General features: G+C 51.7%; 52 protein-coding genes, 1 tRNA gene, 1 other RNA gene and 2 pseudogenes (2 of these 56 cut by a window edge). 8 read left to right on the top strand and 48 right to left on the bottom strand.

The window, feature by feature from the left end; genetic code table 11:
• The 4 genes from ACFQI7_RS28875 to ACFQI7_RS28890 form a co-directional block, all read right to left on the bottom strand.
• Positions 1–55, bottom strand: partial view of a hypothetical protein gene (locus ACFQI7_RS28875; protein WP_218100941.1) — the 5' end (the start) only. 257 nt of this gene lie to the left of the window's left edge; the window shows 55 of its 312 coding nt (coding positions 1–55); it begins with the start codon at positions 53–55; the stop codon falls past the left edge of the window.
• Between the two features lie 185 nt (positions 56–240).
• Positions 241–1,221 (bottom strand): 2,3-diaminopropionate biosynthesis protein SbnB, encoded by a 981-nt coding sequence (locus ACFQI7_RS28880; RefSeq protein WP_218100942.1) that lies wholly within the window; start codon positions 1,219–1,221, stop codon positions 241–243.
• A gap of 3 nt (positions 1,222–1,224) precedes the next feature.
• Positions 1,225–2,208 (bottom strand): 2,3-diaminopropionate biosynthesis protein SbnA, encoded by a 984-nt coding sequence (sbnA, locus tag ACFQI7_RS28885; protein WP_218100943.1) that lies wholly within the window; start codon positions 2,206–2,208, stop codon positions 1,225–1,227.
• Between the two features lie 6 nt (positions 2,209–2,214).
• Positions 2,215–3,444 carry a phenylacetate--CoA ligase family protein gene (locus ACFQI7_RS28890; protein WP_230415287.1) on the bottom strand — a complete coding sequence of 410 codons (1,230 nt, stop codon included), beginning with the start codon at positions 3,442–3,444 and terminating at the stop codon, positions 2,215–2,217.
• Positions 3,445–3,617: 173 nt separating this feature from the next.
• On the opposite strand from ACFQI7_RS28890, the gene ACFQI7_RS28895 reads away from it, so the two are divergent.
• Positions 3,618–4,415 (top strand): YheC/YheD family protein, encoded by a 798-nt coding sequence (locus tag ACFQI7_RS28895; RefSeq protein ID WP_218100944.1) that lies wholly within the window; start codon positions 3,618–3,620, stop codon positions 4,413–4,415.
• A 214-nt stretch (positions 4,416–4,629) separates the two neighbouring features.
• On the opposite strand, the pseudogene ACFQI7_RS28900 reads toward ACFQI7_RS28895, so the two are convergent.
• From ACFQI7_RS28900 to ACFQI7_RS28925, 6 genes and pseudogenes are all read right to left on the bottom strand, one after another.
• Positions 4,630–5,715: pseudogene (locus ACFQI7_RS28900) on the bottom strand (glycosyltransferase).
• Positions 5,716–5,938: 223 nt separating this feature from the next.
• Positions 5,939–6,580, bottom strand: coding sequence for a YfbR-like 5'-deoxynucleotidase (locus ACFQI7_RS28905; protein WP_218100945.1), 642 nt, complete (start codon positions 6,578–6,580; stop codon positions 5,939–5,941).
• Positions 6,581–7,182: 602 nt separating this feature from the next.
• Positions 7,183–7,575: a type II toxin-antitoxin system death-on-curing family toxin gene (locus ACFQI7_RS28910; protein ID WP_218100996.1), complete on the bottom strand. Its 393-nt coding sequence runs from the start codon at positions 7,573–7,575 to the stop codon at positions 7,183–7,185.
• 5 nt (positions 7,576–7,580) lie between these two features.
• On the bottom strand, positions 7,581–7,874 hold the full coding sequence (locus ACFQI7_RS28915; RefSeq protein ID WP_218100946.1) for an AbrB/MazE/SpoVT family DNA-binding domain-containing protein: 294 nt from the start codon (positions 7,872–7,874) through the stop codon (positions 7,581–7,583).
• A gap of 413 nt (positions 7,875–8,287) precedes the next feature.
• A pseudogene (locus ACFQI7_RS28920) lies at positions 8,288–9,680 on the bottom strand (IS1182 family transposase); the annotation flags it as partial.
• A 331-nt stretch (positions 9,681–10,011) separates the two neighbouring features.
• Entirely contained in the window at positions 10,012–11,157 is a 1,146-nt protein-coding gene (locus tag ACFQI7_RS28925) for a Gfo/Idh/MocA family protein (protein WP_218100947.1), read from the bottom strand.
• A gap of 162 nt (positions 11,158–11,319) precedes the next feature.
• Here ACFQI7_RS28925 and ACFQI7_RS28930 point away from each other — a divergent pair, with 162 nt between their 5' ends.
• Complete coding sequence (locus ACFQI7_RS28930; protein WP_218100948.1) at positions 11,320–12,156, top strand: AraC family transcriptional regulator; 837 nt, start codon at positions 11,320–11,322, stop codon at positions 12,154–12,156.
• A gap of 102 nt (positions 12,157–12,258) precedes the next feature.
• On the opposite strand, the gene ACFQI7_RS28935 is transcribed toward ACFQI7_RS28930, so the two are convergent.
• The 13 genes from ACFQI7_RS28935 to ACFQI7_RS28995 form a co-directional block, all read right to left on the bottom strand.
• On the bottom strand, positions 12,259–13,545 hold the full coding sequence (locus ACFQI7_RS28935; protein WP_218100949.1) for an ABC transporter substrate-binding protein: 1,287 nt from the start codon (positions 13,543–13,545) through the stop codon (positions 12,259–12,261).
• A gap of 687 nt (positions 13,546–14,232) precedes the next feature.
• Positions 14,233–14,597, bottom strand: a transfer-messenger RNA (tmRNA) gene (gene ssrA / locus ACFQI7_RS28940).
• Positions 14,598–14,832: 235 nt separating this feature from the next.
• Positions 14,833–15,315 carry an SsrA-binding protein SmpB gene (gene smpB / locus ACFQI7_RS28945; RefSeq protein ID WP_218100950.1) on the bottom strand — a complete coding sequence of 161 codons (483 nt, stop codon included), beginning with the start codon at positions 15,313–15,315 and terminating at the stop codon, positions 14,833–14,835.
• Positions 15,316–15,447: 132 nt separating this feature from the next.
• Positions 15,448–17,919, bottom strand: coding sequence for a ribonuclease R (gene rnr, locus ACFQI7_RS28950; RefSeq protein ID WP_218100951.1), 2,472 nt, complete (start codon positions 17,917–17,919; stop codon positions 15,448–15,450).
• A 719-nt stretch (positions 17,920–18,638) separates the two neighbouring features.
• Complete coding sequence (gene secG, locus ACFQI7_RS28955) at positions 18,639–18,878, bottom strand: preprotein translocase subunit SecG (protein ID WP_218100952.1); 240 nt, start codon at positions 18,876–18,878, stop codon at positions 18,639–18,641.
• Between the two features lie 120 nt (positions 18,879–18,998).
• Complete coding sequence (locus ACFQI7_RS28960; protein ID WP_218100953.1) at positions 18,999–19,760, bottom strand: sugar phosphate isomerase/epimerase family protein; 762 nt, start codon at positions 19,758–19,760, stop codon at positions 18,999–19,001.
• Positions 19,761–19,891: 131 nt separating this feature from the next.
• Positions 19,892–20,590, bottom strand: coding sequence for a M50 family metallopeptidase (locus tag ACFQI7_RS28965; RefSeq protein WP_218100954.1), 699 nt, complete (start codon positions 20,588–20,590; stop codon positions 19,892–19,894).
• A 249-nt stretch (positions 20,591–20,839) separates the two neighbouring features.
• Complete coding sequence (gene eno, locus ACFQI7_RS28970; protein WP_218100955.1) at positions 20,840–22,132, bottom strand: phosphopyruvate hydratase; 1,293 nt, start codon at positions 22,130–22,132, stop codon at positions 20,840–20,842.
• A gap of 48 nt (positions 22,133–22,180) precedes the next feature.
• Positions 22,181–23,722 (bottom strand): 2,3-bisphosphoglycerate-independent phosphoglycerate mutase, encoded by a 1,542-nt coding sequence (gene gpmI, locus ACFQI7_RS28975; RefSeq protein WP_218100956.1) that lies wholly within the window; start codon positions 23,720–23,722, stop codon positions 22,181–22,183.
• Position 23,723: 1 nt separating this feature from the next.
• Positions 23,724–24,476, bottom strand: a complete 753-nt coding sequence (gene tpiA, locus ACFQI7_RS28980; RefSeq protein WP_218100957.1) for a triose-phosphate isomerase — start codon at positions 24,474–24,476, stop codon at positions 23,724–23,726.
• Between the two features lie 14 nt (positions 24,477–24,490).
• Complete coding sequence (locus ACFQI7_RS28985; RefSeq protein ID WP_218100958.1) at positions 24,491–25,672, bottom strand: phosphoglycerate kinase; 1,182 nt, start codon at positions 25,670–25,672, stop codon at positions 24,491–24,493.
• A gap of 231 nt (positions 25,673–25,903) precedes the next feature.
• Positions 25,904–26,911, bottom strand: coding sequence for a type I glyceraldehyde-3-phosphate dehydrogenase (gap, locus tag ACFQI7_RS28990; RefSeq protein WP_218100959.1), 1,008 nt, complete (start codon positions 26,909–26,911; stop codon positions 25,904–25,906).
• Positions 26,912–27,056: 145 nt separating this feature from the next.
• Positions 27,057–28,085, bottom strand: a complete 1,029-nt coding sequence (locus ACFQI7_RS28995) for a sugar-binding transcriptional regulator (RefSeq protein ID WP_218100960.1) — start codon at positions 28,083–28,085, stop codon at positions 27,057–27,059.
• Between the two features lie 288 nt (positions 28,086–28,373).
• On the opposite strand from ACFQI7_RS28995, the gene ACFQI7_RS29000 reads away from it, so the two are divergent.
• Positions 28,374–28,448 (top strand) — tRNA-Arg (locus ACFQI7_RS29000).
• A gap of 122 nt (positions 28,449–28,570) precedes the next feature.
• A complete protein-coding gene (gene clpP, locus ACFQI7_RS29005; protein ID WP_218095385.1) occupies positions 28,571–29,152 on the top strand; it encodes an ATP-dependent Clp endopeptidase proteolytic subunit ClpP in 582 nt (193 codons plus the stop codon).
• A 140-nt stretch (positions 29,153–29,292) separates the two neighbouring features.
• Here the strand turns inward: clpP and ACFQI7_RS29010 are convergent, their stop codons facing one another.
• The 25 genes from ACFQI7_RS29010 to ACFQI7_RS29130 all read right to left on the bottom strand — a co-directional run bounded on the left by ACFQI7_RS29010 (position 29,293) and on the right by ACFQI7_RS29130 (position 54,409).
• The gene (locus ACFQI7_RS29010; protein ID WP_218100961.1) at positions 29,293–31,068 is read right to left on the bottom strand and encodes a copper amine oxidase N-terminal domain-containing protein; all 1,776 of its coding nucleotides are present in this window, start codon (positions 31,066–31,068) and stop codon (positions 29,293–29,295) included.
• A gap of 183 nt (positions 31,069–31,251) precedes the next feature.
• Positions 31,252–31,521, bottom strand: a complete 270-nt coding sequence (locus tag ACFQI7_RS29015; protein WP_054819201.1) for an HPr family phosphocarrier protein — start codon at positions 31,519–31,521, stop codon at positions 31,252–31,254.
• Between the two features lie 208 nt (positions 31,522–31,729).
• Complete coding sequence (gene whiA, locus ACFQI7_RS29020; RefSeq protein WP_218100962.1) at positions 31,730–32,659, bottom strand: DNA-binding protein WhiA; 930 nt, start codon at positions 32,657–32,659, stop codon at positions 31,730–31,732.
• 6 nt (positions 32,660–32,665) lie between these two features.
• Complete coding sequence (locus ACFQI7_RS29025) at positions 32,666–33,649, bottom strand: gluconeogenesis factor YvcK family protein (RefSeq protein ID WP_218100963.1); 984 nt, start codon at positions 33,647–33,649, stop codon at positions 32,666–32,668.
• Positions 33,646–34,545 (bottom strand): RNase adapter RapZ, encoded by a 900-nt coding sequence (gene rapZ / locus ACFQI7_RS29030; protein ID WP_218100964.1) that lies wholly within the window; start codon positions 34,543–34,545, stop codon positions 33,646–33,648. Before rapZ ends, ACFQI7_RS29025 begins: the two co-directional genes overlap by 4 nt.
• Before the next feature lie 50 nt (positions 34,546–34,595).
• Positions 34,596–35,555, bottom strand: coding sequence for an ROK family glucokinase (locus ACFQI7_RS29035; protein WP_218100965.1), 960 nt, complete (start codon positions 35,553–35,555; stop codon positions 34,596–34,598).
• Between the two features lie 484 nt (positions 35,556–36,039).
• The gene (gene trxB / locus ACFQI7_RS29040; RefSeq protein WP_218100966.1) at positions 36,040–36,987 is read right to left on the bottom strand and encodes a thioredoxin-disulfide reductase; all 948 of its coding nucleotides are present in this window, start codon (positions 36,985–36,987) and stop codon (positions 36,040–36,042) included.
• Between the two features lie 96 nt (positions 36,988–37,083).
• A complete protein-coding gene (locus tag ACFQI7_RS29045; protein ID WP_218100967.1) occupies positions 37,084–38,835 on the bottom strand; it encodes a tetratricopeptide repeat protein in 1,752 nt (583 codons plus the stop codon).
• A gap of 216 nt (positions 38,836–39,051) precedes the next feature.
• Complete coding sequence (locus tag ACFQI7_RS29050; protein ID WP_218100968.1) at positions 39,052–40,002, bottom strand: ribose-phosphate diphosphokinase; 951 nt, start codon at positions 40,000–40,002, stop codon at positions 39,052–39,054.
• Between the two features lie 90 nt (positions 40,003–40,092).
• The gene (gene hisJ, locus ACFQI7_RS29055; RefSeq protein ID WP_218100969.1) at positions 40,093–40,905 is read right to left on the bottom strand and encodes a histidinol-phosphatase HisJ; all 813 of its coding nucleotides are present in this window, start codon (positions 40,903–40,905) and stop codon (positions 40,093–40,095) included.
• 86 nt (positions 40,906–40,991) lie between these two features.
• Positions 40,992–41,681: a bifunctional phosphoribosyl-AMP cyclohydrolase/phosphoribosyl-ATP diphosphatase HisIE gene (hisIE, locus tag ACFQI7_RS29060; protein WP_230415289.1), complete on the bottom strand. Its 690-nt coding sequence runs from the start codon at positions 41,679–41,681 to the stop codon at positions 40,992–40,994.
• Complete coding sequence (gene hisF, locus ACFQI7_RS29065) at positions 41,678–42,436, bottom strand: imidazole glycerol phosphate synthase subunit HisF (RefSeq protein WP_218100970.1); 759 nt, start codon at positions 42,434–42,436, stop codon at positions 41,678–41,680. The genes hisIE and hisF overlap by 4 nt, the downstream gene beginning before the upstream one ends.
• Before the next feature lie 76 nt (positions 42,437–42,512).
• Positions 42,513–43,136, bottom strand: coding sequence for an imidazole glycerol phosphate synthase subunit HisH (gene hisH, locus ACFQI7_RS29070; RefSeq protein WP_218100971.1), 624 nt, complete (start codon positions 43,134–43,136; stop codon positions 42,513–42,515).
• Positions 43,137–43,727 carry an imidazoleglycerol-phosphate dehydratase HisB gene (gene hisB, locus ACFQI7_RS29075; protein ID WP_218100998.1) on the bottom strand — a complete coding sequence of 197 codons (591 nt, stop codon included), beginning with the start codon at positions 43,725–43,727 and terminating at the stop codon, positions 43,137–43,139. It lies immediately after the preceding gene.
• Positions 43,728–43,740: 13 nt separating this feature from the next.
• Positions 43,741–45,030 carry a histidinol dehydrogenase gene (gene hisD, locus ACFQI7_RS29080; protein ID WP_218100972.1) on the bottom strand — a complete coding sequence of 430 codons (1,290 nt, stop codon included), beginning with the start codon at positions 45,028–45,030 and terminating at the stop codon, positions 43,741–43,743.
• Positions 45,031–45,044: 14 nt separating this feature from the next.
• Positions 45,045–45,689: an ATP phosphoribosyltransferase gene (gene hisG / locus ACFQI7_RS29085; RefSeq protein WP_218100973.1), complete on the bottom strand. Its 645-nt coding sequence runs from the start codon at positions 45,687–45,689 to the stop codon at positions 45,045–45,047.
• 15 nt (positions 45,690–45,704) lie between these two features.
• Positions 45,705–46,886 (bottom strand): ATP phosphoribosyltransferase regulatory subunit, encoded by a 1,182-nt coding sequence (locus ACFQI7_RS29090; RefSeq protein ID WP_218100974.1) that lies wholly within the window; start codon positions 46,884–46,886, stop codon positions 45,705–45,707.
• A gap of 376 nt (positions 46,887–47,262) precedes the next feature.
• The gene (locus tag ACFQI7_RS29095) at positions 47,263–47,763 is read right to left on the bottom strand and encodes an acyltransferase (RefSeq protein ID WP_218100975.1); all 501 of its coding nucleotides are present in this window, start codon (positions 47,761–47,763) and stop codon (positions 47,263–47,265) included.
• Between the two features lie 12 nt (positions 47,764–47,775).
• Positions 47,776–48,414, bottom strand: coding sequence for a pyrophosphatase PpaX (ppaX, locus tag ACFQI7_RS29100; protein ID WP_218100976.1), 639 nt, complete (start codon positions 48,412–48,414; stop codon positions 47,776–47,778).
• Positions 48,392–49,537, bottom strand: a complete 1,146-nt coding sequence (lgt, locus tag ACFQI7_RS29105; protein ID WP_218100977.1) for a prolipoprotein diacylglyceryl transferase — start codon at positions 49,535–49,537, stop codon at positions 48,392–48,394. The genes ppaX and lgt overlap by 23 nt, the downstream gene beginning before the upstream one ends.
• Before the next feature lie 41 nt (positions 49,538–49,578).
• The gene (gene hprK, locus ACFQI7_RS29110; protein WP_218100978.1) at positions 49,579–50,520 is read right to left on the bottom strand and encodes an HPr(Ser) kinase/phosphatase; all 942 of its coding nucleotides are present in this window, start codon (positions 50,518–50,520) and stop codon (positions 49,579–49,581) included.
• An 87-nt stretch (positions 50,521–50,607) separates the two neighbouring features.
• Complete coding sequence (locus ACFQI7_RS29115) at positions 50,608–50,982, bottom strand: winged helix-turn-helix transcriptional regulator (RefSeq protein ID WP_218100979.1); 375 nt, start codon at positions 50,980–50,982, stop codon at positions 50,608–50,610.
• Positions 50,983–51,095: 113 nt separating this feature from the next.
• The gene (locus ACFQI7_RS29120; RefSeq protein ID WP_218100980.1) at positions 51,096–52,220 is read right to left on the bottom strand and encodes an ABC transporter ATP-binding protein; all 1,125 of its coding nucleotides are present in this window, start codon (positions 52,218–52,220) and stop codon (positions 51,096–51,098) included.
• A 90-nt stretch (positions 52,221–52,310) separates the two neighbouring features.
• On the bottom strand, positions 52,311–53,432 hold the full coding sequence (locus tag ACFQI7_RS29125; RefSeq protein WP_218100981.1) for a PucR family transcriptional regulator: 1,122 nt from the start codon (positions 53,430–53,432) through the stop codon (positions 52,311–52,313).
• Between the two features lie 125 nt (positions 53,433–53,557).
• Positions 53,558–54,409 carry a C40 family peptidase gene (locus tag ACFQI7_RS29130; protein ID WP_218100982.1) on the bottom strand — a complete coding sequence of 284 codons (852 nt, stop codon included), beginning with the start codon at positions 54,407–54,409 and terminating at the stop codon, positions 53,558–53,560.
• 385 nt (positions 54,410–54,794) lie between these two features.
• Here ACFQI7_RS29130 and larA point away from each other — a divergent pair, with 385 nt between their 5' ends.
• The 4 genes from larA to ACFQI7_RS29150 all read left to right on the top strand — a co-directional run.
• The gene (gene larA / locus ACFQI7_RS29135; RefSeq protein WP_230415291.1) at positions 54,795–56,093 is read left to right on the top strand and encodes a nickel-dependent lactate racemase; all 1,299 of its coding nucleotides are present in this window, start codon (positions 54,795–54,797) and stop codon (positions 56,091–56,093) included.
• 77 nt (positions 56,094–56,170) lie between these two features.
• Positions 56,171–56,563, top strand: coding sequence for a hypothetical protein (locus ACFQI7_RS29140; protein ID WP_218100983.1), 393 nt, complete (start codon positions 56,171–56,173; stop codon positions 56,561–56,563).
• 3 nt (positions 56,564–56,566) lie between these two features.
• Positions 56,567–57,175 (top strand): gluconate 2-dehydrogenase subunit 3 family protein, encoded by a 609-nt coding sequence (locus tag ACFQI7_RS29145; RefSeq protein WP_218100984.1) that lies wholly within the window; start codon positions 56,567–56,569, stop codon positions 57,173–57,175.
• Positions 57,165–57,671 carry the 5' portion of a GMC family oxidoreductase gene (locus ACFQI7_RS29150; protein ID WP_218100985.1) on the top strand. 1,068 nt of this gene lie beyond the right edge of the window, so 507 of the gene's 1,575 nt are visible here — the first part of the coding sequence; the start codon lies at positions 57,165–57,167; its stop codon lies beyond the right edge, outside the window. Before ACFQI7_RS29145 ends, ACFQI7_RS29150 begins: the two co-directional genes overlap by 11 nt.

The following is a 57,671-nucleotide window of genomic DNA, read 5'->3' on the forward strand; positions in this document are numbered from 1 at the left end:
CTAGGAACACCTCGAATGCCCCGGTGATCCATTTCAGGACTCTGGAACCAGTCATTTTTCCAACGCCTCCCTAACTCATATTTTCCATATAATATATTAACGACTTAAGAAATATATGGATGTTTATAGCTTGGCAAGCTAAAAAATGTTACGGCTCGCCGAAAGCGGCCCGCTTCATCGTCCATTGGATGGCTGGAGAGGCGGCTTGAAAAAACACAGATCCGAAGGCAGAGAAGAAGACTACTGTTGCTGCGCATGCTCAAGTATGACGCCTTTTCTTTGCCGCAATGCTTCCTTCCAATAATAAGCGGCTACGCCAATATCGAATATGGCCAGACCCATCGGATTGAAATATACGGGTTCCTCCCTTTCGAATGCTTCCAACCCGTTGCGGCATACGATGTCCGCCATCGTGAGGACGTTCGATTCGTTCAGACCGTATTCGTTATGAAGCAGTTCCACATCGGTATTCTCACGGCATACCTCCACCCAGTCGTCAACGACAACGGCTTTCACTTTCGCTACGCTTTCCGGCTTGTAATCCCGCAAAGAGATGTTAAGCAGCAGCATTCCATCCGCAGGCGCCTCGTCGATATATCTGTGATCGGAAACCGTACAGGTGGCAAAAATATCGGAGTTGCGATACACCGACATCCAGTCGTCTGCAATTTCCGTTATCTCTCGAACGGATTCCGGCACCGTAACCGGGTCGATCCCTCTGAGATCATATAACGTTACACGCTCCAACTTCTCGCCTAATAACCTGACGCACATGTCCAGATGAAGACGGCCGACTGGCCCCCATCCGATGATGCCCACTCGCAGCTTTGCTTGCTGCCGTGCGGCAAGGTACGCTTTCAGCATAAGCCCGCTTACTGCCGCCGTGCGCAACCCGTTCAGCAAACCGCTGTGAAAAAAAGCGGCCGGCGCTCCCGTCGCCGGATCATTGAGAATAATCGTATTATGCGCTCTAGGAAGCCCGACCCGACTGTTCTCAGGAAAGCTGGCCACCCATTTGATCCCCGCCATATGGAAGCTCCCGCCGACGAAAGCCGGCATGGCAATAATCCGATTCACCGGTTCACGAAACCGCAAATACGGCTTCAGCGGATGAACGCAGTCTCCTCCTTCCTTGATTTCGATAATGTCTTCGATGATGTCCGTTAACTTTCGCCAATCGATTCCGATTTCACGAATATGGCCGTCGTGTAAATAAATCATGTTCTATCCTCCATACGTTATCGACGGGTCGAAGCCAAGCTCCCGCCGCACCCAATCGTCGTTATATACCGTGTCCAAATACCTTTCGCCGCGATCCGGCAATATCGCCGCACATACCGAACCCGCGGGAATGCTATCCGCCATTCGTCGTATGGCGGAAATGATGCCGCCGGATGATGCACCGGCCAATATCGATTCGTACCGGATGAGCTCGCGGCACCCCCGAATACAATCCATGTCCGACACATGCACGACGAGTTCCGCCACGTCTTGCCGGTACAGACCGGGCGCTATCCCCGCCCCCAGACCCGGAAACTTGCGCGGGCCTTTCTCCCCGCCAAAAATAACGCTCCCCACCGCATCGACGGCTACGATCTTGGTAGACCATTGCTGCCTGTCGATGTATTCCCTACAGCCACGTATCGTGCCGCATGAGCTGACACCGCAAAATAAGTAGTCGATCTCTCCGAGCTGCTCCCCGATTTCCTTCATCGTCGTTTCCGCGTGAGCAAGGTAGTTATCCGGGTTGCCGTATTGGTTGGTCCAATAAGCGTTCGGTATGTGCTGAACCAACTCGCCCACCCTCCGGATCCGCGCCGGTAAAAACTCCCCTGTCTCCGGGTCGGGCTCGGAAACCAGATCAATCTCTCCGCGAAAGCCGCGAATAATTTGCTTATGCTGCTCAGTTGTACGAGGGTCTACGACGCAAATAAACCGGAGCCCCAAGTAACAGCATAATTGCGCGAGGCTGATCGCCAAATTGCCCGAGCTTGATTCAATCACGACAGTATCGCTTGTGATTTCTCCGCGACGTATCGCCTCGCGAAGCATATACAGCGCAGGTCTGTCTTTGGAGCTCCCCCCGGGGTTCATTCCCTCCAGCTTTCCGTTTACTTGAAACGACTCGCCGCCGAATAAACGATTGAGCCGAATTAACGGCGTACCGCCGATCGTATCGGCTATTCCACCCTCCAGCTTCAAGCTCATCCCTTCTCACTCATAAAATATTTTTTTGTTCTTGACTGCACTGCCATATAACGTATCTTCCAGAGCGCCTTGCTCCACGCGAATATCGCCGAGAAGGCGGGCCCGAATCATCATGCCGATCTCCGGAATGCGGCTCTCCACATCGTCCCGGATTCGCTCCATCACCGCTGCCGTCGCTGCCGGGCTGTATACATACACGACTAGCGCATTGCCAGCTACTTTCACGCGCACACTCGCATCGCTTAGATGATGAAATACAACTTCTTCAATATCGTAAATGCTAATCTTTTCGCCGTGCTTCAAGTCGGGACCGATCCTTTTCACGATGCCCTTGAAGCTTTGCCGCAACACGCCGGCCACCCAGATCGGGCGCAGATCGCGCACGATATCGTAAGTGACGTAACGCAGCGCAGGGAAAGCTTCTCTCACGGCTGAGGACAACACGAGCACCTGCTCATCGCCGGCTCCAAGCGGCTCCAGTCCTTCTTCCAACCGCTCCGGGCCGATCCCTTCGGCAACGATTCCTTCCGCTAATACATACCGTCCGTGCTCGTGAGAAAAATAAGCAATCGTACCGATCTCAATCGATCCGTACGTATCCGTGATTTGCCTCGCGTCGAGGCCGAGCCGTTTGGCCGCTTGCCGGATCCAGACCGGCGAAGCGATTTCCCCCACCAGGATAACATGGCGAATGCCGTAATCCGCCGGGTTCGCCGATGCCTGCAAAATGCGATCCAAAATCGACGGCATCGTATATAGCACTTCGGGCCTACATTCAGCCAGCCGCTCGATATGCCGTTCAATCGGCAGACGGAAGGAAATCGATTCGACCTCCATCCCGAGCTGGCGAAACACTTCAACGGCCGTCGCTTCGGCATGCCCCGTACCCATGTCGGCCATCGCTGTCCGAAAAGAGTTCGTCCCCAGGATCGCCCGAAAGACGTCGAGTTTGATGCGTATATACGCCTCTTCGTCCGCATTCGAGTAATAAATCGCTTTGCGCCGGCCGGAGCTCGTTCCTGACGTGCGGTAGCAGTGTATATCGTCACGCTTCGCCAAAGGATTGCTCTCCGAGTAATAATGGGTCTCCAGCACGGAAGACGTTATCAAAGGCAGCGATTCCAAAGCCGTATCCTCTGAGTCGCTCTCTTTCCCTACGCCGAGTTTCTGCAAGTACCAGGGACAATACTGCGACATGCGTCCCATCGTTTGCTTGAGACTTGTTGGCAAACGCATTCGCTTCTTCGCCTCCCTACATTTTCTTCCGATCTATTCCATTTCAACCTTCTATAACATATGCGGGCTGCTTGAACCTGTTCTTTTCCCAACTCAAAAAAATGCACTATCACCTATAGAAGTAGAGCTCCGTATGATGTGGGGAAGAACTAATCGGAAATGAGGAAGGCAAGATGAAAAACAGTCGGAATTCCGTTGCCAGCAAGCTGTTGAAAGCTCGAATGCTTCTCCAGCATCCGGAGCTGGCAAAGCATGTACCCGTTACTCGTCCATTTACACAGAGCCAACTGCTTGAAATGCTGGGGCGATACGGAATGGTATATGTGAAGCCGGATAGCGGTTCGCAAGGAATTGGCGTAGTGCGGGTAGAGAAACGTAGGAGCGCCTATCGTTATCAAAGCGGCATGAACATATATACATTCGGTACGTTTCAAGGAATGGTCCAATCTTTAAAACAACGCATCGGCAGCAAACGCTACCTTATCCAAAAAGGGATTCATTTGTTGCGATACCAGGGGCGCCCTTTTGACTTTCGCATCATGATCCAAAAAAGTCCTGCCCGCAGGTGGGAACCTACGGGGACCGCCGCACGGCTGGCCCACCCGCAAAAAGCAGTGACGAACGGAAGTCAGGGCGGCACGATCTATGCGGCCAAGGATCTGTTAAAACCGTTCGCGGGCAGCGATCAGACCGCCGAGCTTTTGCGCAAAATGAACCGTCTTGCCCGCCTGACTGCCGCCCGCATCGGCCGTACGTATCCCGCAATGAACGAGCTCGGAATCGATATCGGCATTGACCGCCGCTTGACGCCGTGGATATTGGAAGTCAATACCCGCCCCGACCCTTGTCCGTTCACCAAGCTGGATGACAAGGAAGCTATTCGCAAAATAATCACCTACGCCAAAGCCTACGGCAAACGGTACCCTTTGGTTTGCAACAAATCGAAAAAGGCCCCATCATGCGTACGGTAATAAGGTTGGTTATGAAATGAAAGCGGCAGTCCCATAATCGTTGTGTCACATACGCCGGTTCCAATGGGACGCAAAGAGCCTCCAACATCACGGTTGCCGTGGAAGCTGGAGGCTTTATTTTCATATTTATTCGAACGTTCTAGCACTTGTTCCATCTCGTTTGTCAATCAATGGCTGACGCAAAGCACAGTGTATCCCTATGCTAGATCAGCGGTTACTCGTCCGCAGGTAGGTTTAGTTTTTTCTCCAAATACGCTTTATTGAGCTGCACCCTTTCGTCATACGGGACGAGCTTGCGGGCCTCTTCATTATGAAAATACGACTTTTCATAATCGCCTAACCGGTCATAGCAGACGCATAGCTGCAAATGGGGGAGCCACGTCCAGCATTCGTGTTGAAATCGGCCCAAGGAAAGGTCCGGTTTCTCCAACCGGGTCGCCGCTTTATACCAAAAAACAGCTCTGGCCGGCTCGTTGCGGAGCAGCAAATAAAATCCCAGCTTGCAGCATGCCTCGGCACGCGGTGCATCGTAAAGAAGGGAGCGGCAAACCGCGTCCCACGCTTGCTCTTGCTGTCCCAAGTTCATGTAGCAATCGCCCAGTTTGAGGCAAGCATTGATATTGTCCTCAACCCAGCCTTCTCCCGTATCCAGAAAACGGATGTACGCTTCCGCCGCTCTCGCGTACTCCCGGTGATCGGACAGTTCATTGGCATAGTAGTACAAATCCCGTGGTGAGAACGGCTCGCCTTGCGCCAAACGCTTCTCATAAATGCGCAGATTCCGGTCGGAATCATGATCATTGCCCTTATGCGTAACCGCGATTTCACTGTGTATAATGCGGCCGTATACCTCCAAGTATTCATGAACGGCACCAATCCACCGGAAATGCTTCTCTCTTTTGACAAGCCGGTTGCGCCGCAAGCTGTACATGACATTGCCGCCGGCATCTAAAGCAAGGTTATAGTGCATGGTTACCGAATCGACTTCCGTAGGGAGACCGGTTTTTAACTCCAGAAATCGGCCGCGGTCTTCCTCCAGCAAAACATCATCCGCATCAAGCCAAAAAATATAATCGCAAGTCGCCTGCTGAAAAGCATAATTTCGCGCCGCGGCGAAATCGTCGATCCATGCAAAATCAAAGCATCAGTCCGTGTAGGCGCTAACGATCTCCTTCGTTCTGTCGTCGGAGCCCGTGTCCACAATGTTGATCTCATCCACAAGCCCAGCCACGGAGTCCAGACATCGGGCGATGACGTCCTCCTCGTTTTTCACGATCATACATAAGCTGACGGTTGCCATAACACACCTCGGTTAGCGTAATGCCGGCGGGTAAAGCTCTATATCCTTGCCGCTTCGTTTTGAACTTTTTTCAACATACGCGGAATAAAGCTTTTATATATTATGCATAAGCGATTCTAGCGTTACTGACGCTGCCTAGCTATAAATAAAGAAAAGCAGCTATTGCAGAGAATCTGCGATAACCGCCTCATCGAAACCGATTTCTTGCATCGTAAAATTGCGCCTACGCTTCGCTGTTAAGCGCCAAAGCTTCTTCCGTTATCCGTTTGATGTCAACGGACGAAATATGTTCGTCATTGATCATGTCCGGCAAAATGTGATTCAGAAAATATTCAACACAGTATAGTCTCATATTTTTAATTTTGATTAAGGCATTCCGGTACATCGTAACGAACTCTTTCTCCGTATTCCCTTTTTGCAGCTCGGCGAACGCTTCATACACTTGGTCCATTTTATCGGCTACCTCTAAAATCAATCCTTCGATAGAGCCGTCTTTGCCCTCGCGCAGCTGATTATGGAAAATAGGCTTGTACTCTTGCGGGATGTGTTCCTCAATAAAGTTGTACACCATGCCTTCTTCTACTTTTTGTATGAGCAGGCGAAGTTCGGGCGAAGCATGCTTGACCGGCGTTTTGATGTCTCCAATGAAGATTTCGCCGTAGTCGTGGCTGCTCGTGATTTCGTAAAGCTTTTTCCAGTCGATGCTCGCGCCGTTTTGTTCCTCAATATCAGCAAGCGTTTTGGCATATTGAACGACTTTCCATGAATGGGCCGCAACACTATGTTCTTCAAATTTAAATTTCCCCGGGCAGCGAATGATTCGTTCCAGTTCATTTAAAGAGCGAAAATATGCATGGATTCCCATACTGTGATCCCTCCTATATCAATGTAATAACCTTGGTCATATTTGGGGACTACATTCAGTATAGTGGTCGCCTGTGAAATAGGGATAAAATCTGGTCCGTGATATTGTTAAATGTAACAATCAATCGAATAGGGCTCGCCTTGCAGGATCAGAGCAACCTATGGCAGGACGGAATAGACGGGCAGCTGCGTATTAACTTTTCAAGATTAATTAACGTTCCTCAAAAAGTGCTCCGTTCCCCGCGCGATCTGAACCCCCAGGGCTTCGCTTCACCTTTTGTTTCTGCAACAAAAAAAGACACCCACTCAGGTGTCTTTTTTCTGTATGGAGACGAGGGGAGTCGAACCCCTGTCCGAAGATAACGCCACACAGGCTTCTACGGGTGATGTTATAGTTTTGATGTTACCCGATCGTCGTCCAATATCTATACTCAAGAAAATAAATAAGATCAGCACAATTCATTAATCTAAAGTGAAAAACCTCATGCGTTCGGCTTTCATACTTGTGGAGCGAGGGGACTTAAATCCCTGTCCCAAAATTACTCCATTCGATTTTCTAAGAGTGTAACCGCAGTTTTGAGATCACTTAGGGAAGTCCTTGAATCATCTTTCTTCAGAATGTTCATTCAAAATACGAGCGATAGTATCCGACGAATGCAAACCTTTTGCAATATCTACGATAAACTCCACTGCATATTCCCTTTCCATTTGCAGATGATATCCATTCAGCATCAAGAAAGATTTGGTAACCAGATAGGCTGTCCGCTTATTACCATTATAAAAGCAATGATTCTTCACCAGAGATTCCAGCAAGGCTGCGGCCTTATCAAATAAAGTTGGATAAGCGTCTTCTCCAAAAACACTTTGCTGGGGCCTATGTACCGCAGATTCCAGCAGACCATGATCTTTCACGCCTGCTTGCTCTGCGTCATTCATTTTTTTCATCATAAAATAGTGTGCTGAAATAACCTCTTCTTTGGTAAGAAAGTTTATCATTTCTTTCATCGATCCCTTAAGTCCTCAAGAATGCCTCTATCTTCTTCAAATACATCAAAGAACGCTTCAAGAACTTCAGATCGGACATTATCAGGCAGTTGGCCTTGCCGAGCTTTTTTCAACACCACTTCACCGCTATCATTTTCAATAAATTCGATTTCATCCCCTAGCGAAACATTCAACTTTGCAGCTAAGCTTTTAGGCAAGCTTACTCCCAGGCTATTTCCCATTCGTCCTATTTTGCGGGAATAACGAGTCACATTCCGTTTATCAATTGTCACTTTGACCACACCATTCATGTTCATTTTCCTTCTCTATAGTATGACAGCACTCAATAAGTTATACCTTATAACAGTAATAACTTTTATAACATATGTACATTATATCAAATCTCTCTACATAGCAAAAGGGCCTCAGCTGTATACTGAGGCCCTCTTACTGAGTATGAAGACGAGGGGAGTATCGAATTCCTCCATCTCCCTGCTCACGACGCCCACTCGACGAGGACAACCTTAGCAGTACATGTCCATGTCGTGCTCAATCCGCTTTGCTCCGTTCCGCGTTCTGAACCCCTAGGGCTTCGCTTCCCCTTTCGTTTCTCCAACAAAAAAAGACACCCTCTCAGAGAGCCCTGCAAAAGCCCTGCTTTTAAGAAAAGTGGTTATCTAGAATTGGAAAAGTGAATAAGAAAATGAAAAAAGCAGCTCGTCCCTCATCCAAGGGCGGGCTGCTTCTGTTCTATTAACTTAACCATTCGTTTTGCATTGACGACGAATGCAGTGAGATAAGCTTGTATTCGCATGCGAAATAGACCTCGGTATTTGGCTGTGGCCATTCCGTGGAATCTCTTCATCTCTGCGTTCTTGTGCTCAATTATGGGTCTGCGCCTGATCCGTTCTTTGAACGTATCGCTAAGTTCAAATTCGATTTGATCCTGGAAGTGCTCAGCAATAATCCGGATCGAGTAGGTCTTACTCTTGGCCTCTGGCTTGTAACAACCGTCGCGCAGTGGACAAGTTTTGCATTTCTCCACGTCAAAATAGTAGACTAACGAACGGCTCTTTCCGCTTTTCTTGCTGCCTTGAACCGCTTTGCGAAGGCTATGTTTGCCAGCGGGACAAACCACAAAGTCTGCATCTTTGTTGTACTCGAAACCTTCTTGGCGCTCGCCTCCCTCGTGGACGACGGGGTTTAGAGGGACAATAGGTAGTATGGATTCCTTTTTCATTTCAGCTAAATTATCTTTACCTGAATAGGCCGTATCTGCGATGATCTCCTTAACTTCAACGCCGTTTGATTTGGATTGTGCCAAAAGAGCAGTCAACTGCTTACCGTTATCGCTTGTTCCTGGCGTAACTTCCACAGCTGTGATAATCTCATTCTCGGTCTGGCTAGGTGTTCTTTGTATCCAAAAAATGACTTTGAGCTGCTCTTCCAGCTGAACCGTGCTTCTGGATCAATCGCCGAGCGAATACCTTTGTTTGCGAGCAGACGCTCATCTTCCACAATCTGTTTCGCGATATGTAATTTCTCGCTGATCGCGCCCTCATGGTCAGGCAACAAGTTCTCCACCTTTTCTCCGAGTCCAGCTAAATAACGTAACATGATACGCTCTGCTTCTGGCTCATTACTCTTCACTCTCGGCAATGCTGGCAATTTTTTTTCTAACTTAGGATGCCGCTTGACCACAACTCGAAAGAGTCGCTTGGCTGCATCGCGAAGTACGTCGAGCGGCTGCTGCTTTTGTGCCGCTGCTTGGGTGTGGGTCGCGTCCAGGATGATAATCTTGCCTTTGATGTGGCCGTGCTCGATACATTGCCTAACTACCTGCTTCAGTACATCATCTACATGAGTAGCGCCCAGGCGATGGTTGCGAAACCGTGAAAGCTGTGATGCATCTGGCAATGCATCTTCAGGATTTAAACCGACGAACCATTTGTAGGCCAAGTTACCTGTGTTTCCTGAACGACCCGCTCGTCTGAAAGATTGAAGAGGATCTGTAAAAACAGCAGACGAAACAGCAGTTCCGGTTCGTTAGCCGGTCTGCCGTAATACATACAGTATGATGCTTTCACTAAGTCGTAAATGAAACCGAAATCTACGATGCTTGTCTGGCTGAATGCAGCAACTACGCTCAACTCACTTTTCCTTTTTTTTCAGAATACAACAAACCCAGCACCTTTGCGGTACTGGGTCGCTTTTTACAAATACTGTATTCGTTTTGCAGGGCTCTCTCTCAGGTGTCTTTTTTCTGTATGGAGACGAATCGTGGCTTGGCAAATCCACAATCCGTCGCCGCGTGATGCTGAGGTTGGTTAAGCAGGAGCGGAATAAGTATATGCAGAAAATCATTTGTCATTACCCTAATACGTATCATTATCGCTAAATTATTCTGCACCAAAAGTTGGTTGGACCTAGACTGATTTCCCCGTCCCGTCATGTCAGCGGACATGGAGGAATATGAACAACGCACCCGCCGCTTCGGATCGATTCCGTCGCAGCACAGCCAACGGCCACGCTCATACGCCCGGCGAGCGGTGTAGCGACAGGCGGCTTGCCCTCCAGAATCATATCGACGAAATCTTTGCAGATCACCGGATCAGCCCCCCCGTGGGTACCCGAAGCCGATTTGATCTCGTATACCCGATCCGCCAATACGCGTTCGGAGTGGGATCGTTTTGTCTTGACGTATACTTTGCCTTCCGGTTCCGAATTTTCAAGCCGGCCTTCCGTCCCGATAAAAGTATAGTTCCGGTGATAGTCCGGAGTGAAGTGACATTGCAAATACGATGCCTTGATGCCGCCCTCCAACTCCATAATGACAACGTTGTTGTCCTCTACATCCACCTCCCTGCGAAAAGCACATTGCGTCCGTCTCGGAGCCGTATTGAATTCCACGCACGTATCACTGTCCGGGCAGTTGGAACAAGACAGATCATCCGGCCGCTCCCCGCCAAAATAGTCGAGCCCACCAAAAGCAGCTACCTTGACGGTATTCCGGCCAGTAATCCAATGGATGATATCGATGTCGTGAGACCCTTTTTGCAGCAACAAGGAAGTCGTATTCGCCGATTTGGCATGCCAATCGTGGTAATAGTAATCGCCGCCACGCCCGACGAAATGGCGGACCCACACCGCCTTGATTTCCCCAATAACCCCCGAATCGACAATCTCTTTCATCGTCCGGAACATGTTCATATACCGCATATTGAAGCCGACCATTAGCTGCTTGCCCGATTGCTTCCAGGTTCGCAGTATACGGTCACAGCCTTCCACCGTAATGGCGAGCGGTTTCTCGCAGAATACGTGCTTTCCGGCTTGCAGCGCCGCAATCGCATGCTCCTCGTGACAATAATCGGGAGAAGTGATCACAATCGCATCAATGTCCTTTCTCTCCAGCATCTCACGATAATCCAGCGTCGTCATGACGTCGGAATTCAGCTCTTTCGCGAACCGGGAAAGCTCGGACTCTCTAATGTCTGCGCCGGCCACAATGATCGATCTTCCGCCCGGCTGATGCCAATATTTGCTTATTCCACTTCGTCCTCCAGTACCGATTACACCTATCCGAATAGGATCCATAATTTCGATCTCCTTTTTTTACGAAATATTTACGTCTACCGCGCTTGACAACACTTTCGACTGTTTTTATCTTATAGTACAAGAGACGAAATCCAAATAACGTTACGTGTCACGAAAGGATAGCAATATGTGTGTTTTATCCGTAGAAAGGCGGTAAAAAACATGAAGGAGCACGCTCTCGAATTCGTCGATGAAAGATTACGTACACCGACCCTGCTGGAACTGAACGGCGGTATATGGCCGATCCGGCTCGGTATTAACAAAGCAAAGCCGAACCATCACAGCGTCCCCCGCGTCATTCGGTATTACACCCTGCACTTTATAATGGAAGGCAGCGTTATATTGACGCATAAGGGAGAAGCTATCGATTTACGCAAGGGGGATTTGTTCTGTTTGTTTCCCGGCGAGGTATATCATTACAAAATCGCGAACCCGGAGCAGACGCTACGCATGTATTGGCTCGGCTTCGACGGGATGCAATCGGAAGGGTTGCTCGCCAAGATCGGCATAATGAGGGAAAATCCGTATACCCGAAGCAAAGTCACCGACGCCGCCTTAGCCACACTGCATTTGATTTCCAGCCTGTTCCTGTGCGTCGACGATCAGGACACGAATCTGCTCAGCTTGACGTACCGGCTGTTCCATCAAGTATCCGAGCAATCATCGGGGGCCGGGCATTCGCCACACGATTCGTCGTGGGTACAAAAAAGCATCGACTATATGAAGCTGCATTTTTCCGAAGGTATTCTTGTCGAGGATGTAGCAAGGCATGTCGCTAAGGAGCGGTCTCATTTCTCGAAAACATTTTTTCGGGTTACCGGGATCAATCCAGTCGTATACCTTCAATCCTTAAAAATGGAAAAGGGGGGCCAGATGCTTCTGAAGAGCTCCCATTCCATTACGGAAATCGCCTTGTCCGTCGGATATCCCGATCTGTATTCGTTTACCAGGGCATTTAAAAAGCATTTTGGTATATCTCCGACCCTATACAAGGAATGACACGCCTTCAATCCGATGGAATAAAAAGAACAACCGTCCGGGAATCGCCGGCGGTTGTTTCGTATGCAAACTGGGCTGATAATGAATGTGCAATGGTTTATTCTATTTTTGCTCATCGATGTATTGCTTTATTTTCTCCTCCGCGGTCCTGAACGTGGTATTGACATCCTGGCCGTTCTTAATATATTTATTGTACTCTGTTGTTAACAAACTGACCGCCTTGGCGTAATGGATCGAGAAGGCGGGAGCCGGCGCGGGCTTGCTCTTGAATATGCCGGCCAGGTTTTTCCCCTTCAGTTCAGGAATATCGGCACCGAAATTTTGCGTGTATTTAGGATCCTTCAACGTCGATACGCGGGCCGTTTTCCGAACCATAGTCATCTGCACCTCGTCGGAGAACAAAACCTCCATGACACGCATTTGGTCGTCACGCGCCTTGCTTGTCTTCAGGGGAATCATCAGATGGAGATCGTACATGCCGTATACGTTCGGTTTGTCGCTATAGCTCGGAAATTGAGCGACGTCCCAGTTCAGATCCGGTGTCTCCTTCAGGCGCAAAAATAAATTGACTGTAGCGGACATAGCGACATTCTTGTCCTTGATGAATCGGTTCCATGCGGCTGTACTGCTGTCGATGTAATTGTTACCCGGCACGGAAAATATTTGCTTCGCAACCTCGAAAGCCCGTTTATATGACTCGCTATTGACCAGCACTTTGTTCGTCTTGGCGTCGACGGGAACGAGCGACAACGGAAATGTCAGGCGCGAGAACGAATCAATTTCAAGCCCGCGGTACTTCGTCCCCCCATCTTCCCGCGATACTTGCCTGGCAAGTTCAATCGCATTCTCCCACGTCATGCCATCCTTCGGGTAAGGGACTCCGAATTTGTCGAAAATATCCTTATTATAATACAATGCGTTCAGGTTAAAGCTGTAGGGAAACGCATACAATTCGCCTTTGTCGGACACAGCCTTAACCGCGTTGAGCGACTCCGGATCGAAACGGCTTAAGTCGAAACCATGCTTCTTCGCTAACGGGGTCAAATCCTCGTACGCGTTCAAATCTTTATAATAGGCCAAGTTGCCGTTCCATGTTATAAAGAAATCGACCGGCTCCCCCGCCGCAACGAGCTGTGGCAAATCGGATTTCGTCGTAATATTCTCGACGGTAATATGAGGATATTTTTTCTTTACCGGATCGGCCACTAGATCTTTGAAATCTTGCTCGGTCATGTAATTTCCGCTCTGATAAAACTTCAACGTTACCGGTTCAAGCGGCTTCTCCAGCGATTTGGCGGTTTCACCGCCACCGGCAGCTTGGTTCCCGCATCCAGCTAGCAGAATGGAAGCCAGCACGCCACACGTCGAAGCTAATGCAATTTTCTTCATTGTAACCCTCCGTTATATAGGTTTGAATAATAAGCAACACGAGCGGCTGTCCGAATAGCTGCGTGTAAAGTTGGTCATTAAAGAACTTGAACCGGTGATCGTTTCGTTTCATTTCGTGTTCGTTGATGACCTCCTTCCCCACAAAACGCATTTCCTACGTCTGCCGCGCCGGACAACGCCTTCACTATTAGTATCTTAAAGTACAATTTACGAAATCCAAATAACGTTTCGTGTGACAATTGGATAGCAATATGTGTGATTCGAAGATGAGGAAACTACAAAAAAACTTTAGGGACATGTTCTCGAATGTGTAGATGAAATGGACATCATTTCATAAAGGAAAATAAAGAAGCAGAGGATTTTACTGTAGATATGGTTAACCACAAGTTTGGTTTTCCAGAGGTCTTTGAAACTATTCAGAGGCATTGCAGGCCGTTAGAATAAACAAGAGATACCAACCCACGAATAGGTCGATGTCTCTTGTTTACATATGGAGACAAGGGGAGTATGGACATGTACGATCTAACTTACTGCCGAAGCCTATTCGACGAGGACAACCTGAGAGGTTCATGTCCATGCCGTGCTCACTTCGCTATGCTGCGTTCCGCGCGGTCTGAACCCCCAGGGCTTCGACTCCCCTTTCGTTTCTCCAACAAAAAAAGACACCCTCTCAGGTGTCTTTTTTCTGTATGGAGACGAGGGGAGTCGAACCCCTGTCCGAAGATAACGCCACACAGGCTTCTACGGGTGTAGTCACGGTTTTGATGTCACCCGAGCGCCGCGCCGTAACCCGCTGCGCGTTGGGTCAGCCTGGTTGTCTTCTTCAGCTAGCCGCAGGCGGAGACTAGACAGCGTATCCCACTATAGGTTGAGCCCCTATCCTGCCACATGGGCGATGGAAGGTAGAAGCGCTCCAGCAGTTTCTTAGGCTGCTAAAAGAGCAGGTTGTTGTTGTTTGCCATTTAATAGGCTTTAGCGTTGATAAAGCGGACGCGTCCCCACTACCCGCAACCCATGCTCGAACTATCCCCGTCGAATCCAAGAACGTCCCCGCATAGGCGGACCCCCGACAGAGGGTCCTTAATTGATTCCGTAAAAAGGTTATGGTAAAAAACTTACCTGCTGCATCTACCACGATACGATCCTCGCTAAATCGGTGTCGTGAACAACAGTGGTGTTTTTTCTTACATGATCTCGATGCCTTATTAGTATAACATACTTTCATTCAAAAAGATGCAGGACTTCATGGAAATCATGAAGCGAACTGCCAGTCGAGGCAGATCCTGCTTACCGGGCGACTTTTTGCTTCTCGCGCAGCACGCGCTGGATATCCCGTTGGGCATCCCGTTTGGCTGCCGTATCCCGCTTGTCGTACTGCTTTTTCCCTCTGCCCAAGCCAATAAGCAGCTTTGCAAAGCCATTGCGTATATAAATCTTCAGCGGTACCAAGGTGTAGCCTTCTTGCTTGGCCAAACCGAGCAGTTTGTGAATCTCGGTTTTCTTCAGAAGAAGCTTGCGCGCTCGCGTCGGATCGCTCGGATTGTACCGGTTGCCCTGTTCGAACGGACTAATATGCATATTATGAATGTACGCTTCGCCGTTACGAATCAGCGCGAACGCATCGCCTATATTGGCTCGACCGTTACGCAGAGACTTGATCTCCGTGCCGGTCAGCACAAGTCCGCATTCATACGTATCCTCGATAAAATAATCATGGGACGCTTTTTTATTTTGCGCCAATAGTTTGCCGTCACTCTTCTTTGTGCTCATCTTCCGCGGAACGCCTCCTTCCGGGCAGCATTATCCCACAATAAGGGATGGAGTCCATTGTACCAAACTCCATCCCCTGAAATCAAGAGCGTCCGCGCCGTATCAATCAATAAAACACACGAAGCCGAGAGCTTACCGCTTCACGATCTTTTTACGCTTCTTCTTCGGCCGTGCACCGCCGCCGAAGCTAATGCCGGTTCCACCGACCTCGCCGGTGGGCCGAGCCGCCTCCATGGCGCGCGACTTGGCTGCGCCCGGTCCTTTGCCGCGGGCGGCGCTACTACCGGCAGCACTACCGCCGACAGCGCGGCCTTTCCCAGCACGTTCGCCACGGCCGGGGCGACTGCCTGCGGCGGCTGGGCGCCTGGCGGCGGCCCCGCCTTCGCGGGGACCCCGACCGCCAGGCCGAGCCGCTTGCTTGTTCTTCCGCACGGCGTTCAGCGCGTCGACCAAGCTGACCTTTTGCTGGCGCGGCTTCATGTCCACCATCTCAAAATCGATGGTGCGTTCATCCATATTTACGCGCGCGACCCGTACCTTGACCTCATCGCCTAGACGGTATATACGTGAGGTGCGTTCGCCGATCAGAGCGTGCTGCGCTTCGTGGAAGTGATAATAATCGTCCGTCAAGTCGGACAGCCTGATCAGCCCTTCCACCGTGTTATCCAGCTCTACGAAGACGCCGAAGCTCGTCACGCTGCTGATGATGCCGTCGAACTCCTCTCCGACTTTGTCGAGCATGAATTCGGCTTTTTTCAGCGCCTCTGTCTCCCGTTCCGCATCCACCGCTACGCGCTCCCGGTCCGATGACTGCTTGGCGATGTCGTCCATCCGCGAAGCCAAATATTCATGCCTCGCCTCGCTTAACACGCCGCTTTCGAGTACTTCGCGGATGACGCGGTGGATGATCAGGTCAGGGTACCGTCGAATCGGCGACGTAAAATGCGAGTAGTATTCGGCCGCGAGCCCATAATGACCCAGGCTCTGCGAATCGTACATCGCTTTTTTCATCGAACGCAGCATCACGGTGCTGATGACGGTCTCCTCTTTTTTACCGCGAATTTCCTCCAGAAGCGTCTGCAGTGCCCGCGGGTGTACAGTATTGCCCTTTCCTCGCACCACATAACCGAAGTTCGTAATAAACTCCATGAAGTGCTGCAGCTTTTCGGCATCCGGATCCTCGTGCACCCGATAGAGAAACGGCACTTTAAGCCAATAAAAATGTTCGGCAACCGTCTCGTTGGCCGCGAGCATAAACTCTTCGATAATTATCTCGGCGATCGTCCGGTCCCGCTTCACAATGTCGGTCGGCTTCCCGTCTTCGTCGACCAATATTTTTGACTCGATAAAATCAAAATCGATCGCCCCGCGGTTCATCCGCTTGCTGCGCAGTTTCATGGCGAGCTCTTCCATCAGGCGGAAGTCGTCCAACAAATAAGCGTACTTTTCCACGATATCCGGCTCCGCCTCGCCGGCTAACAGCAGACGCACATTTTTATACGTCATCCGTTCACTTGTCTTGATGACGGATGTAAAAATATCGTGCCGCACCACGTTCATTTGCGGGTCGAATTCCATCTCGCAGGACATTGTCAGCCGGTCCACTTGCGGATTTAGCGAGCATATGCCGTTGGACAGCCTGTGCGGCAGCATCGGTATGACCCGATCGACCAAATAAACGCTGCAGCCGCGATTATACGCTTCCTGATCCAATGCGGAGCTTTCGCGCACGTAATAGCTGACGTCGGCGATATGAACCCCTAGCACATAATTCCCGTTAGGCAGCCGTTCTACGTTGACCGCATCATCCAAGTCTTTGGCATCCTCACCGTCAATCGTGACGATCCGTTTGCCGCGCAAGTCCCGCCGCCCTTTCAATTCCTCCGGGCTGATCTTGTCCGGTGCTGCCGTCGCTTCATCCATTACCTCGTCGGGAAACGCCTCGGGCAGCCCATGCTTGCGGATAATCGACAGAATATCGACGCCCGGGTCATTTTTGTGCCCCAATATTTCAATGACTTCCCCTTGAGCCGCAGCTCTTCCTTCGGGATAGGAAACGATTTTAACGACGACTTTATGTCCGTCCATCGCTCCATTGAATGCATCCTTCGGGATAAAAATATCGCGCACAACCCGCTTATCATCAGGAATGACGAATGCATACTCGTCATGGGCTTGGAATAATCCCACGATCTCGGTATTCCCCCGGCTAACGACGCGAACGACTTCCCCTTCCATCCGCCCGCCGCCTGTACTCTTGGAATTGATACGAACGAGGATAATATCTCCATTCATGGCCGTTGCCATATCGTTGGCATGAATATATACATCAGGGTGATCCCGGTCCTCGGGTATGAGGAACCCGAACCCTTTGGCATGCGCCTGCAGCTTGCCCCGGATCAAATTCATCCGCTCCGGAACGCCGTATCGTTCATTGCGCGTGCGCAAAACGAGCCCCTCGTTTTCCAACTCATTGAGCAGCTTCAAAAATACCTTAAACTCCTGGGCATCGGAAATACCGAACTGTTTCTCCAGTTCCTGGTACGTCATCGGCTTGTATGCCGTCTCTTTCATAAAATCAATTAACTCTTCACGTGTGATCATCAATGCTCACCTGCCTCTTCTTCTATAACGTATGGCGATTATCGCTGCCGCGGTCTAGTCCCCTGTCCCCATCCCAACCTTCAATTATAGTGGCGAAAAAGACACTGTTTTATCATTGTACCCGTTTTCGCCGATTTTGAATAACGACCCGCGAAAATCAGCCGTTAAATTTTTAAAAAAATAGAGCAATATTCCTGTTTCGTCACTGAAAATAGGAATCGCCCCCTTATTTTCCTTTTAAAAAAATAATTCTGCATTGAGGCATCCAATTGCTTTCTCACGCGTTCACCATGCAAGCAGAAGATTTTACAAGCAAGCGCATTCTTCGCCTTTATGAAAGCTAACAAACTAACAATAGCATTTGTCAGCGGTGTTAGCCCAAGTGGGTAATGTCCTTGTACTATTAAAAAAAGCTTCTGATCGAAGCTCTTTGTAAAGATACATTCGCGATTTAATGAAGTTTTAGTTCATCTCGTATTATCGTTCTTCTCAGATTGCATGCATTGTAAAATAGCTTCCCTGAAGTAAAGATAGAAACATGGGACCCCTGTTTTCTAAGCCATGCCGGGTCAGACGGCCAACCGGAATCATCTATTCTCTGTAACATGCAGCCTATGGACTACCGCGATTCATGTAACCGCGCACAAATGAACATAAACATTTATGTAACATTAAAAAACAGCAGGAGTACCGTTCCCCTGCTGTCTTCCTTATATGTTTTAAACTGACTTCACAAAGTAAGCTACAACGAGAGACAAAACAAAGAATACTACAGCCAGCCCCATCGTCAGACGAGACAGGAACAATTCCAGCCCTCGTGCCTTCTGCTTTCCGAACAGATGCTCCGCACCCCCGGAGATGGCACCGGATAAACCCGCGCTCTTACCTGGCTGCAGCAACACAGCTGCAATCAAACCAAGCGAAGCGATGACCAATATGATCTTCAGTGCGATTTCCATATTTCCACCTCCCGCAAGCTTGAAACAATCTTGTCCGAAAATAGACAGTATGAGTATTATAGCATAAAAAGAATGGGCTGACAAATCATAACTTGATTTATCAGCCCTTACGATTATCGTTTATGCAATGCCGATGGACTTCAAATATTCGATGCTCATCCGAACCGATTCCAGCGCCGGTCTTTGACAGCGATCCTGCTCTACGATGTAGTATTCGACGCCCGCTTCTTCCGCGATTGCAAAAATCGGCTTGTAGTCGATGATGCCGTAACCAACTTCAGCAAACGTCCCATCCGCATCGTCCGCCATGTCCTTGACATGAATGAGCGGTGCCCTGCCTTTGTAGGAGAGCAAGTAGGTTCTCGGGTCGTAGCCGCCTTTTTTAACCCAATATAGATCGAGTTCCGCCTTCATCAGATCGCTGCTGACCGACTGGTACATACGGTCGAGAATCGGTTGTCCGGAAGCGGCCGGCTGAAATTCAAAAGCATGATTGTGATAAGCGAACTGCAGTCCGCTGCGTGTCACTTCCTCACCGATACGCGCGAATTGCTCCATTAACCGGTGAAAGCTGTCCTCGTCTTTCAGCAGCTTCTCATCGAGCCACGGACAAATAATGTACTTGGCACCGATCTCCAAACTGTATTCGATCTGCTGCTGAAGTTCGTTTTCAAGCAGCTGGAGCCCGACATGACTCGAGGGTGCGGCGAGTCCCAGATCCCCCAGTACCTTCTTCATCTCACTGGCCGGAATACCCCCATAACCCGCAAATTCCACGGCTCGATACCCTAGATCCGCTACTTTGCGCAGCGTACCGATAAAATCATTCTTCGTTTCTTCCCGAAGCGTATAAAGCTGCAACCCTACCGGAATGTTCGCCATATTGTTATCTCCTTAGGGTATTGCGTCAGCAATACCAGCATCGTAAGCATAAGCCCGCGCATTGCGTCAGCAATGCCAGCATCGTAAGCATTAGCTTTGTCGTACTTCAGCAATGCCACATCGTACGTACACTATTCTTCATATTGCGGCTGATATCGTTGAGATCGATTGGATGGCTTCTTTCCACCCACAAAGTGGCCGATCGCCCGGATCGCACACCACAATGAAAAGAGTGTGAAGATCAAAGCCCACCCGATCGCCGGAATCGGCGTCACGAGGCTGAGATTCGTCGCATCCCCGGCTTTGGCCGGATCGTCCCATGCATACAAGATCAGTGAGAACGGCCCGAAGACGGACTCCTCGAGCGTTAAAAACGCAAGTAGCAAGTAGTAGATGTCCATCAGCCACTTCGGCATAAACGCGAGCATCAGCACGTTGAGAATGACGAAACCAAGAAGCCACATGACGCCGAATTCGTTGCGTACAAAAAAAACGAGCGCTAATATGGCGATCACCGTAATGACCTGCAAGCCAAGCCTTTGCCTGCCGCGAGACCGCTGCTTAAACAGGAAAAGAGCAAACAAAGAAGCGGTCGTATACCCCGCCAGCGCAATCGGAATGAGACTCCATCGAGACGTCACCTGCGAGTAGGTTACCCCACTGTGATTGGCGAACAGCTCGATCTTCATCACATTGCCGGACAGCAGCAAGGTTACCACCGCATGGCCAAACTCATGAATCGTCGTGTCGAGATTGCGAAAAAAATCGCTGAAGGGAATCAAATGGGTTAAAAAAGCCGATACCACGAGAAACAGTATTGTCTTTATCATATGATCCCCTCCGGGAGGAGTCAGGTTTTTTAAGCGATTCAATAATTGCGGGCGTCTTCCGGGTCACTGCTATCTGCCTCCGGCCGCTCTTGAAATTGGATTGTATTGAACTTATTTAAAGGTAACGATCCAATTTCAAAGGCGGCACGTAAACTCTACGACAGATACAGTGCCCTCCAATTAACGTTTATTGAAAGCTATAAAACCTGACAAAATATTATTTATAAAAACCGTACTTACATTGTAAACCTATTTGAAGTTTTTCAAGTTGTAAAATGCCGTTTTGCCGCCGTATTGCGCAACGCCGGCCAATTGATCTTCGATGCGGAGCAATTGGTTGTACTTCGCTACGCGGTCCGTACGGGACGGAGCGCCAGTTTTGATTTGTCCGGCATTCGTCGCTACTGCGATATCGGCAATGGAGCTGTCTTCGCTTTCGCCGGAACGGTGGGAGATGACTGCCGTGTATCCTGCGCGCTTCGCCATTTCGATCGCGTCGAACGTTTCGGTCAATGTACCGATTTGGTTTACTTTGACGAGGATGGAGTTGCCGATGCCGCCCTCGATCCCTTGAGACAAGCGGGTCGTGTTCGTTACGAACAAGTCGTCGCCTACGAGCTGCACTTTACCGCCGAGCTTATCGGTAAGCAGCTTCCAGCCTTCCCAATCGTCTTCGGAGCAACCGTCTTCGATCGTAATAATTGGGTATTTCTCCACCCAGGAAGCGAGGAAGTCAACGAATTCAGCGGATGTGAACGATTTGCCTTCGCCTTCGAGATGATATTTGCCGTCTTTGTAAAATTCTGTGGAAGCTACGTCCATGCCGAGGAATATGTCTACGCCCGGCTTATAGCCTGCACGCTCGATTGCCGTAATGATCGTTTGGATCGCTTCTTCGTTGGAGCCCAGGTTCGGTGCGAAACCGCCTTCGTCGCCTACAGCGGTGTTCAAGCCTTTTTCCTTCAGTACGGCTTTGAGGCTGTGGAAAATTTCCGTGCCTGTACGAAGTGCTTCTTTGAACGTTGGAGCGCCTACCGGCAATACCATGAACTCTTGCACGTCTACGTTGTTGTCCGCATGCGCGCCGCCGTTAATGATGTTCATCATCGGAACCGGAAGCGTTTTGGAGTTGAAGCCGCCAAGGTACACATAAAGCGGAACGTCCAGCGCTTCAGCCGCTGCGCGTGCAACCGCCATGGAAACGGCCAAAATCGCGTTAGCGCCCAGTTTGGCTTTGTTCGGCGTGCCGTCGAGCTCGATCATGCGCTTGTCGATGCCGACTTGATCCAGCGCGTTCATGCCGATAATTTCCGGAGAGATGATGTCATTCACGTTCTCAACGGCTTTCAGTACGCCTTTGCCCAAGTAACGGGATTTGTCGCCGTCACGAAGCTCAACCGCCTCGTAAGCGCCGGTGGAAGCGCCGGAAGGAACGATAGCGCGGCCGCGTGCGCCGGATTCCAAATAAACTTCTACTTCTACCGTCGGATTTCCGCGGGAGTCGAGTACTTCGCGAGCGTAAACGTTAGAGATTACAGTCATTGTCAGATACACTCCTTATTTGTTTTTTATCGAGTTCTGGTATGTGAATTACTTGCTTGCAAGCAGCGACTTGCCGCTCATTTCCTCCGGCTGGGCAACGCCGAGCAGTTCCAGCATCGTAGGGGCAATATCTGCCAAAATGCCATCGTTTCTTAGTGTAACATGTTTGCTGGTCAATATAAATGGCACCGGGTTCGTCGTGTGCGCTGTGTTGCGGGTCCCGTCCGGGTTGGTCACGACGTCCGCGTTTCCGTGGTCGGCTGTAATCAGCGCAACCCCGCCTTTGGCGAGAACGGCATCCACCACTTTGCCGAGGCAATCATCCGTTGCTTCCACCGCTTTGATCGTTGGCTCGAGCAAGCCGGAATGACCGACCATATCCGGGTTGGCAAAATTCAGGATGATGACATCCTGGCGCTCCGCTTCGATTTCCTTCACAGCCGCTTCCGCTACTTCATAGGCGCTCATTTCCGGCTGCAGGTCATACGTTGCCACTTTCGGAGAACTGATAAGGATGCGGGTTTCGCCCGGCAGCTCCACATCGCGTCCGCCGCTGAAAAAGAACGTGACATGCGGGTATTTTTCAGTCTCGGCAATACGAAGCTGCTTCAGATTGTTCTGAACAAGCACCTCGCCGAGCGTATTATCGAGGTTTTTCGGTTTATACGCAACGTAGCCGCCCACGGTTTCGCTGAACAGCGTCAAGCAAACGTAGTGCAAGTCATGCGGCGCCTTATCACCTCGGTCAAAGCCGCGGAAATCGCTGTTCGTAAACACTTGCGACAGTTGAATCGCACGATCCGGACGGAAGTTGAAGAAGACGACCGAATCGCCGGATTCCACCAAGCCTACAGGGGTACCGTCCGCTTTCGTAATGACGGTCGGCATAACGAATTCGTCGAACACCGAACGCTCATACGATTCTTTGATCGCAGCCATCGGGTCCTGGTACTGCGGCCCTTCGCCATAAACCATAGCCCGGTACGATTTTTCTGTACGTTCCCAGCGCTTGTCGCGGTCCATCGCATAATAACGGCCTTGAACGGTTGCAATCCGGCCTGTCCCGATCTCTGCGATTTTCGCTTGCAGCTGCTCCATATATTTCACGGCACTGTCCGGCGCAACGTCGCGGCCGTCCAGGAACGCATGAATATACACTTCTTCGAACCGCTCCCGCTTGCACACTTCCAATAGCGCGAACAAATGCGCGATATGGCTATGTACGCCGCCATCGGACAGCAGTCCGTACAAGTGAAGCTTCTTGCCGTTTTCCTTCGCATGGCGAATGGCTCCGAGAATCGTTTCATTGTCGAAAAACTCGCCATCGCGGATCGATTTGGAGATCCGGGTTAAATCTTGATATACCGTACGTCCCGCGCCGATATTCAGGTGGCCTACTTCCGAGTTGCCCATTTGCCCTTCCGGCAGCCCTACAGCTTCGCCGCAAGCGGTCAGCGTCGTGTTCGGATATTCCGCCCAGTACCGGTCATAGTTCGGCTTCTTCGCCTGCGCCACTGCATTGCCTTGGATATCGCCGCGAAGGCCGAAGCCGTCAAGAATAATCAGTGCTACCGGTTTCGGTCTGGACATCTTACTTTGCCCCCTCAACCAGCGCGATGTAAGATGCAGGTTCCAGGCTGGCGCCGCCTACAAGCGCGCCGTCGATGTCCGGCTGCTGCATGTATTCGCCAATATTGTTCGGCTTCACACTGCCGCCGTATTGAATGCGGATCGCTTCCGCCGTACCGGCTCCGTACAGACCGGCAATCAGCTCGCGAATGTAGCTGATGACTTCGTTGGCGTCGTCCGCCGTAGAGGATTTGCCCGTTCCGATCGCCCAGATCGGCTCGTAAGCGATGACCACTTGCGCCGCCTGCTCAGCGCTCAGACCGGCAAAAGCCGCTTCTGTCTGCACTTTGCACACGTTTTTCGTCTGTCCCGCTTCTCTCTCTTCCAGCTTCTCGCCTACGCACAGAATCGGAGTCAAGCCATGCTTGAACGCCGCATGCACTTTCTTATTCACGATTTCGTCGGTTTCCAGGAAATAGGCACGGCGCTCGGAGTGGCCGATAATGACATACTCTACGCCGAGATCCTTCAACATCACGCCGCTGATTTCTCCGGTGAAAGCACCGCTGTCTTCGAAGTGAAGATTTTGTGCTCCGACTTTCAGTGCCGTTCCTTTTACCGCTTCGACAAGTGCAGGGAGATTCGTATAAGGCGCGCAAATGACGCTGTCTACACCTTCTACTTCCGCCTTGCCTTTGACCTCATTAACAAAAGCCACCGCTTCCTGCACGGTTTTGAACATTTTCCAGTTGCCAGCAATAATCGGTTTGCGCATATCCGTTCGCCTCCTTATTTATCGTTCAGTGCAACGACGCCCGGAAGCGCCTTGCCTTCCATAAACTCAAGAGATGCTCCGCCGCCCGTGGAAATGTGGTCCATTTTGTCGGCCAGATGGAACTTCTCAACTGCTGCCGCCGAATCCCCGCCGCCGATGACAGTGTAGCCCGACGTTGCCGCGCATGCTTCCGCTACCGCTTTCGTCCCGTTCGAATACGGCTCGAGTTCGAATACGCCCATCGGTCCGTTCCATACGATCAACTTGGAGTTTCGGATCGTTTCCGCATACATCTCGCGCGTCTTCGGCCCAATGTCGAACGCTTCCCAATCCGCTGGAATGGCATCGATCGGCACAATTTTCGTATTGGCTGTTGCGCTAAACGCATCGCCGACAACGACGTCAACCGGCAAAAGGAAGTTGACTCCTTTTTCCTGCGCCTGACGCTCGAACTGCTGTACAAGCTCCAGACGATCATTATCCACAAGCGATTTGCCGATTTCCAGTCCTCTGGACTTAAAGAATGTGTACGACAAGCCGCCGCCGATAATAATGTTATCCGCGATTTCGATCAGCTTCTCGATCACCGCGATTTTGTCTTTTACTTTCGCGCCGCCGACAATCGCCGTAAATGGACGGTCCGGGTTGTTCAAGGCTTTGCCGAGTACTTCCAGTTCTTTCTCCATCAGCAGACCGGATACTGCCGGCAGGTGGTGTGCGATCCCTTCCGTCGAAGCATGCGCACGGTGAGCCGCGCCGAACGCATCGTTCACGTACAGGTCAGCGAGCTCGGCAAAAGCTTTTGCCAGCGCCGGATCGTTCTTCTCTTCACCCTCGTAAAAACGGACATTCTCAAGAAGCAGCACATCGCCGTCTTTCAGCTCCGCCACTTTCGCTTTTGCGGTATCGCCGATCGCTTCGTCCGCTTTGGCTACCGGTTTGCCGAGCAGCTCGGACAACCGCGCAGCCGCTGGCGTCAGGCGCAGCTCTTCGACCACTTGCCCTTTCGGACGTCCCAAGTGGCTGGCCAAGATGACTTTCGCGCCGCGCTCCGTCAAATACTTGATCGTCGGAACCGTCTCGCGAATCCGCGTATCGTCGGTAATTGCGCCATTCTCGAGCGGTACATTGAAATCCACGCGGACAAACACTCTTTTGCCGCTTACTTCTACGTCACGAACGCTTTTTTTGTTCATCGATCGTCGCCTCCTGAATGGTTCTCTCTCCTTGTTTCTATCCGAACACAACAAAAATTGTGGGCACAAGCATGTTTGATGCTGAAATGCACCTCGCATGCCGCTTGCGCTTACCCGGCCTCCATGCGATCGGTTTACTACCGATGCCCATTGTCGACTACTTGAGTAAACGCATAGCGAAGTGTCGCGAGGTGCGTTTCAACAATTACAAGCTCATTTCCACAATTTCAATTACAGACCTTTTTTAGCGATGAAAGCGGCGAGGTTTACAACACGGTTGGAATAGCCCCACTCGTTGTCGTACCAGGAAACGACTTTCACCATGTTATCGCCGACCACCATCGTGGACAGTGCATCGATTGTGGAAGAAGCCGGATCGCCGTTGAAGTCGCTGGATACGAGCGGCTCTTCGGTGTAGTTCAGGATGCCTTTCAGCGGGCCGTTCGCCGCTTCTCTCAGCGCAGCGTTAATTTCGTCAACGGTTACGTTCACTTTCAACTCAGCCACGAGGTCCGTTACGGAAACGTTCGGCGTAGGCACGCGGAAAGACATACCGTTCAGTTTGCCCTTCAGTTCAGGCAAAACGAGGGAAACGGCTTTAGCGGCACCCGTCGTGGACGGAATGATGTTTTCTGCAGCGGCACGGGCACGACGCAAGTCTTTATGCGGCAAGTCGAGAACGGATTGGTCGTTCGTGTAGGAGTGAACGGTCGTCATCATCCCTTTAACGATACCGAACTTGTCGTTGAGCACTTTAGCGAAAGGAGCCAAACAGTTCGTTGTGCAAGAAGCGTTCGAAATAATAGTATGAGCAGCAGGATCGTATTTGTCTTCGTTTACGCCCATAACGATCGTGATGTCTTCGTTCGTAGCCGGAGCGGAGATGATTACTTTCTTCGCGCCGCCTTTCAGGTGAAGCTCGGCTTTTTCTTTCGCCGTGAAGATCCCTGTGGATTCTACGACGATTTCAACGCCGTTTGCGCCCCAAGGCAAGTTTTCCGGGTTGCGCTCAGCAAATACTTTTACCGTTTTGCCGTTAACGATCAGCGCGCCTTCGGTATACTCTACCGTTGCGTCAAGCTTGCCATGCGTCGTGTCATATTTGAGCAAATGAGCAAGTGTGCTTACATCCGTCAGGTCATTGATCGCTACTACTTCTACTTCCGAGTTATTCAGCGCTGCCCGGAATACGTTACGACCGATACGTCCAAAACCGTTAATACCAATTTTCGTTGCCATGATTGATTTCCTCCCAAAAATATAATTTTGTCTGCTAGGTCCGATGAGGGTTCACCGTCTGCTGCAGCTTGTTGGCTAGGTTCGTGCGCTGGCATATGCCAGCGCCAAAGGGCACCAACTTATGTCAAGACAGGCAAATGGCCCGTCATGATGACAATCTTTGAACAATCTCTTGCGCAGCCGCTTCGTCCGTAACGAGCACGTTCTCGTGACCGTGACGCAGCACCGAAGTGATAGCCTCGCCCTTGCTCTTGCCGCCGGCAATGCCGATGACCATGTCCATTTCGTGAATGTCTTCGATGCGAAGACCTACGGTCGGCATTTTCTGCAGAATGTTTCCTTGCCGGTCAAAATAATACCCGAACGCTTCCGCGAGCGCTCCGTCGCGCCGCAAGCTTTCCGTCGTCTCCGGGTCCACCTTGCGCCGTCTGGCCATCACCATAGCTTCTCCGATCCCGTGAACGACCATCCGAGCCTTACGGATAAACTGGATAATCTCGGCAATGCTTTGATCCTGCATCAGCGACTGGTATGCTTCTTCGCCAAGATAATACGGGACGTGCAGCAGCCGATAACTCGCACCGGTTTTTTTGGCCATCGTAGATGCGATGGTGTTCGCCTCCAGCTCCACGCTTTCTCCGAGCCCGCCTCGCGCAGGCACGAACCAGCAGCCTTTGAGCGGCGTGGTTGCGGTCAGATGGTATGCGACTTCGGCCAGCGTCGATCCCCCGGTTACAGCGATGACTTCATCCTCTGTAACGAGCTTGCGCAGCACGGCGGCGCCGGCCCGGCCAAGCTCTTTCTTCGTATGGGGAGAGACGTCCGAATCTCCGGGTACGATAACGACCTGCTTCAGCCCATAATGCGATCGGATCCGCTCTTCCAGCTCGGTAAGACCGAACAAATCTTTCACCAGCGGTTCGATGGATTCCAGCAGCTGCCGACCGGCCGGACTGATCCGCATGCCGGATGCCTCAACTTCGACAAGGCCCTGCTCTTTCAAAAAATCCACTTCCGCGCGAAGAATGCGTTCCGTCGTGTTCAGCGAAACAGCTAGCGTCCGCCTTCCTACCGATCCGGACACGAAAATATAGTGCAGGATCGTATAACGTTTCTTCATCGTGTCCATCAAATCCGGAAGAAGCTGTTTTTGAATATCGAGAATTTCTCTCATGAGCTCACTCCTCCCTGAATCATGGACGTTTTTTGTCCCGGTATAACATTTTAAGTCCCACAAACTCCAAAAAAAGCGCTAAGCTGTTCACTTAGCTGTCACTTATTATAAACCAATTTTCGCCATGCTTCAAGTATTCGACATCCAAATTGTTATATTTTCGGTATGGAAATGTTTGCTTGAAAAAAATGATGCCAAGCTGTTGCAATCCGCCGGTAATTCGATTATAATAATTTTTGCTGTCACCGTTAAGTGAATTATGCTGTACGATGACGTAAACAATAATATGCGCCCGTGGTCCAATGGATATGACGTAGGCCTCCGGAGCCTGAGATTAAGGTTCGATTCCTTACGGGCGCGCCATTTATAAACGAACCGAATCAGTGAATGCACTGATTTTTTTTACGTTTCCGTTTGACCTTTCTTGACCTTTGTTTGTTTTTCCGATATGATGGTTATAGTTTAAAATAAAGGAGGCTGCAGCAATGAGTTTTATTCCAATGGTAGTCGAACCGGACGCAAGAGGGGAACGCGCCTACGATATTTACTCGCGTCTGCTTAAGGACCGCATTATTTTTCTGGGAAGTCCAATCAACGATGTTGTAGCCAATACGATCATCGCGCAACTGTTGTTCCTGGCCGCACAGGACCCGGACAAGGACATTAGCTTGTATATCAACAGTCCCGGGGGCTCCATTACTTCGGGCATGGCGATCTACGACACGATGCAGTTCATTAAACCGGACGTGTCGACGATCTGCGTAGGGATGGCCGCTTCCATGGGTGCTTTCCTGCTCGCTGCGGGCGCCAAAGGCAAACGTTTCGCGCTTCCGAACAGTGAAGTCATGATTCATCAGCCGCTTGGCGGCGCGGAAGGACAGGCAAGCGACATTGAAATTCGCGCCAAACGGATTTTGAAGTTGCGCGACAAGCTGAACACGATTCTTGCCGAGCGCACCGGACAATCGTTCGAGCGTATCGAGAAGGATACGGACCGCGACAACTTCATGACCGCCGAAGAAGCGCGTCAATACGGCTTGATCGATAATGTAATCGAGCGTATTTAACAGAATAAGCAGCGCAAAGCCCTGCAGCGGTATCTACAAGCCGATGCAGAGCTTTTTTGCGTACTTTTTACATCAAAACACTCCTCTTCAGCAGCCCGTGCCGGGCCGTTCCGAAGAAGAGTGTTTGTTGTGCTTATGTTTTACTCCGCCCGGTCATCCAGCGGATAAAAGATCAATTCGATCGGGAATGCCGAGCCGGCCGGAGGGCTGAACTCGATGTCGAGCGATTCTTCCTTGCCCGTCGTTTTCGCGAGAATTTGCATCCCGTCAAACGCCGTAATAACGCCGGATTCCGGAACCAGCCGGATGTCTCCGTTGATTTTGAACGGACCTTTGAAGACGCCGCCCTTCGCCAAAATCATCACCGCCATCTTCCGCGGTTTGTCGGCATGTATTTTATAAATTACGCCATAATTGCCGTCATTTTTCACTTCCATCTTGCGCAGCGGGTCATACCCCGGCTGGAACGGATCGGTTTTGCCGTCACCGATAATCAGGCGGCTCGGCGTCGTGAACGAGCTGGCGTCGATCTGCCAATTGACCTGCGATACCGGGAACGATCCGCGCACATGCCCGGTGAACGGCAGCAGCGGCAGCGACAAGGAGCTTTGGCTCACTTCGTTCGTAGCAACAAACGAGAACTGTACTTTCCCGCTCGTCTCAACGTCATAGAATAAATTGACGCCCTGTCCAGGGTAAAAGTCCGGAAACTGCTTATAAATAAACGTCTGGTTCGGCGGAACCGTCAGCGTCTCGTTCAGCGGATCGCCGAGCAGAAAATCGACGGTCGCTTCGCTGCCGATCAAATTCGCATACACCGACGGCCATACTTCGCCTTTGTTCGTCGTCTTGATCGTGATCGGCTGGTTCGTCGTATTTTTCGCCAAGATCGCCAGCGTCACTTTTTCTTTCGTTCCGTTAATATGGTCGGCGTACAGCCGTCCCTTACCTTCCACGTCGTCCTGATACAAAATCCCTTTCTCCGTAAACTCCTCCGGGCTGTCGCTTACGAGAAGCTTGCGAGAGCGATCTTCCGTCGCTGTCTTAGGAAGCTGCGGAAGCTCCCAGAAATTGCCCCAGAGCGTGCTCCAATCGGTTGTAATGAACGATCCGACCGGCTTCATAAAGATCGGGTATTCAACGGCGCTCAAGTAAGGCTCGTCGACGATCACGAGATTGCGCGTGTAAGACTCGCTCTTATTACCGTGAATATCTTGGACGGTCAATGTGATCGGGTACGTCCCCGGCACAAAGTACGCTTCCTGCCTGCCTGTCCACTCATACTTGATCGTACCCTCCGCATCCGGATCGTAGCTGAGGTCCACATATTTGATGGGTTCGCCGGTTTTGTAGGTCGACTTGGCGAAGGTGAACTTCGCTACCGGCTTCGAGTTGCCGCTCTTCGGGTTGTAAATGCCAGAAGGCGTCTTCGTATAAAGGACATCCACGCGCCGCAACTCGTTATTGTATGTGTATTTCGCCCCCATATAGTCCGCGAGCCATGTCAGTTTGATCATCAAACGGCCGTTTACGATTGCGGCGACATCGTCAAATTTTTGCCAGTAGCCGTTGATCCATACGGATTTGTTGTCGCTGTCGAGCAATATGTTGTTCGTCGGCGTCACCATCTCGATCATCCGCGTCTTTTCGTTCCATTCCACTTTCATTCCGAAAGCGTCGCCCAAAAACTTCGCCGGCACGAATGTCTTATCTTTCAGGATCGTCGCCGGTGCGTCCAATGTCACCTGCTGGCCGTTTAAGAAAGCATCGGGCTTATCGATATACAACAGCACATAGGTTGTCCCGGAGGACATTGGCGCTTCCTGTTTGGCCGCCGTAACGATCGGGGTCGTACCGAACGTTAGCAGCAAACTCAAGACCACTAACAACGCCAGTTCTTTCTTCATCGATTTCATCTCACTGCTCCTCTTCCATTCTGCGGCTCTCTAGGTGTACCCGCTAACAGAAAAAACCTTTTATCCGCTTAACGCATACGTCATAATAGACGCGCCGCACGATAAAAGGTTGCGCATTTCCTGTCTAAGCAAATCGTTCCAGAGCAAAGGAAAAAGCTTCCTTGCGGAAGCCGTCCGAAGTGATTATTGATTCTCCAATTCCTCTTTGCTGACCAGTGCGACTAAAGCGTTTACAGCCTGCTCGGCATCCGATCCTTCCGCACTAATGTGTACTTCCGTGCCTGTGCTGATCGCAAGGCTCATGATCCCCATGATGCTTTTGGCGTTCACTTTCTTCTCGTCTTTCTCCACGAAAATTTCGGAAGAAAACTTGTTCGCTTCTTGTACGAAAAGTGCAGCCGGTCTGGCATGAAGGCCTGTTTTCAACTTGACGACTACTGGGCGTCTCGACATGCAACCAATACCCCCTAAAATCTTTGAATTGATCCAATCATAGTGACAGGCTTATGCGCCCAATTGTAAATGAACCACCGCGGATAGACTTACTTGGACTTGCACAACAAATATAAAAGCGATTTATCATCCATTATATCATTTTTCGGCGCATTCCACTAGAATTATTGAGAATTTACACAAAAAATCTATATATTCGCTGCGAAGCCTAGGATTTCCGGATCTTCTCCGCCATTTCATCGATTTTACGAAGCCGATGATTGACGCCGGATTTGCTGACGCTTCCTTTCAGCATTTCGCCGACCTCGCTCAAATTCATATCCGGATGCTGGAGACGGATTTCCGCGACCTCCCGCAGTTTGTCGGGCAAATTATCCAATCCGATCTCTTTTTGCAAAAGCCGAATATTATCGATTTGGCGTACCGCCGCCCCGATCGTCTTGTTCAGGTTGGCCGTTTCGCAATTGACGAGCCGGTTGACGGAATTGCGCATATCTTTCATGATCCGGACGTCCTCGAATCGAAGCAGTGCCTGATGCGCGCCGATCAAGTTGAGAAACTCGATGATTTTCTCGCCTTCTTTGATATACAGCACGAAGCCCTTCTTCCGCTCGATGCAGCGTGCATTCAAATCAAACTCGTTGGCCAGCCGGCAAAGCGACTGGCAATGCTCCTCGTACATCGAGTAAATTTCCAGATGATACGAGGACCCTTCCGGGTTGTTGACGGAACCCCCGGCCAGAAAAGCGCCCCTCAAATAGGCGCGTTTGCAACAGCTTTTGCCGATGATGGCCGGATCGATTCCCGGGGTAAACAAAAAGCCTTCCGAAACAATGTGGAGCTCCGATAAAATCGGCTGCACTTGATTCGGTACGCGAACAATATAGACGTTGTTTTTTTTCAGCCGCATTTTTTTTCGGACAAGCAGCTCGGTATGCACTTGAAACGTCTTTTTCAAAAGCGAATAAATGCGTCTGGCAATGGCCGCATTCTCGGTCGATATATCGAGCACAATTTTTTGACTGCTCAGCTGCACGGCGCCATTCATGCGAATGAGCGAAGATAGCTCCGCCTTTTCGCAGCAGCTGTCCGTATCGACCATCGTAAGTTCCTTTTTCGTCTGGGCGGCGAAGGACATCGGCAATCACCTCTTCTTCATCCAACTCTCCACCAGCTTGTAAATGTGCTGACTTAACTTCTCCGCATCATGACGAAGGTACGTGCGGAACAAAATCAATTGGTCGGCGATGACCTGGCACCCGAACTTCGTCACTTCATCCAGATCCAGCTGCACGACCTCGGCGCCTTTCTCGGCGTATTTGTGCTGTACCGGCTCCGGTATGTCGCCGTTATTGACAATGACGTAGTCGAATAAATGTTCGCCGATATGGTCTCGAACCGCTTTTAAGTGGTCGCTGACCTTGTAATCGTCCGTTTCGCCGGGCTGCGTCATGACGTTGCAGACAAACATCTTGAGCGCGTCCGATTCGCGGATCGCCTGCGCGATTTCGGGTACGAGCAGATTCGGCATAATGCTCGTATACAAGCTGCCCGGGCCTACAAGAATCGCATCCGCCTCCCGTATCGCATCCAACGCCTCCGGCAGCGCATGTACCGCGGCCGGTTCGATGGAAACGCGGCGAATCACGCCACCCGCTTCAGGGATTTTGGATTCGCCCACAACGATAGTGCCGTCCGCCATTTCGGCCTTCAGCACAATCGCGTGATCCGACGCCGGAAGCACCCGTCCGCGGACAGCCAGCACGCGGCTCAGCTCGCGCACGCCGGTTACAAAATCACCGGTAATATCCCGCATCGCTGCCAACATTAGGTTACCCAAACTGTGTCCTGCCAATCCATTGCCTTTTTCGAAGCGGTATTCCAGCATTTTGCCGAGCAGCGGCTCTACGTCGGCAAGGGCGGCGAGCACGTTGCGGATATCGCCGGGAGGCACCATCTCCAGCTCGGAACGCAGGATGCCGGAGCTGCCTCCGTCATCCGCTACGGTGACGATAGCCGTAATGTCCATCGGCTTCCGCTTCAGACCTCGGAGCATGACCGACAAGCCGGTGCCACCGCCGATGACGACGATTTGCGGGCGTTTCTTCTCCCCGCCGCGAGGGGTCATTTCTTCACCTCGACGCGGTCGCGCTCCGAGTCACGATGACTGACCCGTGCGAAAACCGTCTCGCTGTTGTGCAGCATTTTACCCAAATATTCTGCGATCGCAACCGAACGATGTTTGCCCCCGGTGCAGCCGATCCCCACCACGACCTGGCTCTTGCCTTCCTTCTTGTACTGGGGAACCAGGAAATGAAGCATGTCTAGCAGCTTCGACAGAAACTCCTGCGTCTCGGTCCATTTCATGACATACTCATACACTTCCGGGTCCTGGCCGGTATTCGGACGAAGATGCTCCACATAGTGAGGATTCGGCAAAAACCGGACGTCAAAAATGAGATCCGCATCGATTGGAATGCCGTATTTGAATCCAAACGAGATGACATTAATCGAGATGCTGCCGCTCTCCAAATCCGTAAAGCGCGAGACGATTCTTTCCTTCAGCGCATTCGGCTTGATGCTGCTCGTATCGATCACTTGCGTGGCCAAACCTTTTAACTCTTCCAGCAGCTTACGCTCTTGCTGTATCCCTTCGAGCGGCACGCCTTCCGGCGCAAGCGGATGTTTCCGTCTGCTTTCCTTATAGCGTTGCACCAGCACCGAATCGGTCGCATCGAGAAATAAAATTTCGTAGGTCAGCGTATGATTTTCCTTCAGGAAACGCAGCGATTCGGTTAGCGAAGTGAAAAACTCGCGGCCGCGCAAGTCAATGACGAGTGCAACTTTGGCGATCCGGCCTTTGGACTGCTCAATCAGCTCGGCAAATTTCGGGATCAGGACGGGGGGCAAGTTGTCTACGCAAAAATACCCCAAGTCCTCCAAACTTTGCACGGCAATCGTTTTGCCGGCTCCGGACATGCCGGTAATGATAACCAGCTTCCCGAGCGTTTGCATCTCTTCCATGGTTTCTCCTCCCCAGCTGCGCTATCCCTCCCACTCGGACACACGCAGGTTTAAGCGTTTTGCGAAAATAAGTTCAAGCCCGCTGCGCCGACGACGCCCGCATCGTTGCCGAGTACGGCCGGTACGATATCTACGCCTTCCTGCGCCGTTTCTTGTGCGAACTCGCGGTAATACTTGCGGATCGCGTCAAACAAAATTTCGCCGGCTTTGGAAACGCCGCCGCCTATGATGAATCGCTGCGGATTGAGGACGACGGAAATCGTCGCCATCGATTTGCCCAAATAGAGGGCCGCCCGGTTAATAATCCGGAGGGCGACTTCATCGCCGGTCTTGGCCGCATCGAATACGTCCTTGGCCGTAATGTTTTGGACGAGCGCAAGCGATGTATGCTCCCCGCGTTCCGTCGCTTCTTTCGCCATGCGAATAATGCCCGTCGCCGAAGAAACCGTCTCCAGACAGCCTTTTTTGCCGCAGCCGCATTCGATCGCTTCCAAATCCGGCACGACGGTCATATGTCCCAGTTCGCCGGCCATGCCGTTAAAGCCTTGGTATATGCTGCTGTGAACGATGATCCCGCCGCCGACGCCCGTTCCCAGCGTATAACAAACGACGTTCGGGATGCCCGCGCCTGCCCCGCTCCACGCTTCCCCCAAGGCGGCGACGTTGGCGTCATTATCTATTTTTACATTCTTCCCGAGCTTTTCTTCCAAAATTTTCTTGACGGGTACATTGCGCCAGCCCAAATTAGGAGACAGCTTAATGAAGCCTTCCGGAATGTTCATGAAACCGGCGATTCCCGCTCCGATTCCGGCTACCTGATCCCATGTGTACGGAGATTCCGATACGAGTTTGCGTACGTATTGCGCAATGTTTTCCAGGACCACATCGGCGCCGTGTTCGGTTCCCGTCGGGCCTTCATAAGTTTGCAGCAGCTTCCCCTGCGCATCGCATAATCCGACCTTGATGGCGGTTCCTCCCAAATCGACTCCTACATAAACTTGTTCTCCCATACTGCTGATCACCTCATAAATGATATCCGAAAACATAACCCGTGCGGGTTTGTTACACTCCTGTTCCAACTATAAGCCAACCCCATGGGGCCGTCAAGATGACGCGAGGATAAACGGCTTTGCCGTCTTTATGACGGCATCCGTTTGTCAGTTGACAACCGACATCAATAAAATGATGTAATCCGTTGCAACGCAGTTGACAACTGACTCCTTGCTTCACTCAGGAGTAACAGTTGCAACGTAGTTGACAACTGACTCCTTGCTCCGCTAGGAGTAACAGTTGCAACGTAGTTGACAACTGACTCCTTGCTCCGCTAGGAGTAACAGTTGCAACGTAGGTCATGCGAAGCGTATAGAGCCATGTCGCAACTGGTACAGCGAGGTTTGCCGCTGACAGTTGTCGACTAGCGATATACTGTCTCTATGACCAAATGAAAAACGTGGAACATGATCTGTCCCACGCCCCCAGGTAAGTTGCCTTGCCTTAGACCGATACGCTCCAGTCATGGACCATATGGCCTTCCAGAAACTTCTCGCAATCAAGCGCCGCCATGCAGCCGCTGCCGGCGGCCGTAATCGCTTGACGGTATTTGCTGTCCTGCACGTCGCCGCAGGCGAATACGCCTTCGACATTCGTCATGGAAGTTCCCGGCTTCACCAGAATATAACCGAGTTCATCCGTTTTAATTTGCCCGGCAAGGAATCCGGTGTTCGGTTGGTGTCCGATCGCAACGAAAATGCCGTCGGTTTCCAAAATTTCATCTTCGCCGGTCTCGTTGTTTTTCACTTTCAGCCCCGTCACGCCTTTGTCGCCGGAAAGGACCTCAAGCGGTGCACGATCGAGACTCCATACGATTTTTTCATTCTGACGCGCGCGATCCTGCATGATTTTCGAGGCGCGCAGCTCTTTGCGGCGATGCACGAGACGCACTTCGGAAGCAAACCGGGTCAAGAAATTCGCTTCTTCCATCGCGGAATCTCCGCCGCCTACAACGATAATCTTCTTGCCGCGGAAGAAAAATCCGTCGCAAGTCGCACAGGTGCTTACCCCGCGTCCGATCGATTCCTTCTCGTTCGTAATGCCGAGCAGCTTAGCCGATGCGCCGGTCGAAATAATAAGCGACTCCGCTTCGATATCGCCGATTCCTTCCACATTCAGCTTGAAAGGACGCTTCGACATATCTACCTGGTTTACCCATCCGGTTTTGAACTCGGCGCCGAAGCGCTCCGCTTGTTTCCGCATATTCGCCATCAGCTCAGGTCCCATGATCCCTTCGGGAAAGCCAGGGAAGTTTTCCACTTCCGTCGTTGTAGTCAATTGGCCGCCAGGCTCCGGTCCTTCGATCACGAGTGGATTCAAATTGGCGCGGGCCAAGTAAATGGCTGCAGTCAGTCCGGCAGGGCCGGTTCCGATAACGATTGTTTTGTACATATAGAAGCTTCCTCCTTGGCGGATTCTATCAACATTCAGAAAAAAGTCGTTGCATCCGGGCCACCCGGCCTAGCGTTTTCTGAAGTTTTTACGAAATTAGGGATTGTGAGGTTCCATGCCCGTAAATTTGTGAAAGATCGCATCCATCTTTTCTTTGATTCCGCAAACGATGTCGATCTGCTTGGCATTCTTGCTCACAGTCGCCACCGATACGCCATACCGGTCCGCAGCGTCCTGATAAGTAATCGGACGACGGTGCATTTTGGCGGTCAAATATTCGAGCGCGGCGGCCCAAGCCTCCGGCTTTGTGATTTTCGGCACATTTGGGAAAACCCTCGTTAAATATTCTACCCAAAGCGTCTGCAAATCGTATTGCTGCACCATGTCGTACCTACGTGCCATCTGTTTCAAGGCCGTTTCCATGACGGTCTGCCATTTCCGATCCCAGAGCGGCAAGCTCGAAGAGAACGGACCCGGCGCGACCGTCGTCTTGCGGCCTTCCAGTACGGCGTTTAGCGGCTCTTTCACTCCGATACTGCGCAGTACGAAGATCGCGATCTTCTTCAAGTAATCGTCTTCTTCGGCCTGCCCGATAAACTCCAACAGCGCGTCTTTGACTTCATCGTCGGCGATCAAACCGAACGCCTGAATGACTTGCAGCTTCGTGTCAGTATCGCCATGCCGCAAAGCCCAGAAAAACGACGAACGCACGAGCGGATCCCGTTTCAGATGATCAGGGAGACCGTCGGCGCCGCGTTCAAGTCCGCGGAATTGTTCTTCGAAAGGCAGGTGATAATGGTAATTCACAGACGGCTTCGTCGTTTCCGAACGGCTCTTTTTCAGCAAGGTCAAATAAAACTTCGGAATTTCCGAGCCGGGATCGAACTTCTCCGCTTGCTTCCACTGCCGTTCCGCTTCTTCAAAGCGATCCGTATTGTAAGCCGCAACGGCGGTATAATGAAACAGACACGGGTCGAGACCCGCTTCGCCCGTCTTGAGCAATCGTTTGAACAGACGATACGCTTTGTCGTGTTCACCCAAAATCCCCATCGTCGTCGCCAGCTTGAACACATGATCCTGATGGAACGGATAAGTCTTGCGAAGCACCTCAAGCAGACCTGATAAACTTTCCCGGTCGCCGAAATGCTGGTAAAATATTGCCAGGTTGCACAAGGCATGCAAATTGCCGGGCTCCATCTCGAGCACTTGCCGGATCATTTGCACCGACTTGTCGAAATGCCCCATATAGTAGTACGCCAGCGCCAAATTGTTGCGCGCGGCCATGAAATCCGGATGCTTCTTAATCATTTTCTCGAGCAGTCGAACCGCCTCGGAAAACCGCCCTTCCTCGAGCATCGAGCGGGCTTTGTCATGTTCGAATAAACCTTCGCGGCTCTTGATCGTCGTCAGTTTCGTCGGACGGTCGAGTTCGAAGCTAAGCAGCTCCATCATTTCCTCGGACTCCTCCAGAAACTGTCCCGTCGGATCGTTCTCCAAGTAATGGATGATCGCATGTTCCGCCGACTCGTAATTTTCCATGTTGGCGAAATTGTTCGCCATATAGAAATAACATTCGGTCATGGCAGGGTCGATCTGATCGAGCACATGCTGCAAAATGCGGTTGGATTCTTCATAGTTACCCATTTCGGATAAAAGACCGGCCAAATTGCAATGGTTCACCGGATTTTCCGGTTCGAACTCCGCAGCGCGACGAAAATATTTAAGTGCCTTATCATAATGATATCGGTCCAGGGACTGAACGGCTTTTTCGAAAAAGAATGTGGCATCCATCTTCATCGGTACGACTTTGGTGCTTGGCCCCGGCGACATACGTTTTTTCTTCTCCATGAGTAAGGCACCTCCGTAATCCGTCCGGACATGATAAGAAAAGCTTCCGATCGAAGCATCCTCATTGAAGATACGTTCGAAGCTTTTCTTGGAACACTGCTTCTTTACTGTACCGGATGATCCTGTTTCATTTCATCATACAAAAAGTCTTGCTTCTATATTAACATACTCCGGCCCAAAACCATAAGGTTTCGATGCCGGAGTTGTCTGGTAAACTTATACGCCGCCGTATTTGAACAATGAACTGATCGAACCGCCGCTCTTAATGATGCGGATGGCGTCGGAAAGCAGCCCGGCAATCGACAGCACGTTGAACCGGGAGGAATGCTCTTCCGGAATGGCGATAGAATCGGTAATGACGACTTCCTTAATGTTCGGATGATCCAGGCGCTGCAGTGCAGGACCGGAGAATACGGGATGTGTGGCCAAAATATAGGCGTCGTTCGCGCCTCTTTCCTTGAGTCCTTCCACCACGTTCACGATCGTGGTTCCCGTATCGATCAAATCTTCGATGATGACCGGCGTTTTGCCCTCAACTTCGCCGATGACGTGCGTCACGACCGCTTCGTTATGCGCATAACGCTTCTTGAACATCATCGCGATCGGCGCTTCCAGGACGTTGGCCAAGTTTTCTGCACGGGTTACGCCGCCCGCATCCGGCGAAACGACGATGAGATCGTCGATTTTCAGCTGCTTGATATGATTGCTGAGCAGGTCAAGCGCGGTCAAATGGTCGACAGGGATGTTGAAGAAACCTTGGATCGCCGGCGCGTGCAGGTCGATCGTAATGACGCGGTCCGCTCCGGCGGAGTCCAGCAGATCGGCGACCAGCTTTGCCGAAATCGGCTCGCGCGGCGCCGCTTTCCGTTCTTGGCGGGAATAACCATAGTACGGTACGACAAGATTGATTGTCCGGGCCGAAGCACGCTTGGCCGCATCCATCATGACGAGAAGCTCCATGAAATGCTCGTTGATCGGGTGAGAAAACGTCTGCACCAAAAAAACATCACAGTTTCGAATACTTTCCTCGTAGAGGCAATAAATTTCCCCGCTCTTGAAACGGGAAAGCTTAATTTTGCCCATCGGAACATCTAGCTCCTTGCAAATCCGTTCCGCAAGCTTCGGATTGGACGATCCCGAAAATATTTTCAATTTGTCGCTGTACATGGTTACCTCCGCTTTATGCATATGTTCCTCATTTAATGTTTACATAAAATTAAAAGAAAAGCCGCTACTCTCCCATTATACACAAAAACGTTACAAACCAATAGGCACCATAAGCCGTTTCCGCTGCTTAAATGTGGCTAATTCGTTAAAACCGACCGCTTTCAGCTCCTCAGCTGCCAAATCAAGGTATTGCGCAAGGCGTTCCGGCTGATGGGCGTCCGATCCGACCGTAACGGGAATATTCAGTTCATGCGCATACTCAAGCACCCGCCGGCTCGGGAACATTTCGTTCACCGGCATACGAAGCCCGGATGCGTTGAGTTCAATGGCGATTCCCGCCGCCTTGACGGCTTCCAAAGCTTGGCGCTCCAGATGCTCCACGCTGCGGTCCGGTTTAAAGCCGAAACGCTTAATCACATCAATATGGCCGATGTAATCGTAAAACCCGGTTTGCGCCGCCTTGATCACCGCATCATAATATTGCCGGTACACTTCATAGGCGTCGCGTTCTTTCCAGCCGTCCGTTTGCCGGTAATCGGTAATATCCCATTCCCCGAGAAAATGAACGGACCCGATAACGTAATCCCAAGGGTATGCATCTATGATGCGCTTGATTTCGGATTCATAGCCTTCGATATAATCGCCTTCCAGCCCGACGCGAATGTCGATGTGCTCCTTGTACTTTTCTTGAAGCCGGAACGCTTCTTCGACATAGCGCGGCAATTCTTCCATCGGCATAGCCATGCCCGGCAAATAAGTCGCCGGGTCTACATGCAGCAAGGGCATGTGATCGGACAGCCCCAACTGGGTCAGACCGATCTCGATGCCCTTCTGCACATATTCCTCCAGCTCTCCCGACGCATGTCCGCACCGTACATGATGCGTGTGATAATCGATGCGCATAGAGCGTTTTCTCCTTCGCGGTTTGCGGCGGCATCGCCCGGGTTGTTCCGTATGGACAGCCCGGGCCATCCCGCACCGTACCGGTATTATTTTTTCTTGTTATGACGCTGATCGAGCTCGGCTAATACGTCGTCAAGCGGAAGCTTTCTCTCGCGCAGCAGCACCATCAGATGGAAGATCAGATCGCTCGTTTCGCAGCGAAGCTCGTCATTGTCGCGATTTTTGGCGGCGATGATCACTTCGGCCGTTTCTTCGCCGACTTTTTTCAAAATTTTATCGACGCCTTTTTCAAACAGGTACGTCGTATAAGCGCCTTCCGGCCGCTCCGCGTCACGCTGGGCGATCACCGATTCCAGTTTCCCGAGCATCGCAAAACGGTCTGCCGAAACGGCAGCTTCGGAGGAGGTTTCCGCTAAAAAGCCTGCTCGCACATCGTTCGTGAAGCAGCTATAGCTGCCGGTATGACAGGCCGGTCCGGTTTGGTCGACCGATACAAGCAGCGTATCGCCGTCGCAATCATACCGCAGCGCCTTCACCTTTTGAATGTGTCCGGAGGTTGCGCCTTTATGCCATAGCTCCCCGCGGGAACGGCTCCAGAACCATGTTTCACCCGACTCCACCGTCCGCTTCAGCGACTCCTCGTTCATGTACGCCAGCATCAAAACTTCTTTGCTCGCCGCATCCTGCACGACCGTCGGCACCAAGCCTTGCGCGTCAAAACGCAGCGCCGCCAGCAGCGCATCCACACTTTCCACTACCGCTTGTTGTTCGCTCACCGTACTTCCACTCCTTTTTGCCGAAGGTCTTCTTTAACTTCCTCAATCGATATTTCTTTATAGTGAAAAATCGTCGCGGCCAGCCCCGCGTCCGCTTTCGCCTGCGCAAACACGTCGTAGAAATGCTCCTTCTTCCCCGCGCCGCCCGATGCGATCACCGGGATCGTTACGAGTTCCGACACCGCTTTGGTGAGCGGAAGATCGAAGCCATCCTTCGTTCCGTCCGCATCCATGCTGGTCAGCAATATTTCGCCCGCGCCAAGCGCCTCGATCCGTTTCACCCATTCGAGCGCCTTGATCCCGGTTCCGTTGCGGCCGCCGTGCGTGAACACTTCCCATTCGCCCCACTCGGCGTTATACCTGGCGTCCACGGCGACTACGATGCACTGAGAGCCGAACTTGCGCGCCCCGTCGGAGACAAGCTGCGGGTTTTTGACCGCGGCCGTATTGATCCCGATCTTATCCGCGCCTGCGCGCAGCAGCCGCTTCATGTCGTCCACGCTCGCGATGCCGCCGCCAACGGTGAACGGAATCGTGATTTCGCCCGCCGTCTTTTGGACGACCTCGACCATGGTAGCCCGCCCTTCATGCGAAGCGGATATATCCAAAAACACGAGCTCGTCGGCACCTTCGCGGTCATAGATCGAAGCGAGTTCCACCGGATCGCCGGCGTCCCGCAAATTGACGAAGTTGACTCCTTTGACCACCCGTCCGTCTTTTACATCGAGACAAGGTATGATTCGTTTGGCCAGCATCTTCTGTTGCTCCCCTTTCCCATACGCCTTCCTACAGGCGAAAAAGCGACATCCCCGGCTTCCCGGGGTTGTGCGCTTACGATTGAACGGCCTGCCCGCTCTTGCACAAGCTCAGGAAGTTGCCGAGCAGCTTCATGCCGATATTGCCGCTCTTCTCCGGGTGAAACTGCATACCAAACACATTGCCGCGTCCGACAATAGCCGTAACCGGTCCATAATAATCGGTCGTAGCGAGCAAATCGTCCTGCCGCTCCGGCAGCGCATGGAACGAGTGAACGAAATATACATGCCCCTCTTCCAGATCGCGGAATAACGGACTCGGCTGATGGAACGCAAGCTTGTTCCACCCCATATGCGGCACCTTGAAGTCCCCCTGGAAACGGACGACTTCGCCGGGCAGCAGCCCGAGCCCTTCATGCGATCCGTACTCCTGACTGCGGTCGAACAGCAGCTGCATGCCGAGGCAAATGCCGAGCAGCGGCTTGCCGCCTTGCGCATAATGCAATACCGCTTCGCCCAGCTTCGTCTCCCGCAACTGGTCCATTGCATCACCAAAGGCGCCGACGCCGGGAAGAATCGCGCCTCCGGCTTCCAACAGCTCGCGTTCGTCCGAGGTAACGACAGCCTCATAGCCAAGGCGCTCCACCGCCGAACGGACGCTGTGCAAGTTGCCCATGCCGTAATCGATGATCGCGATCATTTACAGCACTCCCTTCGTCGAAGGAACACCTTTCACGCGCGGATCGATGCTCGTCGCTTCGTCGAGCGCACGGCCGAGCGCCTTGAACACCGCTTCCACCATATGGTGCGTATTGTGGCCGTAATGCACGATCACATGAAGCGTGATGCGCGCTTCGAGCGCAAATTTCCATAAAAATTCGTGCACGAGCTCCGTCGTAAAGCTGCCTACGGTAGCGGACGGGAATTGGGCCCGGTATTCCAGATGCGGACGGTTGCTGATGTCGATCGCCACCTGGGCCAGCGCTTCGTCCATCGGTACGAAAACGTTGGCGTAACGCTTGATGCCCTTCTTGTCGCCGAGCGCCTCGCGAAGCGTCTGCCCAAGGCAAATGCCGATATCCTCGACCGTATGATGGTCGTCGATCTCTATGTCGCCCTTGGCGTCTACGCGCAGATCGAATAGGCCGTGCTTCGTGAACAAATCGAGCATATGGTTGAAGAACGGCACATCGGTTTCAATCTCGGAGATGCCCTCTCCATCCACGTTAAATGCCAAACGGATGTCCGTCTCGTTCGTTTTGCGCGCGATCTCGGCCCGGCGCCCGCCCATCTGAATGTCCTGCTCAGCCACGGATAGTCCCCTCTTTCTCCAAACGAATTTGTATCGCACGCGCATGCGCGTCCAGCCCTTCGTGGCGCGCAAGCGCGATAATTTGTTCTCCATCCCGCAGCAGCGCTTCTTTGCTGTAGTAAATGACGCTCGATTTCTTCATGAAATCGTCCACGTTTAGCGGCGAAGAGAAGCGCGCCGTCCCATTGGTCGGCAGCACATGGTTCGGTCCGGCAAAATAATCGCCTACCGGCTCCGAGCTGTATGGGCCAAGGAAGATCGCGCCGGCATTCTCAATTTTGCCGAGATACTGGAAAGGCTCGCGCACAATGATCTCCAAATGCTCCGGCGCCAACCGATTCACTGCGTCGATGCCCTCCTCGAGGCTCGCTACCGTCAAGATCGCGCCGTAGTCTCGGATCGACTGCGCCGCGATCTCGCGCCTCGGCAGCTCGTTCAGTTGGCGGTCGACCTCGCGGGCGACCGCCTCGGCCAGCTCCTGCGACGGCGTGATCAAGATCGCCGAAGCCATTTCGTCGTGCTCCGCCTGCGACAGCAGATCCGCCGCCACATAGGCGGCATCCGCCGTCTCGTCCGCCAGCACGACGATTTCGCTCGGGCCGGCGATGCTGTCGATGTCGACCGCGCCGAACACGTACCGCTTGGCAAGCGCGACGTAAATGTTACCCGGCCCGACGATTTTATCCGCCGCGGGGATCGATTCCGTCCCGTAGGCAAGCGCCGCTACTGCCTGAGCCCCGCCGGCGCGGTAAATCTCTTTCACGCCCGCTTCCGCCGCCGCCACCAGAATATGCGGGTTAATGCCCTCGATCCCGGCCGTCGCCGGCGGCGTCACCATTACAATTTCCGGCACGCCTGCCACTTGCGCCGGAATCGCGTTCATGAGCACCGACGAAGGGTACGCCGCCTTGCCGCCCGGCACGTAAAGCCCGACCCGGCGCAGCGGTCGAATGACCTGGCCGAGGATGCTTCCGTCGGCCTGCAAATCCATCCACGAGGAGCGCAGCTGCTTCTCGTGGAAGCGGCGCACATTCGCCGCTGCCGCGCGAATGGCGGCGAGAAAGAGTTCGTCCACCTGCGCATAGGCAGCCTCGATCTCTTCCTTCGTGACGCGAAGATCGCCCACGCGCACGCCGTCAAACCGCTCCGCGAAGCGGCGCAGTGCCGCATCGCCGTCCCGGCGCACTTCTTCGATGATGCTTTTCACCGCCTCATTTTGCTGCGCGGAGCCGTATTCCACTTCCCGCTTCAAAGCAAATTCCGATGCCGGTACAATCCGCATGGTCCGCTCCCCCTTTATTTCGACGCCGACGCCACGGCGGCAATGACCGGCTGCAGCCGGTCGCAGAGCGCCTGAATCGCTTCGCTCTTCATCCGGTAGCTCACCCGATTGGCGATAAGACGGCTCGTAATCGCAAAGATTTGTTCATGCTCCATCAGTCCGTTCTCGCGGATCGTACTGCCGGTTTCGACCATATCGACAATCCGGTCGGCAAGTCCAATGAGCGGTGCAAGCTCGATCGATCCATTCAATTTGATCACTTCGACCTGCTGCCCTTGTTCGCGAAAATATTGCGACGCCACGTTCGGATACTTCGTCGCCACCCGCGGATTCAGCACCGGCTTCCAGTCCGGCAAGCCGATAACCGACATGCGGCAGCGCGCAATACCGAGATCGAGCAGCTCATACACGTCGCGGTTTTCCTCCATTAGCAAGTCTTTCCCCGCAATACCGATATCCGCCACGCCGTATTCCACATAGGTCGCTACATCGACCGGTTTGGCCATGATGAACTCCATCCGCGCCTCCGGCACCGGAATGATCAGCTTGCGGGAATCTTCCATGTCCTCCGGAATCGCCAGACCCGCTTCGCGAAACAGCTTCGAGGCCGGTTTGTAAATGCGTCCTTTGGGCATCGCCACTTTTAAAATATCCTGCATGCGAACGCCGCTCCTTTATTGTACAAACTTAAATATTTCGTCAAAGCGCAAAGCATCTTCCCGATGGCCGAAGCCGTCGTTCCCGCTTTTGCCGAGAAGCTGCGTTTCTACCGCCACTCCATTTCGGCTCCGAAGCTCGCCGGCCTTGGCCAGCGCCTCCGCCCGGCGATCAGCCGAATAAACAATCAGCATGCGGCGAAGAGACGCATCCGTCTCATCGCCCGCTACTTCAAGAATTCTGTTCGTCTTGAGCGCAAAGCCTGTCGCCGGCGCCGGACGTCCGAACTGCGCGAGCAAGTTATCGTAACGGCCTCCACTGCAAACCGGAAAGCCCAGCTCCGCAGCATAGCCTTCAAACGTCATCCCTGTATAATAAGAGAAGTCTCCGATCATCGTCAAATCAATCAGCACGTGCTCGCTCACGCCGTATGCGCTAAGCACATCCCAAATTTCGCACAAATGCTCGATCGCTTGCTTCGCTATCGGATTGCGCGTAGCTTCTCCAGCCTGCCGGCACACTTCCTGTCCCCCGCGCAGGCGCAATATCCCCTCAAGCTCCTGCTGCACATCAGGCGCCAGGCTGAGTGAACGGATCGTTTCGCGGTACCCGACATAATCGCGGCTCAACAAGCATTCCTTGAGCAACGTTTGGGCTTCCTGACGATCTTGAAGCCGTTCCTCGAGCAGCCCGTTCAAGAAGCCGACATGTCCGACGGCGATTTTAAACTCCTTTACTCCCGCCGCCTGCAGGCAAGCAATCGCGATCGCAATCACTTCCGCATCCGATTCGGATGACGCATCTCCCACCAGCTCCACGCCGGTTTGAAAAAACTCCGCGTCCCGCCCCGCTTCCGCCTCAATTGCGCGAAATACGTTCGCCCGGTACGATAAACGCAACGGAAACGATTGTTCCTTCAACACCGACGATACGACGCGCGCAATCGGCGACGTAATATCGGAACGAAGCACCAGCGTAGTTCCTTTGCGATCGAGCAGCTTGAACAGCTTTTTGTCCTCGGTCGAGCTGGCAACGCCGACCGTATCGTAATACTCGAGCGTCGGGGTTATAATTTCCCGGTAACCCCACCGCTCCACGCACTGCATCACTTTCGATTCGATGCTGCGCAGCTTGGCGGCTGCTTCGGGGACGTAATCTTTTACACCTGTCGGTTTCTCAAATACTTTCGGTTTCGACAACGGCTTCACCCTGCTATTCGTTTGAATTGTATTGCATGTATGAAAAGAAATGCTTTAGTCCGCTAATATGCTACCATACTACCAAGATAAAGAATGTATTCGTAAGTTTATCATGGAAGTCCGTGATTCGTCAATCATTTCCACATGTTTTAACACCCGTCAAGCATTCGCTCCGTACCCGCTGTCGACCCTCTATTGTACATCCGTTCCTTCTCGCACCAGCGTCACCTATTGATAGCTCTATGGCTTGTATAAGTAAAGCTTCAGATCGAAGCTTTCAATGAAGATACTGTGTGTTTTAGACGAAGCTTTCCCTTGAAAGATTCCGATGTTATAACAAAAAAGGCCCTATGCGGACCTGCTACTCTTTCTTTGCCTACTCTTCACTGGCGCGAACATCCTCGCGAATGACACGCAGCGGATTCCCCGCCACAAAGCTGTACGGCGCAACATCCTTATGTACCACCGAGCCCGCTCCGATGACGGCGTGATCCCCTATCGTCACACCTGGTAATACCGTCGTATTTGCCCCGATCATCACGTTGGAGCCGATGCGCACTTTGCCGATTCGATACTCTTTGATCAAATATTCGTGTGTCAAAATCGTCGAGTTGTAGCCGATGATCGAATTATCGCCAACCTCGATTTTTTCCGGAAAGAACACATCCACCATGACCATTAAAGCAAAAGAGGTATGCTCTCCCACCTTCATTCCTAAAATACGGCGATAAATCCACCGCTTCATCGGCAAGGAGGGAGTATACCTGGACAGCTGGATAAACATAAAATTGCGCACTGCTTTCCATGGGCTGATGGTATTGTACATTTGCCATAGTGAGTTCGGTCCATCCACAGGAAAACGGTCGGTTTGTCTCAATGCGCTATCCCCTCACACCCCGACGATCGGCAATAAATCGCGAATATCTTTGATTAAATGCGTCGGTGCGTACTGTTTCAAGTAATCTTCGCCCTTCAGCGACCATGCGACGGCTACGGAACGAACGTCGGCGTTTTTGGCCGCCTCCAGGTCATAGTGGCTGTCGCCGACCATAAGCGCAGATTCCGCATCCCCTCCGAGCTCCCGGAGCGCCTTCAAGATTCCTTCCGGATCGGGCTTCGCTTTCTCCACTTCATCAACCGTTACGATCGTGCCGAAATAGTCGAACATCCCGGTCAGCTTCAGGCCCATCTCCGTCGTCAGCCGAATTTTGCTTGTCACAACGCCTAGCTTGACGCCTGCTGCATGCAGCTTCGCCAGCGTTTCCTTCACATGCGGGAATTGTTTGACCAGTTCATCATGCTTCTCCACATTGAACTTGCGGTATTTCATTACCAGGTCGTCCACTTGTTGTCGCCCTGAAAAGTAAACCATCTGCTCAACTAGCGGCCGGCCCATATTCGGAATAATATGCTCCCGCGTGACGGGCTCCGGCGTAACGCCTTCAAACGTATGCAAAAACGATTGTATAATCAGTTCATTCGTATCAAGAATCGTTCCGTCCAAATCAAACAGTACCGTTCGGATCATGCTGTTTCTGCTCCTTTAACTTGCTGTCGGTTGTTTCTTCTTTATTTTCTTGGCTTGTGCCGGCTTCTGCATCTTCCGCCCCAGCCTTATGCTCGTCTTTGGATTGCGCTACAGCGGTTTCGCCCGTTTCAGTTGTACCGGCCGTTTCGATTGTTTTTTCTGCCTTCACGTTTGTCTCGCCCGTTTCGGCAGCAGCCGGCTCCTCACCGATCCGACGAATCGGGTCCGAATAATATTCGGATGCCGCGCCCGTACGTCTGCGGACGATGATCAATATAATCGCCGCGATCACTATGAGTACTGCAAGCAGCTGCGAAATCCGTACATTGCCGCCATATGTCATCGTGCCGGCCTCAAAGCCGAATAGATGCATCGGGGACCATAGTCCGTTCATAAGCCCGGCCAGCCAAGCGGGACCCGTAAAGTCCAGGCTGTCTGTCCGAAGGCCTTCCACGAAAAATCGGCCGATCGAATACCAAATGAAATAACTGAAAAAAAGTTCACCCGCACGCAGAAACGATTGTCTCCGCAGCACGAAAAGCAACAATAAGCCCAGCACATTCCAAAGCGATTCGTACAAAAACGTCGGATGATAATATTGCCCTTCGATGAGCATTTGATTTACGATCCAATCAGGAAGATGCAAATTGCCGCGCAAGAACGACTCGGACACGGGTCCGCCATGCGCTTCCTGATTCATAAAGTTGCCCCAGCGTCCGATAGCTTGTCCCACAATCAATCCTGGCGCGCAAATATCCGCGATTCGCCAGAACGAGTATTTTTTGCGCCTCACGTAAATGACCGCAGCTATGATGGCTCCGATTAAAGCGCCGTATATTGCGATCCCGCCATGCCATACTTTGATAATTTCGATCCAATTGTCTTTATAATCTTCCCATTTGAAAGCGACATAATAAATCCGCGCACCGACGATCGCCGAAGGAACGCCGATCAGCACCAAATCCATAAAAAAGTCCGGGATAATCCCGTACCGCTTCCCTTCTTGTATAGCCAGCAATAAACCGACCAATGCCGCGGTGCCGAGAATAATGCCATACCAATGCACACTTAACGACCCTATAGAAAAAGCAACCGGATTGATTGCCAGGAACTTGCCTAACATTCATAACCCCTTCTCTCGCGCGAAAATGTTTCGTTTGCTACCTATTCCAAATCGTCCATATCTTCCGCAAGCGATTCGGTCAGTTTATTCGTAAACTGCAGAGCAGCGTTGTAGCCCATTCGCTTCAACCGGTAATTCATCGCCGCCACTTCAATAATAACCGCCAAATTTCGTCCCGGGCGCACAGGGATGGTCACAACCGGAATATCGGTTTCGATGATTTTCGTCGTTTCCTCATCCAGTCCTAGACGGTCATATTGCCTTTCTTGCTGCCATGTTTCCAAACGACAGACGACGGAAATTTTTTTCGAGCTTCTCACGGCGCCGGCTCCGAACAACGTCATGACGTTGATGATCCCGATACCTCGAATTTCAAGCAGATGCTGAATCAGCTCGGGTGGGTTCCCTATCAATTGATAATCGGCGGTTTGACGAATCTCCACCGCGTCGTCGGCAATCAGACGGTGTCCTCGCTTGACGAGTTCGAGCGCGGTTTCGCTTTTGCCGATGCCGCTGGAACCGGTAATTAGCATGCCAATCCCGTATATCTCTACAAGAACGCCGTGAATTGTCGTTGTCGGTGCGAGCCGGTTTTCCAAAAAGCCGGTCAGCCGGCTCGTAAAGATCGTCGTGGCTACGCCGGTTCTCGCCACGGTAATCCCACGATCATTGGCCGCAGCAAGCAATTCGATCGGCGGCTCCAAGCCGCGGCTTATAATGATGCACGGCGTGTCCTCGTGTGCACAAAGGCGCACCATCCGATCGGTTCGTTCTTCGGAGGAAAGTCCATCGAAAAACGTCAGCTCCGTCTTCCCTAATATTTGAACCCGTTCGCTCGGGTGAAACTCGAAATAACCGGCCATTTCGAGCCCTGGCCTGTATAGGTCGGCTACCGTAATCGGTCGCTTCAGTCCCTCTTCGCCGCAAATGACCTCCAGATGGAACTCTTTCACTAAATCCGACACTTTCACTTTTTTCGGCATGGTGACCTTCTCCTTTATGTTCCCAATAATCCCATCCTATATAATTTATCTAGTGAAATCAACCTTTCCATGACCAATTACGGCATATTATGCTTCATCGGGGTTCGAATGTTCGCAGTCATGGATCTTCATTTCCGTACAGCATCTTTCCAATTCTGGCCTTGCCCAATGCTCGGCCCATTTCCTGATCTCGTCCAATACCGGTTTAAATGCCCTTCCTTTTTCCGTAAGCGCATACTCGATTCGTACCGGCATTTCCGGATATATCGTTCGTTGAACAAGGCCCGCCGATTCGAGTTCTTTTAATCGTTCGGAAAGAAGTCTGCCGCTAATCGATAATTGGCAACCGATTTTGGAAAACCGCTGAGGTCCCGTCAACAGTTGTTCGAGCAAAAAAATGGTCCAGCGTTTGCTCAGCAATTGAATCGTTTGCGTCATTTCGCACTCCTGCTGTTCGATCATAACCGCACCCCGACTTTCGTAAGATCAAATCCCTTTACGAATCTTTCGCCGCACCCTCCAAGCAGCAAAAAAGGCCAGCCTGGATAGGACTGACCTTTGTTTTCAATCAACTATTATGCATTTACCAAGATGGACAAGGTTGTCTCTTTGTCAAAGAAATGAACTTTGTTCATGTCGACCGCAAGCTTCACGTTCGTGCCTTCTTTCATGCCAGAGCGGCCGTCTACGCGCGCAACTACGCTTTGCGTACCAAGTCCGTTCAGGTACAGGAACATTTCGTGACCCAGGTTCTCGGCAACCTCGATGTGTGCGTTCACGATCGTGTTCGGGGATGCTTCCATAAAGATCGCTTCTTCGTGGAAATCCTCCGGACGAATGCCGATGATCACTTCTTTGCCGACATAGCCTTTTTCACGCAATACTTTTGCTTTGCCCTCCGGAATTTCCACATTCAATCCTGGAGCCTTGAAGTACAAGCTTCCGCCTTGCTCTACAAATCCACCCGTAATGAAGTTCATGGAAGGAGAACCGATGAAGCCGGCAACGAACATGTTCACAGGGAAGTTATAAATCTCTTCCGGTGTAGCCGCTTGTTGAATAATGCCTTTATCCATAACGACGATCCGATCGCCCATCGTCATGGCTTCTGTCTGGTCATGTGTTACGTAGATAACGGTCGTTTCAAGACGCTTGTGAAGCTTGTTGATTTCCGCGCGCATCTGTACGCGCAGCTTTGCGTCCAAGTTGGAAAGCGGTTCGTCCATCAGGAACACTTGCGGTTCACGAACGATCGCACGACCCAAGGCAACGCGCTGACGCTGACCACCGGAGAGCGCCTTAGGCTTGCGTTCCAGCAAATGCTCGATATCGAGAATTCTAGCCGCTTCGCGAACGCGGGCATCGATGTCGGCTTTCTTGAATTTACGGAGTTTCAAACCGAAAGCCATGTTTTGGTACACGCTCATGTGCGGATACAAAGCGTAGGACTGGAATACCATCGCGATATCGCGGTCCTTCGGAGCTACGTCATTCACCAGACGGTCGCCGATGTACAGTTCGCCTTCCGTAATTTCTTCAAGACCGGCGATCATACGAAGTGTAGTAGACTTACCACAGCCGGAAGCTCCTACCAATACGAGGAACTCCTTGTCCTTGATATCCAAGTGGAAGTCTTTAACCGTTGCTTCTTCTGCCCCCGGATATCTCTTAACGATGTGGTTCAAACGTACACCTGCCATGATTTATTCCCCCTACGAGATAGTATCGTGTTATGACTTCATCTTACCCTACCTGCTCGTAAATGACTATGCACAATCTTCACAAAAAAATCACTTTCTTTTCGTTACTTTGTACAATAGTATGGCGATCTTCACAATGACGGCATCGTTGAACGTGCGAACGTCAAGTCCCGTCTCCTGTTTGAATTTATCCAACCGGTAAAGAAGCGTGTTGCGGTGAATATACAGTTTTTTCGCCGTTTCGCTGACATTGCAATCAAGCTGAAAAAACTGCTCCAGCGTCGTTAGCGTCTCCGCATCCAGCGCCACATCCAGACGCTTCAGCACGCGTTCGAGGAAGCTCGCTTTCTCATTTTCCGGAATCAGATGCACCAGCTTCTCCAATTGCAATTCCCATGGCAAGTGCATATTGTTGCCGATATGATATGTACGCCCGAGCATGATCGTTTCTCTCAGCTGCAGCACGACGGCATAGAGCGATTTTGCAGGCATAATCGGGTAATGAACGGCCAGATGGCTCTCCCCCACCCATTCGCTCTCCAGCATCTCGTGCAATCCGTAGCCTATGGCCGCAAGTTTGTCTTCCAGCGTCTCGTCCTGCTGGTCATCGCGCTCATCACCTGCATCCATGGACAATATTTTTTCCGGAGCCAAAATGAGCCACTCTTTATCCGTTAATGGAATTAATGTAAGCTCACTGTCAAAAAACGTTTCGAGCAGCTTCTTCAGGTCCGCATAATATACCCGCCGCGATGTAGTATAGTCGCCGAACAGCAGTAATGGGATTTTTGTCGAATATAACGACAATTGGGATACGAGCGAATCGGGCATTTCCGCCTGCGTCATGCCGAGCTCCTGCTGTCCGCGAAACCATTCCCGAACGAGCCCCGCCTTGCGTTCTTCTTCGCTGCCAGAATATGATGATTTGTGATCCTGGTTGCTTTTCAGGTCCAACATCAGCTCGACCAGCTGCCGCTCCACCGGCTTTACGCCAGCAGCCTCCATTTGCAGCAATACGGCCGTCTGTCCTTCCCGATGTACGAAAAAAAACACGCTGCCTTCTCTCACGACGCTTCGAGGCTGCTGTGTCGGTTCATCGGCATTGTGTTCCTCCTGCGCGATCCGACGCCAATCTTCCCAAGGCCATAAGACGGTTTTTACCGGAAGGCCCAGTGCATGCTCCAACTGCTGTCTCACCCGTTCCCAGTCCATCCTTCAGGCTCCCCACCTATTTATCTTTAGTTGCTTTTATTGTAACACATCATCGCCCTTCATGCTTTTTCATAAAAAAGGAGCAAGCGCATCCGCCCGCTCCATGCCGTCTTTATAAGGTAGAGTCAGTTGATCACTCTGCGAGCTGTCACGTAGTGATCTTTCCACCAGCCCGATTCGATCGTGCTGTATTTCACTCCTCCTTCCCCGTACGTATGTATCATCATGCCGTCGCCGATATACATCCCGACATGTCCGATCTTGCCTTTGGAGTTTACCGTTGTAAAAAAAACCAAATCCCCTGTATCCAAATTCGCTTTGCTCACAAATGTCCCTTCCTTCGCCTGGTTGCGAGACACGCGCGGCAGCGTAATGTCGTGCTTGGCGAAAATCCACTTCATGAACGAGGAGCAATCGAATGTATTCGTCTGTCCGTATTTCGCGCCGAAGACGTACGGTGTACCCAAATATTTTTGCGCGGTAAGTACAAGGCTAACGCGTTTTTGGTCCTGTGCCGATAAAACCCGTCTTGCTCCGATGAATTGGCTCTTATAGTCGTTTACACTTCTGGTTACGACTTCGCCGCTGGACTTTGAACTGCTTATCATTTTATTGTTGCCGATATAAACGCCAGTGAAGTCCGGGCTGCTGCCTTTACCGAAAAACAGCACGTCGCCTGCTTTCGCGCTGCTAAGCGATTTGATAAGCGGTTTGTTCATCTTGAACTGATCGTCCAGCGCACGGGGCATGGAATAATCGAGCAGCCTGTAGATATAGTAGTTGAGGCCGGCAGCGTCAAAACCTTTGCTCGGGGATTCCGCTCCCCATGCATAGTCTTTTCCTGTCATTTTTTTAGCGATGGAAACCGCATCCATATCGTCGTAAGCAGCCATTGCGGGCCCGGCCAGCACACCCGTCAATAGGATCGTCATGGCCACAGTTATACCGGTCGTACGAATTACAGCGCGTTTGAACATGAATTCTTCCTCCCAAGTTGTCTATTATTCCCCATGTTTGGGCATTATCGTTCCTGTACTCACAGATTACCATGGGAGAAAAAACCGACGCATTACGCAATTGTTGCCTCTATTCGTATCCTTCTGGGAGGCCGACCAACAATAGCCATCCCCCGCCGAACAGACCTTGTCTCCGATCAGCTTGGAGTCATTTTCGTTGCCGTAAACAAAAGGCTGGAAAGCCTTGATATTTCCTCGCTTTGCGAGTTCGATCTCTTGCAGAGTGCAAGCGAAACGGCTCCCTTGGCGGATCAGAACGGTCTGCCTGAAGTACCATTTTCCTTCGTTGGTAATTATGTGTGATCGCCATAAATGGGCTGGCTAAATGAGGATAATTTATCGTGTTGTGGAAATAATTCAAATGTTCATGCATTCGGCTGCAAAGGAGGAACCGTCCATCCCTGTCCTTCGTTACGGTAAAAACGCGCTTTCTGTAGCTATCCCTAAAGCGTACGATACGATTACATACGTCCAGCATGATACTGTAGATTTGGATGAACGGAGCTCCCTGTTGCGCATTCGTCAAGCATTGGAAGCACCCATCGGAACCCCGCCTCTGCGGGAGCTTGCCGCCGGAAAAGGGCGCGCCGTCATCCTCGTCAGCGACGGAACTCGCCTGTGCCCCACATCGCTGCTGCTCGGTCCGCTCTTGGAGGAGCTCAACATCGCCGGCATCGCAGATCAGGCGATCGACATCGTCGTCGCACTCGGGCTTCACCGTAAGCATACGGCTGATGAGCTGGAGCGATTGGTCGGAAAAGAGGCGTATAACCGGGTCCGGGTGCATAATCATTCGCCCATTGCCGAAGATTGCGTGCATGTCGGTACAACTTCGCTCGGAACCCCGGTGGAAATCAACCGGACGGTTGCCGAAGCCCCCTTGCGCATTGTGACCGGCAATATTGAGCCCCATTCCCTTGTCGGCGTTTCAGGCGGCGTAAAGGCGATGATCCCCGGCGTAGCCTCTCATCGCTGTATTGAAGCGAATCACAGCTTGTCCCTTAAAGTAAAAGCTGCACCAGGTGATCCGGATAATGACATCCATCGCGACTTGGAACAATCGCTGTCCTTTCTTCCAATTGATTTCCTGCTGAACGTCATCGTGAATCACGACCGGCAAGTCATTCATGCGGTAGCAGGTCATATTATCGACGCCCATCGTGCCGGCGTATCTTATGCCGCCGATCTTTTTGTCGTCCCGGTAGAGAAGCGATATGACATCGTTATCGTTTCACCGGGCGGCTCGCCGAAAGATCTGCAATTGTACCAATCGCTCAAAGCGCTTCGCAATGCGGCATCCTTCGCAAAACCGGGGGGAGCGCTTATTCTTGTCGCGGAATGCCCGGAAATGCTCGGCAACGGCATATTTCAATTTTGGATCGAAACGATGCCGAATCGGGAGCGAATGGTGGCCAGGCTGCAGCAAAATTTCGTGGTAGGAGCACATAAAATACTGCACATCGACGAAGTGCTTCGCAGCTACAAAGTCTACTTGCATTCTTCCCTGCCCACGCATGTAACGGAGCTTCTCGGGTTTATTCCAGCCCCGGATTTAAACGGGGCCATCGCTTCCGAAACTTGCCACCCGGACACTACGGTGGCCGTTATGCCGTTCGGCGCTCTGACGTATCCAAGAAATGGTTAGCGTTGTACCCTTTTAGAAAGCTTCTGCAAGTTTTTACCATATGTAAAGTTCATCCTACTCCGGGAGGCGGTTTGTTTATGAATTGGGGCCATTGGCCAATGGAACGGGTTGTATTTGCGTTTGTCGGTATCGCTTTTTTGGCTCTCTGGGTGCAAGTCACGCTGTCCCACTATCGGCAAAATTTTCATCACAAAGCGATGTGGGTCCCGGTTATTTCCGCTCCGGTGTTTAGTCTGACGGCGTTTGTGCTTGCTCTGGCAAGACTGGAATGGCTTCTGTCGCTGTTTTTGTATTTGATGTGGTTCGGGGTATTGGCCGGGGGTGTTGGTTTCTATTACCACTTTCACGGCGTCGGAATCCGTGTCGGCGGTTATACGATGCGAAATTTTCTCGTCGGTCCTCCCGTGGTGCTGCCGGTTATGTTCAGCGCGCTTAGCGTACTCGGTCTGATTGCATATTATTGGAGGTAGGCTATGAAGCGTACGTCCCGATATCCTTTTTACGATGTGATGAACGAACAACGGGCCTGGGATGACCATACCCGCCATATCGTCAATTCCCGTGTTCATACGGAGGGCGAATATGTCTTCCTTATGACTGTGGAAGCCGAAATGCTGCGTTCCTGGTGCTCGCTGTTAATGGATGATAATCGACCTGAAGTGATACAGTATGTCATTGATCATTTCGACCAATCGCTCGGTTCCGGCAAAGAAAGCCAGCGAAAACCCGGGGAGCCCCCGTTAAGTCAGCTTGTACGAGGCGGTCTCCATGCACTGGATCAAGCCTGCCAATCGATGTTTACGGAACATTTTTTTCATCTGGAAGCCGCACGCCAAAAACAAATTATGACCGATATTAGCGAAGGTCAGGCGCTTCCGGCGGAAATTTGGAAGCCCGTGCCTCAAACCGCTTTCTTTCAAAAAATGCTGTCGCTCACGATTGACGCCTATTATTCTCATCCGAAAATATGGTCGGATATCGGCTATGCCGGGCCCGCCTATCCGCGCGGTTATGTACGGATGGATCTCGGACAACTCGATCCTTGGGAGCCGAAGGAGGATACGAAAAAAAATGAAGCGTAAATATGGAGACGAAACGGTCGACGTCGTCATTGTCGGAGCAGGCGCCGCAGGCGGCGTACTGGCTAAGGAACTCAGCGAATTCGGCATGAAGGTCATGGTTCTTGATGCCGGACCGCTTCGCGATGCACAACACGATTTTGCCAGCGACGAGCTGTCCATGCAAAGCCTCGGTTGGCAGGACACCCGCATTGTCGACGGCAGCGATCCTTTGCAGATGGGACACAACAATTCCGGATATGGAATCGGCGGCGGTACGGTACATTTTACCGGCGTGTTCCTGCGGTTTCACGAGTCCGATTTTCAAACCCGCACGATCGACGGCGTCGGGGAAGATTGGCCGATCACCTACGATGATTTGGAACCGTACTACACGAAGGTAGAAAAGGAAATTGCGGTTTCCGGTCCCAAACATTTCCCATGGGGACGATTTCACGGCCCTTATCCGTACCCGGAACGGGATCCGATCAGCCCCAATGCGCAAATCTTTTCCATAGGC

It is taken from the genome of Paenibacillus allorhizosphaerae (genome assembly GCF_042659105.1).
Lineage (GTDB): Bacteria > Bacillota > Bacilli > Paenibacillales > NBRC-103111 > Paenibacillus_G > Paenibacillus_G allorhizosphaerae.

Bases quoted from the DNA above. Each gene is read 5' to 3' on its own strand.
- ACFQI7_RS28880 (WP_218100942.1), bottom strand. From the start codon at position 1,221: ATGATTTATTTACACGACGGCCATATTCGTGAAATCGGAATCGATTGG.
- sbnA (WP_218100943.1), bottom strand. From the start codon at position 2,208: ATGAGCTTGAAGCTGGAGGGTGGAATAGCCGATACGATCGGCGGTACG.
- ACFQI7_RS28890 (WP_230415287.1), bottom strand. From the start codon at position 3,444: ATGCGTTTGCCAACAAGTCTCAAGCAAACGATGGGACGCATGTCGCAG.
- ACFQI7_RS28895 (WP_218100944.1), top strand. From the start codon at position 3,618: ATGAAAAACAGTCGGAATTCCGTTGCCAGCAAGCTGTTGAAAGCTCGA.
- ACFQI7_RS28905 (WP_218100945.1), bottom strand. From the start codon at position 6,580: ATGGGAATCCATGCATATTTTCGCTCTTTAAATGAACTGGAACGAATC.
- ACFQI7_RS28910 (WP_218100996.1), bottom strand. From the start codon at position 7,575: ATGATAAACTTTCTTACCAAAGAAGAGGTTATTTCAGCACACTATTTT.
- ACFQI7_RS28915 (WP_218100946.1), bottom strand. From the start codon at position 7,874: ATGAATGGTGTGGTCAAAGTGACAATTGATAAACGGAATGTGACTCGT.
- ACFQI7_RS28925 (WP_218100947.1), bottom strand. From the start codon at position 11,157: ATGGATCCTATTCGGATAGGTGTAATCGGTACTGGAGGACGAAGTGGA.
- ACFQI7_RS28930 (WP_218100948.1), top strand. From the start codon at position 11,320: ATGAAGGAGCACGCTCTCGAATTCGTCGATGAAAGATTACGTACACCG.
- ACFQI7_RS28935 (WP_218100949.1), bottom strand. From the start codon at position 13,545: ATGAAGAAAATTGCATTAGCTTCGACGTGTGGCGTGCTGGCTTCCATT.
- smpB (WP_218100950.1), bottom strand. From the start codon at position 15,315: ATGAGCACAAAGAAGAGTGACGGCAAACTATTGGCGCAAAATAAAAAA.
- rnr (WP_218100951.1), bottom strand. From the start codon at position 17,919: ATGATCACACGTGAAGAGTTAATTGATTTTATGAAAGAGACGGCATAC.
- secG (WP_218100952.1), bottom strand. From the start codon at position 18,878: ATGGAAATCGCACTGAAGATCATATTGGTCATCGCTTCGCTTGGTTTG.
- ACFQI7_RS28960 (WP_218100953.1), bottom strand. From the start codon at position 19,760: ATGGCGAACATTCCGGTAGGGTTGCAGCTTTATACGCTTCGGGAAGAA.
- ACFQI7_RS28965 (WP_218100954.1), bottom strand. From the start codon at position 20,590: ATGATAAAGACAATACTGTTTCTCGTGGTATCGGCTTTTTTAACCCAT.
- eno (WP_218100955.1), bottom strand. From the start codon at position 22,132: ATGACTGTAATCTCTAACGTTTACGCTCGCGAAGTACTCGACTCCCGC.
- gpmI (WP_218100956.1), bottom strand. From the start codon at position 23,722: ATGTCCAGACCGAAACCGGTAGCACTGATTATTCTTGACGGCTTCGGC.
- tpiA (WP_218100957.1), bottom strand. From the start codon at position 24,476: ATGCGCAAACCGATTATTGCTGGCAACTGGAAAATGTTCAAAACCGTG.
- ACFQI7_RS28985 (WP_218100958.1), bottom strand. From the start codon at position 25,672: ATGAACAAAAAAAGCGTTCGTGACGTAGAAGTAAGCGGCAAAAGAGTG.
- gap (WP_218100959.1), bottom strand. From the start codon at position 26,911: ATGGCAACGAAAATTGGTATTAACGGTTTTGGACGTATCGGTCGTAAC.
- ACFQI7_RS28995 (WP_218100960.1), bottom strand. From the start codon at position 28,085: ATGAGAGAAATTCTCGATATTCAAAAACAGCTTCTTCCGGATTTGATG.
- clpP (WP_218095385.1), top strand. From the start codon at position 28,571: ATGAGTTTTATTCCAATGGTAGTCGAACCGGACGCAAGAGGGGAACGC.
- ACFQI7_RS29010 (WP_218100961.1), bottom strand. From the start codon at position 31,068: ATGAAATCGATGAAGAAAGAACTGGCGTTGTTAGTGGTCTTGAGTTTG.
- ACFQI7_RS29015 (WP_054819201.1), bottom strand. From the start codon at position 31,521: ATGTCGAGACGCCCAGTAGTCGTCAAGTTGAAAACAGGCCTTCATGCC.
- whiA (WP_218100962.1), bottom strand. From the start codon at position 32,659: ATGTCCTTCGCCGCCCAGACGAAAAAGGAACTTACGATGGTCGATACG.
- ACFQI7_RS29025 (WP_218100963.1), bottom strand. From the start codon at position 33,649: ATGACCCCTCGCGGCGGGGAGAAGAAACGCCCGCAAATCGTCGTCATC.
- rapZ (WP_218100964.1), bottom strand. From the start codon at position 34,545: ATGGAAGAGATGCAAACGCTCGGGAAGCTGGTTATCATTACCGGCATG.
- ACFQI7_RS29035 (WP_218100965.1), bottom strand. From the start codon at position 35,555: ATGGGAGAACAAGTTTATGTAGGAGTCGATTTGGGAGGAACCGCCATC.
- trxB (WP_218100966.1), bottom strand. From the start codon at position 36,987: ATGTACAAAACAATCGTTATCGGAACCGGCCCTGCCGGACTGACTGCA.
- ACFQI7_RS29045 (WP_218100967.1), bottom strand. From the start codon at position 38,835: ATGGAGAAGAAAAAACGTATGTCGCCGGGGCCAAGCACCAAAGTCGTA.
- ACFQI7_RS29050 (WP_218100968.1), bottom strand. From the start codon at position 40,002: ATGTACAGCGACAAATTGAAAATATTTTCGGGATCGTCCAATCCGAAG.
- hisJ (WP_218100969.1), bottom strand. From the start codon at position 40,905: ATGCGCATCGATTATCACACGCATCATGTACGGTGCGGACATGCGTCG.
- hisF (WP_218100970.1), bottom strand. From the start codon at position 42,436: ATGCTGGCCAAACGAATCATACCTTGTCTCGATGTAAAAGACGGACGG.
- hisH (WP_218100971.1), bottom strand. From the start codon at position 43,136: ATGATCGCGATCATCGATTACGGCATGGGCAACTTGCACAGCGTCCGT.
- hisB (WP_218100998.1), bottom strand. From the start codon at position 43,727: ATGGGCGGGCGCCGGGCCGAGATCGCGCGCAAAACGAACGAGACGGAC.
- hisD (WP_218100972.1), bottom strand. From the start codon at position 45,030: ATGCGGATTGTACCGGCATCGGAATTTGCTTTGAAGCGGGAAGTGGAA.
- hisG (WP_218100973.1), bottom strand. From the start codon at position 45,689: ATGCAGGATATTTTAAAAGTGGCGATGCCCAAAGGACGCATTTACAAA.
- ppaX (WP_218100976.1), bottom strand. From the start codon at position 48,414: ATGATCCGAACGGTACTGTTTGATTTGGACGGAACGATTCTTGATACG.
- lgt (WP_218100977.1), bottom strand. From the start codon at position 49,537: ATGTTAGGCAAGTTCCTGGCAATCAATCCGGTTGCTTTTTCTATAGGG.
- hprK (WP_218100978.1), bottom strand. From the start codon at position 50,520: ATGCCGAAAAAAGTGAAAGTGTCGGATTTAGTGAAAGAGTTCCATCTG.
- ACFQI7_RS29115 (WP_218100979.1), bottom strand. From the start codon at position 50,982: ATGATCGAACAGCAGGAGTGCGAAATGACGCAAACGATTCAATTGCTG.
- ACFQI7_RS29120 (WP_218100980.1), bottom strand. From the start codon at position 52,220: ATGGCAGGTGTACGTTTGAACCACATCGTTAAGAGATATCCGGGGGCA.
- ACFQI7_RS29125 (WP_218100981.1), bottom strand. From the start codon at position 53,432: ATGGACTGGGAACGGGTGAGACAGCAGTTGGAGCATGCACTGGGCCTT.
- ACFQI7_RS29130 (WP_218100982.1), bottom strand. From the start codon at position 54,409: ATGTTCAAACGCGCTGTAATTCGTACGACCGGTATAACTGTGGCCATG.
- ACFQI7_RS29140 (WP_218100983.1), top strand. From the start codon at position 56,171: ATGAATTGGGGCCATTGGCCAATGGAACGGGTTGTATTTGCGTTTGTC.
- ACFQI7_RS29145 (WP_218100984.1), top strand. From the start codon at position 56,567: ATGAAGCGTACGTCCCGATATCCTTTTTACGATGTGATGAACGAACAA.